Source organism: Halomonas sp. McH1-25, assembly GCF_022348165.1.
Lineage (GTDB): Bacteria > Pseudomonadota > Gammaproteobacteria > Pseudomonadales > Halomonadaceae > Modicisalibacter.
The window spans coordinates 1-54,766 of sequence record NZ_JAKRFI010000009.1 but is presented as its reverse complement, the minus strand read 5'-3'; the positions used below and the strand labels follow the sequence as shown (position 1 = coordinate 54,766).

General features: G+C 60.4%; 59 protein-coding genes, 3 tRNA genes and 1 pseudogene (1 of these 63 cut by a window edge). 9 read left to right on the top strand and 54 right to left on the bottom strand.

Annotated elements, in window-relative coordinates; translation table 11 throughout:
* The 3 genes in view from MHM84_RS18685 to MHM84_RS18675 are tightly spaced (at most 2 nt apart) and all read right to left on the bottom strand, a layout consistent with a single transcriptional unit that may run on beyond the window.
* A protein-coding gene (locus MHM84_RS18685; RefSeq protein ID WP_239268104.1) for an integrating conjugative element protein crosses the window boundary here: on the bottom strand, positions 1–763 show its 5' portion. Its footprint begins 656 nt before the window's first position; 763 of the gene's 1,419 nt are visible here — the first part of the coding sequence; it begins with the start codon at positions 761–763; its stop codon lies beyond the left edge, outside the window.
* 2 nt (positions 764–765) lie between these two features.
* Entirely contained in the window at positions 766–1,716 is a 951-nt protein-coding gene (locus tag MHM84_RS18680; RefSeq protein WP_239268102.1) for a TIGR03756 family integrating conjugative element protein, read from the bottom strand.
* On the bottom strand, positions 1,713–2,150 hold the full coding sequence (locus tag MHM84_RS18675; RefSeq protein WP_239268100.1) for a TIGR03757 family integrating conjugative element protein: 438 nt from the start codon (positions 2,148–2,150) through the stop codon (positions 1,713–1,715). Before MHM84_RS18675 ends, MHM84_RS18680 begins: the two co-directional genes overlap by 4 nt.
* A 280-nt stretch (positions 2,151–2,430) precedes the next feature.
* On the opposite strand from MHM84_RS18675, the gene MHM84_RS18670 reads away from it, so the two are divergent.
* The 3 genes from MHM84_RS18670 to dcm are packed head-to-tail and all read left to right on the top strand — an operon-like array spanning position 2,431 to position 5,323.
* The gene (locus MHM84_RS18670; protein ID WP_239268098.1) at positions 2,431–3,531 is read left to right on the top strand and encodes a DUF262 domain-containing protein; all 1,101 of its coding nucleotides are present in this window, start codon (positions 2,431–2,433) and stop codon (positions 3,529–3,531) included.
* On the top strand, positions 3,528–4,241 hold the full coding sequence (locus MHM84_RS18665) for an MAE_28990/MAE_18760 family HEPN-like nuclease (protein ID WP_239268096.1): 714 nt from the start codon (positions 3,528–3,530) through the stop codon (positions 4,239–4,241). The genes MHM84_RS18670 and MHM84_RS18665 overlap by 4 nt, the downstream gene beginning before the upstream one ends.
* Positions 4,241–5,323 (top strand): DNA (cytosine-5-)-methyltransferase, encoded by a 1,083-nt coding sequence (gene dcm, locus MHM84_RS18660; RefSeq protein WP_239268094.1) that lies wholly within the window; start codon positions 4,241–4,243, stop codon positions 5,321–5,323. The genes MHM84_RS18665 and dcm overlap by 1 nt, the downstream gene beginning before the upstream one ends.
* Before the next feature lie 54 nt (positions 5,324–5,377).
* Here the strand turns inward: dcm and MHM84_RS18655 are convergent, their stop codons facing one another.
* The 43 genes from MHM84_RS18655 to MHM84_RS18450 form a co-directional block, all read right to left on the bottom strand.
* Positions 5,378–6,127 (bottom strand): DsbC family protein, encoded by a 750-nt coding sequence (locus MHM84_RS18655; RefSeq protein ID WP_239268092.1) that lies wholly within the window; start codon positions 6,125–6,127, stop codon positions 5,378–5,380.
* The gene (locus MHM84_RS18650) at positions 6,124–6,777 is read right to left on the bottom strand and encodes a hypothetical protein (protein WP_239268090.1); all 654 of its coding nucleotides are present in this window, start codon (positions 6,775–6,777) and stop codon (positions 6,124–6,126) included. The genes MHM84_RS18655 and MHM84_RS18650 overlap by 4 nt, the downstream gene beginning before the upstream one ends.
* 116 nt (positions 6,778–6,893) lie before the next feature.
* The gene (locus MHM84_RS18645) at positions 6,894–9,833 is read right to left on the bottom strand and encodes a conjugative transfer ATPase (protein ID WP_239268088.1); all 2,940 of its coding nucleotides are present in this window, start codon (positions 9,831–9,833) and stop codon (positions 6,894–6,896) included.
* Positions 9,833–10,321 carry a TIGR03751 family conjugal transfer lipoprotein gene (locus MHM84_RS18640; protein WP_239268086.1) on the bottom strand — a complete coding sequence of 163 codons (489 nt, stop codon included), beginning with the start codon at positions 10,319–10,321 and terminating at the stop codon, positions 9,833–9,835. Before MHM84_RS18640 ends, MHM84_RS18645 begins: the two co-directional genes overlap by 1 nt.
* Positions 10,284–11,783, bottom strand: coding sequence for a TIGR03752 family integrating conjugative element protein (locus tag MHM84_RS18635; RefSeq protein WP_239268084.1), 1,500 nt, complete (start codon positions 11,781–11,783; stop codon positions 10,284–10,286). Before MHM84_RS18635 ends, MHM84_RS18640 begins: the two co-directional genes overlap by 38 nt.
* Positions 11,780–12,640, bottom strand: coding sequence for a TIGR03749 family integrating conjugative element protein (locus MHM84_RS18630; protein WP_239268082.1), 861 nt, complete (start codon positions 12,638–12,640; stop codon positions 11,780–11,782). The genes MHM84_RS18635 and MHM84_RS18630 overlap by 4 nt, the downstream gene beginning before the upstream one ends.
* Positions 12,637–13,290 (bottom strand): PFL_4703 family integrating conjugative element protein, encoded by a 654-nt coding sequence (locus tag MHM84_RS18625; RefSeq protein ID WP_239268080.1) that lies wholly within the window; start codon positions 13,288–13,290, stop codon positions 12,637–12,639. Before MHM84_RS18625 ends, MHM84_RS18630 begins: the two co-directional genes overlap by 4 nt.
* A complete protein-coding gene (locus MHM84_RS18620; protein WP_239268078.1) occupies positions 13,287–13,664 on the bottom strand; it encodes a TIGR03750 family conjugal transfer protein in 378 nt (125 codons plus the stop codon). Before MHM84_RS18620 ends, MHM84_RS18625 begins: the two co-directional genes overlap by 4 nt.
* 12 nt (positions 13,665–13,676) lie before the next feature.
* The gene (locus tag MHM84_RS18615) at positions 13,677–14,051 is read right to left on the bottom strand and encodes a TIGR03745 family integrating conjugative element membrane protein (RefSeq protein ID WP_239268076.1); all 375 of its coding nucleotides are present in this window, start codon (positions 14,049–14,051) and stop codon (positions 13,677–13,679) included.
* Positions 14,052–14,152: 101 nt separating this feature from the next.
* Positions 14,153–14,368, bottom strand: coding sequence for a TIGR03758 family integrating conjugative element protein (locus MHM84_RS18610; RefSeq protein WP_239268074.1), 216 nt, complete (start codon positions 14,366–14,368; stop codon positions 14,153–14,155).
* The gene (locus MHM84_RS18605) at positions 14,368–14,727 is read right to left on the bottom strand and encodes an RAQPRD family integrative conjugative element protein (RefSeq protein ID WP_239268072.1); all 360 of its coding nucleotides are present in this window, start codon (positions 14,725–14,727) and stop codon (positions 14,368–14,370) included. Before MHM84_RS18605 ends, MHM84_RS18610 begins: the two co-directional genes overlap by 1 nt.
* A 151-nt stretch (positions 14,728–14,878) precedes the next feature.
* A complete protein-coding gene (locus MHM84_RS18600; RefSeq protein WP_239268070.1) occupies positions 14,879–15,583 on the bottom strand; it encodes a TIGR03747 family integrating conjugative element membrane protein in 705 nt (234 codons plus the stop codon).
* Positions 15,570–17,756, bottom strand: coding sequence for a type IV conjugative transfer system coupling protein TraD (traD, locus tag MHM84_RS18595; RefSeq protein ID WP_239268068.1), 2,187 nt, complete (start codon positions 17,754–17,756; stop codon positions 15,570–15,572). Before traD ends, MHM84_RS18600 begins: the two co-directional genes overlap by 14 nt.
* An 8-nt stretch (positions 17,757–17,764) precedes the next feature.
* On the bottom strand, positions 17,765–18,343 hold the full coding sequence (locus tag MHM84_RS18590; protein WP_239268065.1) for an integrating conjugative element protein: 579 nt from the start codon (positions 18,341–18,343) through the stop codon (positions 17,765–17,767).
* A 15-nt stretch (positions 18,344–18,358) separates the two neighbouring features.
* Positions 18,359–19,117 (bottom strand): transglycosylase SLT domain-containing protein, encoded by a 759-nt coding sequence (locus tag MHM84_RS18585; RefSeq protein ID WP_239268063.1) that lies wholly within the window; start codon positions 19,115–19,117, stop codon positions 18,359–18,361.
* Between the two features lie 3 nt (positions 19,118–19,120).
* Complete coding sequence (locus MHM84_RS18580) at positions 19,121–19,831, bottom strand: TIGR03759 family integrating conjugative element protein (protein ID WP_239268061.1); 711 nt, start codon at positions 19,829–19,831, stop codon at positions 19,121–19,123.
* A gap of 10 nt (positions 19,832–19,841) precedes the next feature.
* A complete protein-coding gene (locus MHM84_RS18575) occupies positions 19,842–20,630 on the bottom strand; it encodes a FlxA-like family protein (protein ID WP_239268059.1) in 789 nt (262 codons plus the stop codon).
* 3 nt (positions 20,631–20,633) lie between these two features.
* On the bottom strand, positions 20,634–21,245 hold the full coding sequence (locus MHM84_RS18570) for a hypothetical protein (RefSeq protein WP_239268057.1): 612 nt from the start codon (positions 21,243–21,245) through the stop codon (positions 20,634–20,636).
* A gap of 153 nt (positions 21,246–21,398) precedes the next feature.
* Positions 21,399–21,992, bottom strand: a complete 594-nt coding sequence (locus MHM84_RS18565; RefSeq protein ID WP_239268054.1) for a hypothetical protein — start codon at positions 21,990–21,992, stop codon at positions 21,399–21,401.
* 77 nt (positions 21,993–22,069) lie between these two features.
* Positions 22,070–22,303 (bottom strand): hypothetical protein, encoded by a 234-nt coding sequence (locus MHM84_RS18560; protein ID WP_239268052.1) that lies wholly within the window; start codon positions 22,301–22,303, stop codon positions 22,070–22,072.
* A gap of 15 nt (positions 22,304–22,318) precedes the next feature.
* On the bottom strand, positions 22,319–22,903 hold the full coding sequence (locus tag MHM84_RS18555; RefSeq protein WP_239268050.1) for a hypothetical protein: 585 nt from the start codon (positions 22,901–22,903) through the stop codon (positions 22,319–22,321).
* Positions 22,904–23,510: 607 nt separating this feature from the next.
* A complete protein-coding gene (locus MHM84_RS18550) occupies positions 23,511–24,044 on the bottom strand; it encodes an STY4534 family ICE replication protein (protein ID WP_239268048.1) in 534 nt (177 codons plus the stop codon).
* Positions 24,045–24,886: 842 nt separating this feature from the next.
* A complete protein-coding gene (locus MHM84_RS18545) occupies positions 24,887–26,917 on the bottom strand; it encodes a DNA topoisomerase III (protein WP_239268046.1) in 2,031 nt (676 codons plus the stop codon).
* Positions 26,918–27,185: 268 nt separating this feature from the next.
* Positions 27,186–27,761 (bottom strand): hypothetical protein, encoded by a 576-nt coding sequence (locus MHM84_RS18540; RefSeq protein WP_239268044.1) that lies wholly within the window; start codon positions 27,759–27,761, stop codon positions 27,186–27,188.
* A 20-nt stretch (positions 27,762–27,781) separates the two neighbouring features.
* Positions 27,782–28,279 carry a single-stranded DNA-binding protein gene (locus tag MHM84_RS18535; protein ID WP_239268041.1) on the bottom strand — a complete coding sequence of 166 codons (498 nt, stop codon included), beginning with the start codon at positions 28,277–28,279 and terminating at the stop codon, positions 27,782–27,784.
* Between the two features lie 106 nt (positions 28,280–28,385).
* Entirely contained in the window at positions 28,386–28,832 is a 447-nt protein-coding gene (locus MHM84_RS18530; protein ID WP_239268039.1) for a DUF3158 family protein, read from the bottom strand.
* A 27-nt stretch (positions 28,833–28,859) separates the two neighbouring features.
* The gene (locus MHM84_RS18525) at positions 28,860–29,183 is read right to left on the bottom strand and encodes a hypothetical protein (protein WP_239268036.1); all 324 of its coding nucleotides are present in this window, start codon (positions 29,181–29,183) and stop codon (positions 28,860–28,862) included.
* Between the two features lie 124 nt (positions 29,184–29,307).
* The gene (locus MHM84_RS18520; RefSeq protein WP_239268034.1) at positions 29,308–30,069 is read right to left on the bottom strand and encodes a PFL_4669 family integrating conjugative element protein; all 762 of its coding nucleotides are present in this window, start codon (positions 30,067–30,069) and stop codon (positions 29,308–29,310) included.
* A gap of 93 nt (positions 30,070–30,162) precedes the next feature.
* Positions 30,163–31,407, bottom strand: a complete 1,245-nt coding sequence (locus tag MHM84_RS18515) for an STY4528 family pathogenicity island replication protein (protein ID WP_239268032.1) — start codon at positions 31,405–31,407, stop codon at positions 30,163–30,165.
* Entirely contained in the window at positions 31,407–32,021 is a 615-nt protein-coding gene (locus MHM84_RS18510) for a DUF2857 domain-containing protein (protein ID WP_239268030.1), read from the bottom strand. Before MHM84_RS18510 ends, MHM84_RS18515 begins: the two co-directional genes overlap by 1 nt.
* A complete protein-coding gene (locus MHM84_RS18505; RefSeq protein ID WP_239268028.1) occupies positions 32,018–34,072 on the bottom strand; it encodes a ParB family protein in 2,055 nt (684 codons plus the stop codon). The genes MHM84_RS18510 and MHM84_RS18505 overlap by 4 nt, the downstream gene beginning before the upstream one ends.
* Positions 34,073–34,074: 2 nt before the next feature.
* Positions 34,075–34,575, bottom strand: a complete 501-nt coding sequence (locus MHM84_RS18500; protein WP_239268026.1) for a hypothetical protein — start codon at positions 34,573–34,575, stop codon at positions 34,075–34,077.
* 93 nt (positions 34,576–34,668) lie between these two features.
* The gene (locus MHM84_RS21600; RefSeq protein ID WP_343218305.1) at positions 34,669–34,899 is read right to left on the bottom strand and encodes a type II toxin-antitoxin system HicA family toxin; all 231 of its coding nucleotides are present in this window, start codon (positions 34,897–34,899) and stop codon (positions 34,669–34,671) included.
* 45 nt (positions 34,900–34,944) lie between these two features.
* Positions 34,945–35,343: a hypothetical protein gene (locus MHM84_RS18495; protein WP_239268024.1), complete on the bottom strand. Its 399-nt coding sequence runs from the start codon at positions 35,341–35,343 to the stop codon at positions 34,945–34,947.
* On the bottom strand, positions 35,340–36,749 hold the full coding sequence (gene dnaB / locus MHM84_RS18490) for a replicative DNA helicase (protein WP_239268022.1): 1,410 nt from the start codon (positions 36,747–36,749) through the stop codon (positions 35,340–35,342). The genes MHM84_RS18495 and dnaB overlap by 4 nt, the downstream gene beginning before the upstream one ends.
* The gene (locus tag MHM84_RS18485) at positions 36,739–37,629 is read right to left on the bottom strand and encodes a ParA family protein (RefSeq protein ID WP_239268020.1); all 891 of its coding nucleotides are present in this window, start codon (positions 37,627–37,629) and stop codon (positions 36,739–36,741) included. Before MHM84_RS18485 ends, dnaB begins: the two co-directional genes overlap by 11 nt.
* A 59-nt stretch (positions 37,630–37,688) precedes the next feature.
* Positions 37,689–37,764: transfer RNA gene (locus MHM84_RS18480), tRNA-Thr, on the bottom strand.
* Positions 37,765–37,784: 20 nt separating this feature from the next.
* Positions 37,785–37,859, bottom strand: a tRNA-Gln gene (locus MHM84_RS18475).
* A 6-nt stretch (positions 37,860–37,865) separates the two neighbouring features.
* Positions 37,866–37,941: transfer RNA gene (locus MHM84_RS18470), tRNA-Phe, on the bottom strand.
* Between the two features lie 104 nt (positions 37,942–38,045).
* Positions 38,046–38,318, bottom strand: coding sequence for an oxidative damage protection protein (locus MHM84_RS18465; protein WP_239268018.1), 273 nt, complete (start codon positions 38,316–38,318; stop codon positions 38,046–38,048).
* Entirely contained in the window at positions 38,315–39,415 is a 1,101-nt protein-coding gene (mutY, locus tag MHM84_RS18460; protein ID WP_239268016.1) for an A/G-specific adenine glycosylase, read from the bottom strand. The genes MHM84_RS18465 and mutY overlap by 4 nt, the downstream gene beginning before the upstream one ends.
* Before the next feature lie 106 nt (positions 39,416–39,521).
* The gene (locus tag MHM84_RS18455) at positions 39,522–41,831 is read right to left on the bottom strand and encodes an AsmA family protein (RefSeq protein ID WP_239268014.1); all 2,310 of its coding nucleotides are present in this window, start codon (positions 41,829–41,831) and stop codon (positions 39,522–39,524) included.
* Positions 41,828–42,280 (bottom strand): acetyl-CoA sensor PanZ family protein, encoded by a 453-nt coding sequence (locus MHM84_RS18450; RefSeq protein WP_239268012.1) that lies wholly within the window; start codon positions 42,278–42,280, stop codon positions 41,828–41,830. Before MHM84_RS18450 ends, MHM84_RS18455 begins: the two co-directional genes overlap by 4 nt.
* A 201-nt stretch (positions 42,281–42,481) precedes the next feature.
* Between MHM84_RS18450 and hisB the strand changes: the two genes are divergently transcribed.
* From hisB to hisF, 4 genes are all read left to right on the top strand, one after another.
* The gene (gene hisB / locus MHM84_RS18445; RefSeq protein WP_239268331.1) at positions 42,482–43,075 is read left to right on the top strand and encodes an imidazoleglycerol-phosphate dehydratase HisB; all 594 of its coding nucleotides are present in this window, start codon (positions 42,482–42,484) and stop codon (positions 43,073–43,075) included.
* Between the two features lie 22 nt (positions 43,076–43,097).
* Positions 43,098–43,739, top strand: coding sequence for an imidazole glycerol phosphate synthase subunit HisH (hisH, locus tag MHM84_RS18440; RefSeq protein ID WP_239268010.1), 642 nt, complete (start codon positions 43,098–43,100; stop codon positions 43,737–43,739).
* A 102-nt stretch (positions 43,740–43,841) separates the two neighbouring features.
* Positions 43,842–44,609 carry a 1-(5-phosphoribosyl)-5-[(5-phosphoribosylamino)methylideneamino]imidazole-4-carboxamide isomerase gene (gene hisA, locus MHM84_RS18435; protein WP_239268008.1) on the top strand — a complete coding sequence of 256 codons (768 nt, stop codon included), beginning with the start codon at positions 43,842–43,844 and terminating at the stop codon, positions 44,607–44,609.
* 2 nt (positions 44,610–44,611) lie between these two features.
* On the top strand, positions 44,612–45,385 hold the full coding sequence (gene hisF, locus MHM84_RS18430) for an imidazole glycerol phosphate synthase subunit HisF (RefSeq protein ID WP_239268006.1): 774 nt from the start codon (positions 44,612–44,614) through the stop codon (positions 45,383–45,385).
* A gap of 11 nt (positions 45,386–45,396) precedes the next feature.
* Here the strand turns inward: hisF and MHM84_RS18425 are convergent, their stop codons facing one another.
* Together MHM84_RS18425 and MHM84_RS18420 are read right to left on the bottom strand one after the other, a co-directional pair.
* Entirely contained in the window at positions 45,397–45,996 is a 600-nt protein-coding gene (locus MHM84_RS18425) for a YjaG family protein (protein WP_239268004.1), read from the bottom strand.
* A 25-nt stretch (positions 45,997–46,021) separates the two neighbouring features.
* Complete coding sequence (locus MHM84_RS18420; RefSeq protein ID WP_239268002.1) at positions 46,022–46,318, bottom strand: MGMT family protein; 297 nt, start codon at positions 46,316–46,318, stop codon at positions 46,022–46,024.
* A 91-nt stretch (positions 46,319–46,409) separates the two neighbouring features.
* Between MHM84_RS18420 and MHM84_RS18415 the strand changes: the two genes are divergently transcribed.
* Positions 46,410–47,105, top strand: coding sequence for a type 1 glutamine amidotransferase (locus MHM84_RS18415; RefSeq protein WP_239268001.1), 696 nt, complete (start codon positions 46,410–46,412; stop codon positions 47,103–47,105).
* 3 nt (positions 47,106–47,108) lie between these two features.
* Here the strand turns inward: MHM84_RS18415 and mnmH are convergent, their stop codons facing one another.
* The 6 genes and pseudogenes from mnmH to MHM84_RS18385 all read right to left on the bottom strand — a co-directional run bounded on the left by mnmH (position 47,109) and on the right by MHM84_RS18385 (position 53,415).
* A complete protein-coding gene (gene mnmH / locus MHM84_RS18410) occupies positions 47,109–48,200 on the bottom strand; it encodes a tRNA 2-selenouridine(34) synthase MnmH (protein WP_239268000.1) in 1,092 nt (363 codons plus the stop codon).
* Complete coding sequence (gene selD / locus MHM84_RS18405) at positions 48,197–49,234, bottom strand: selenide, water dikinase SelD (RefSeq protein ID WP_239267999.1); 1,038 nt, start codon at positions 49,232–49,234, stop codon at positions 48,197–48,199. The genes mnmH and selD overlap by 4 nt, the downstream gene beginning before the upstream one ends.
* 55 nt (positions 49,235–49,289) lie before the next feature.
* Positions 49,290–50,663, bottom strand: coding sequence for a DNA repair protein RadA (radA, locus tag MHM84_RS18400; protein ID WP_239267998.1), 1,374 nt, complete (start codon positions 50,661–50,663; stop codon positions 49,290–49,292).
* 114 nt (positions 50,664–50,777) lie between these two features.
* Positions 50,778–51,233: a copper resistance protein NlpE N-terminal domain-containing protein gene (locus tag MHM84_RS18395; protein ID WP_239267997.1), complete on the bottom strand. Its 456-nt coding sequence runs from the start codon at positions 51,231–51,233 to the stop codon at positions 50,778–50,780.
* Between the two features lie 103 nt (positions 51,234–51,336).
* A pseudogene (locus tag MHM84_RS18390) lies at positions 51,337–52,435 on the bottom strand (alkene reductase).
* A gap of 92 nt (positions 52,436–52,527) precedes the next feature.
* Entirely contained in the window at positions 52,528–53,415 is an 888-nt protein-coding gene (locus MHM84_RS18385; protein WP_239267996.1) for an AEC family transporter, read from the bottom strand.
* 111 nt (positions 53,416–53,526) lie between these two features.
* On the opposite strand from MHM84_RS18385, the gene hisC reads away from it, so the two are divergent.
* A complete protein-coding gene (gene hisC / locus MHM84_RS18380; protein ID WP_239267994.1) occupies positions 53,527–54,582 on the top strand; it encodes a histidinol-phosphate transaminase in 1,056 nt (351 codons plus the stop codon).
* Positions 54,583–54,766 lie beyond the last annotated feature (184 nt).

Here is a 54,766-nt window from a genome sequence, read left to right as displayed (position 1 = left end):
CCCCGGCGATACCGCCGCCACCGATCCAGTCGCCGCTCGAGGTGGAGATTGACTCCCACCCCTCACCACCGCCCGAGACGGGCGCATTCGAGGTGGGGTCGGTGCGGCCATGGAGCAGGTTGTAACCGGCCTGGGCGGTATCCTGGACGACACGCACCGGCGGCTGACCACTGCCACCGCGCTTCTCTCCGCCGACCCAGGTACGGCCTGTATTCCCGGCCTGGGCCTCGGCGCTCTCCTGAGCGGATACCGCATCGGTATTGGAGGCGGCGATGTTCTGCCAGTTCTCGGCCATCGCCGCCTGCTGCATCTGGCCACCCAGCGTGGCATCGGCCAGGTACTTGGACATGCGTTGGCAGGAGAGTTTGGACTTGTCGAAGTCGAGCCTGCCCTGAAGCACGCCATTGGTCAGTAGGTCGTAAAGAGCTGGATTGGCACGCTGGATGATCATGGCAGGCAGACTGGCCACTGCGCCGGTCGCGTTCTGAACCACGTTGCCCATCATGTTCTGGAAGCCGTTGGTAACACCGTTGAGCTGGTTGCTCACCGTCGCGCCCAGGTCGAAATTGCCGCAGGTGGCATCAATGTTCCAGCTGACACCGAGCCCCTGAACATGGGGGCTGTGACCAAGACCAGCCGACGCGCTAAAGGGCGCAGCACCGCCAATGTCGTAATAGAGGCGGTCGGCCGACTGCGCATGAGCCAGTATTGGTGTGGCAAGTGCTATCGAGAGCAGCGCGCGGCGAAGCATCGGTTTTTTCATAATCAGCCTCCGGTGAAGGTCAGCAGCGTCTGGCCACGGCGCTTGCAACATCGGTAGGGCCTCCACAATGCCCAGGCGTAGTCGCCAGGTGACTGCAGGTCGTAATCCTCACCGCCATCGGGAAATACCGAGCAGGACATGCTCATGTTGGGCTCGAGGCGCTGCCACAGGTGAGTCTCGGGATCCCCTTCCATGACAGCATCGGGTGGCCAACGCCCTGCCCCGCCGCTCGGGACCAGGGGTTGATAGACATGAGGTTGACCATTACGGGTAACGACATCGGCGGCCCGCTGAGCCGTCGATGCAGCGACCTTGTAGTCATGGGTTTGCGTGACGAAACCGCTTCGCGGATAGATAGGGCTCCATAGGTCGCCGGTGGTGCCCATTTCGCGCATGCCCGGTGTCAGCGCCTCGGGGTAGGCCATCTCGGGGATCCCCGAACGCCAGGCCAGCGCGTCGAGGGTTGACAGGAAATAGGGCATGTAGGGCTGAACGTCGCTCTCGCAGGAGTAGCCGAAGCTACTCAACATGTCGTAGAAGACTGCCCCGCCGGGATGACCGATAGCATCGGTATTCTTGAATCGCGTACTAGAGTGACGGCTGGACTCTTCCTCCGTCGTTCGCCCCCCGCCGACGGCATTGCCGATTGGCGGCGATAGCAAGGCCACTTCGGACCAGGGACTCTCGCCGGTATTCTCGTAGGAGGAGACCACCAGCTCGGGAATGTAGTGTTTGACGCGGATCGAGGTGCGCACCGTGCAGCCATACGGCGTGCAATAGAGCCAGGCACAAATACCAATGACCTCGTAATCGAGACACTCGGTACTCAGCGAGGACTCCACGATTTGAACCGTGTTCAGCGCACGCACCGGTGTCGATTCCGACATGGCGGTGATACCCAGCGAAAGTGCCACAAGCAGCGCCAGGGTCTTTCCAGGTAGACGAAAAATCATTGTGGCCTGACCTCCATCCTCTCGATTTCCCGAAGCGCCGCCTGAACATCTGGTTCGCCATACACGACGTAGCGGCTATCGACCACGACGGCGGGCACCTTCTCGATCCCGAGCACCCAGGCACGGGCGATACCCCTATAAAGTTTGCCGTAGCGTCGGAGCGTGGCCTGCCACTCGGGGCCGCTCATGTGCGATTGCAGCACCCGTTGGGCGCGCTCGGGGTCTGCTGGTAAACCCTGAGATATACGGGCATCCAGCCGTGCCGGTGCATCCAGCTCCACCACGGCGGATGAATCGGGAACGTTAATGACGGGTTCCCCGGCGATGGTAAAGACCTCGACACCCGCTGAGACGGCACTACACCAAGCTAGTAGCACGGCAACGCACAGGCGTGAGGGCAAGACACTAGGCCGTCGTAAAGTTGTGATGGGCATAGGCAGCTTCCATGAGGTTCAGCGCTCAGGTGTACCGGGAAGCAGCCGCCAGGGCAGTAGAAAATGTTAAATGATTTGCGCGAGGTTTTATGTTAGGGCGTACGCCTACCTGTATCTGCCCGAGATGCAGCTAACTCGCCAAGAAACCTTGTGTTTTCATCAGGTTTCAGCTACCCATTCAGCGACGCAATACGATAAACTATCGCCATAAGTTTAATTGAATTGCCCTAGGAAGGCCTTAACGCTCAAGCCGCCAACCATTAAATCGAGGCAAACCTCAATGCCAAAAAAACGCAAAGTAGATATACCAAGCAGTGATGAAAAGATAGCTGCAGACGCAGCCATATCTAGCGTCTCTAGACAGGTCAAGTTTAATGTTGCCGAATATCCAGTGTCAATGTACGTCAGTAGATTCTCTTCAGATACTGAGGACAGATATTTTGTACCAGAATACCAGAGAAACTTAGCTTGGTCTGCAGAGCAAAAATCACAATTTATTGAATCTTTGATTATTGGCCTACCAATACCATTCATGTTTTTCTATCAAACGAACGATGGAAGAATGGAAATCGTTGATGGCTCTCAACGCATGCGGGCAATGAGGTCTTTCTTAAAGGAAGGTATGCGCTTGCGAGACTTGGTGTTAGTTCCCGAGCTGAATGGATTTACCTTTGAAGACCTTCCAAAAGATAGGAAAAACAAGCTAGAAGACATAACCATACGAACCATCATACTAGATACAGACACAGACCCTTCAACTCGTGCAGAGATGTTCGCACGTATAAACAGGATGGGTACGACTGCAAATGAAGCCGAAATCCGTAGAGGTTCCATACCGGGCCCTGTCACCTCTCTAATCGTTGATCTAGCAGAAGACGAACGATTTATTGAAATGACCCCCCTCACAACAAAATCAGTTCAGGCTAGAGAACGGGAGGAGTTAGCCACTCGCTTCTTTGCGTATTTGAATCAGAATGATACACCAAATGGCCGTTTCCCTGGGTACCGAGACAGGCCAAAGAAGTTTCTTTACGACTACCTTAAAAAAGCCAATGCAAATGCAGCTGAAAATCCTAACCTTGTAGACGAAATGAGGCATGAGTTTCTCTTCGCCCTAGAATTCGTACGAAAAACATTCAAGGAGGGCTTCAGAAAAACCCCTACAGCCAACACCGTTCCCCGGGTAAGGTTCGAGGCGATAGCCGTAGGAACAGCTTTAGCCCTTAGGGAAAAACCCGGATTACATGTTGAACCGGAAAAAGTGTCTGAAAAGATGCGCATCAAAAACTTTGATCGAATAGTTGTCTCGGATGGAGCAAATGTTCGCTCAAGACTAGAAGGCAGAATCGACTTAGTAAAAGATATATTGGTGGAAGAATGACTCAACTCCGCACAGCTCTTGCAGACCACATTGAAGAATTTAATGACCATATTAAGCTTGCTCATGCCTTGGATCGAAGGCTTGTTGAAAGCGAGCAAGTAGATTTCGGCGAGACGACTTTAACAGTACGCCATTTATTGACTATTAAATCGGGGCTGATTGTACATTTATACAACATAGTTGAGTCGGTTATGACACTTACCATTGAAGAGCTAGGAAAGGCTGTTATAAACACATCTCCTCGCCAATGGTCAAGCAGCACTTTAAAAGAGTGGCTAAGATTTAACGCGGCAATTGGAAACAACGGTAATGAAGATACTAGGCTTGAAGTTATACATAAAGCAGCGCTAAAACTTCTGGACAAGGACCCCATAGATGAGTTAAAATTTAAAAAGCCCTCTGGTACGTGGTCTGACAAACTGATTTATAGCTTTTCTCAACGCTTAGAAGTGAATTTTAGAATGACTCCAAAGGTAGCAAGGGAAAACCAGCCACTTCCGAAATATGGCGACAAGACACCTCTTGAGTTCCTTGCTGACCGTAGAAATGCTATTGCTCATGGCAGGAGGTCATTTGAGAGAGGAGCAGAAGATTTAACCTTGCAAGACATACAAAAGCTTGCCGACGCAACGCTGTGCTACATGGAATTAGCTGTGGATGCTTTTCAAGACTTTGCGGACAGAAAATCATTTTTAACGGTAGCAGTTTAATGAAAGACTCTATCAATATATCAGCAGTGGATTTGTTCTGCGGCGCTGGCGGACTCACTTATGGTTTAGAAAGTGCAGGCATTGATGTCAAGCTAGGCGTGGATATTGATCCAAACTGTGCTCATCCGATTGAGTCAAACACCCGCGCCAAGTTTATGCACGCCGATGTCACTTCTTTAAAGCCAGAAACCATAACTCCTTACTTAAAATCCGGGAAGCATTCTCTCCTAGCCGGATGCGCTCCGTGCCAGCCATTTTCAACATACTCTAGATCTGCTAAGCAAAAACATGGCAAGAGTGCTGGTCACAACAGAAGTGATGACTGGAGGCTTGTTGAATATTTGCAGAAAGCTATTACTGAAACACAGCCTGACTTAGTTACAATGGAAAACGTGCCTCCGCTGGCATTACAAGACGTTTTTAAGACTTTTGTAAGCTCATTGAAAGGCTACTGGGTTGACTGGAAAATTGTCGAATGCCATACCATTGGCTTACCTCAAACCCGAAAACGATTAGTATTACTGGCCTCAAAACTAGGCCCCATACAGGTGCCTGATTTTGATTTTAAACGGCAAACTGTACGTTCTACAATCAGCGATCTTCCTGCAATCGAAGCTGGCGGAGAAGACCCCAACGACAATCTTCACAAAGCGAGTCGTTTAAGTGCTGTTAATTTGAAAAGGATTCAGGCTTCCCTTCCGGGTGGCACGTGGAGGGACTGGCCGGATCATCTCAGGTCTAGCTGCCATGTAAAAGAGAGCGGTGTAACCTATCCTTCAGTTTATGGTCGAATGGAATGGGACGCTCCAGCACCAACTATTACCACTCAATGCTTCGGATATGGTAATGGAAGATTTGGCCATCCTGAACAAGATAGAGCCATTAGCCTACGTGAAGCAGCGATGCTCCAAGGGTTTCCGAGAGATTACTCGTTCATACCAAGCTCTGAGACAGTCAGCTTTGCAAAAATTGGTAGGCTAATTGGTAACGCCGTGCCAGTCACATTAGGGAAGGTTATGGGAGAATTAATCCAGGAGCATGTTTATCACTATGGCAAGGAAATTAGCTGCCAAGCTTCCTAGCGCTAAGGTCGAGCTGGCATGGTGCAGCAGTGCTGGGGCTAAACTTGCCCACGTTTATCTTGCTAATTGTACTAGCTTTTCCGCTGGTATATACCCCGCTTTCATTTCTCCAGAAGGGAGCACAATTGTCGGAGTCCCCTTAACCCCGAATCGTTGCCCTAGGCGAAAACCATCATCGACCGCCTTCTGGCAATTCTGAGTTGAGGCCGCATTCAAAATACCTCCGCTGAAGACGATCGACATGGCGTCTTGCGATGTGTCGGAACACAGCACCTGTGCCATTTGTCGTGCAACGGGGGACTGACTGCCGGCTCGAGGATACGGAACGTAGCGCACGGCAATGCCCGCAGCCGTCAGCTGATCGATTTCCTGATGTAGCTTCTGACAATAGGGGCAGCTGGTGTCGGTAAAGACCGTGATCACACCGATCTCTTCGCCCTGGGCGGGGTAGTCCACCGTCTCCCCGTCATGAATGCTGTCCAGCTGTGCCAGCCGGTCCTGTCGGCTGTTCAGCTCGGTGACGTTAACGAGCCCTCGGGGTGAGTTGTCATAGAGTGTCCCCACCACCATGTGTCGCCCCTGGGCATCGCTATAGAAGATATCGCCGTTGCGAAGCCGCACTTCATAGATCGGGCCTTCCAGTTCCACACGCCGGACGGACTCCAGCGTGACGGCTTGGCCATTAAGGGTCAGATCATCGAGCCCTTCCGGCACGTCATTGCTGGAGGAGGCCAACGTCCCGGATGAAGCCAGCATGGCCAATGCCGCAATCGCAGAAATCAGGACAGTCGATTGACGTTTCATCGCAGCGCTTCAAGGTAGTTCAGGGCAGATTCCCCGCCGTAGGTTTTGATAGTCCAACAATCGTTGAGGGTGACCGACGGCAGGGAGAGAGATTCGTATATGTCGAGGTATCGACACCCGTCTCGGATCGACTCCTCGACACGCGCCTTTCGTGACGGAGAAATCCCTTGGGGCTTCAGCCGCGAGAAACGGTTGTGCCCAATCTCCGGTGTACGGCGGTTATCGTTGGCAAATTCGCTCTTCCACCACCAATTGGCTATATCCATTGAGTAAATGCGCCCTGGGCCTTCGGCAAAACTCAGATCGAATCGGTGCATGATCTGGAAATGCCCAGCGGGCAGGCCGGTATCAGCAACCTTCCAATGCAAAATGATTTCTCCCGCCTGTTGCTCCTCCGGCAGGGTTACGAGGTGGCCCAGATGGCACTCGCCCGAGCCACCGACGAAGTAGAGTCGATTGGGATAGGGCTGTCGTATGATCCAGCCATTCGGGGGGCTGACAGGGGCATCGAGCCAGCTAGCCGACACTGACAGCGAGAGAGCACTGAGAGGCACACTATCGAAAGGATCAATTTGAAGAGCAGGTAAGAGATGAAGCGAGCGGTACCGGGCATCCATGCTCGTAGCGTGGGAGGTATCAAGTTCTGTCATGCGACCGATCCTTCTCTGGGGTCGTAGTTCGCAATAGAAAGCACAAAGCGAACGTAATGTTCGAGACGACGTCATAGCGGCCAATGACCGATAAACGCACCAAGGCATGCTGACATCTACTCTAAATCGACCGACTCAAGCCCACGAAGGCGGTCGAGTTTCTCGGCCACCTTGATTGCGGCATCGAGTTCCGAACAGCCCAGTTCACGCATGATCTCGGCACGCTCGGCCTTCTCTTCCGGCTCAGTGCCCGCCAGTGACAGGTACAGGCTCGGCGGCACTACCCGGAACAGGGACTGCAATCGACCACCTAACACCACGCCCTCGGTGTACTTGCCGGAGGCCTTGGTCGCGGATTCGACCAGCAGGCGCTGATCCTCCGTCAGCGTCTTGAACCGGCTGACCTCGGCGACCTCGTTGGGGGGCATGTTGAGCAGCAGCCACCACTCCATCATGTTGAGCATCTTTGCCGACACGTCGGGGAAGTCCTTGACGTTCTGCGTCGCCAGCCACAGCCAGTGGGCGAGCTTACGGCCCATCTTGGCCACGCCGACCAGGAACGGGGCCAACAGCGGGTTGGCGGTCAGCAGGTGACATTCATCAATGACCTGGATGATCGGTCGACCGCTGTACTGATCGCGCTCGGCCATGGTGGTGATCATGTTGGTGATCGACATGACGGCCAGCGCGAGCTGCGCCTCGTACCCGGGGTTGGCGTAGTGCGCCAGATCGATGATGGTCACGTCGCACTCGGGCCAGGCCTCGCCCGGGGTATTGAACACCTGGCCATCGAAGCCATCGCAAAACATGCCGATACCCTCGCCCATCATGTACGCGCGGTTGCGGCGGTTTTCCGGAATACCCTCGTCCCTGGCGATTTCATGGAAGGCTTGGCGCACATCCTGAGTCAGGCATTGCCGACCCTCGGCGTGTGACTTCTCGGCGGCGAGCATCACCGCATCGCGTACCATGCGGTTATCGGCCCGGCGATAGTCAGCCTCCTCCTTGGGATCCCCGCCGGTGATCATCAGGCGGGCCATCATCTCCATCTCACCGAGCAGATCGCGTTCGACATCATCATCCGAATCGTCGGTCCCAATCGCCTCGAGCAGCGCCTCGGGCGTCGCGGCGGGATCGTCGGGGGATTCCCCGTAATCCTGGCGATCGCGGACGACCCGACGCTCACGCATTTCGGGATCGAGCAGCCGGTGGGCGTCGGCAAACGGGGGGAGCTTGGCATTGGCCCCGGGCGCGAGCTTCACCTTGTTGACCGACAGGCCCATGCGATCAAAATAGTCGGCCAGCAGTCCGAAGGAGTTGCCCTTTTCGATAATGAACAGGCGTGGCCGACGCATCGCCACGACCTGGCCCAACATGGAGTTCAGCGTGGCCGACTTGCCCGCCCCGGTGGGACCGAACACGAACATGTGGGCGTTCTGTTTGCGGTCGAGCTTGTTGAGCGGATCGAAGGTCAGCGACTCGCCACCCCGGTTGAAGAAGCTAATGCCCGGGTGTCCCGTCCCCCTGGCCCGTCCATAGAGCGGCGCCAGGTTCGCCAGGTGCTGCACGAAATTGAAACGGGTGTACCAGCGATTCTTGCGATCGATCTCGGGATCGAAGTTCATCGGCAGCCAGCGCAGGTAGGTATTGAGCGCGGCGACTTCATTTTCAGGTTCGACCGGTTTCAGATCGGCGATGCTGAGCTGCGTGGTCAGGTCCATGACGCGCCGATCAAGGTCTGCGTCATCGGTGCCACTGACGAAAAACGCCAGTGCCGACTGATACATCTTGTGGTCCTTGCCCAGGTATTCGCGGGCCTGGTCGCAGTCCTCACGCACATTCTCGGCCAACACGCTGTCACCCACGGCCTTCTTGCGCAGCAGCTCGATATGGCTTTCCAGCGGTTCCTGGGGGATGGCCACAATGGTCATGCAGGCTTCAACGCCCAGCGGCAGCACGTCGAAGGTGGCATTGCGGATCGACATCTGGCCCCGGGTGATCTCGGCAGTCAGGTGGCCCACCTTGGGCACCTTGCGCAGCTCCTCTACCGGGATGACCCGCTGTGGCTGCTCATCGAAGTACCAGAGCCCCGATTCGGCGTCGGCGCGGGGAGAGCTGGCCAGCATGCCCTCGGCCAGATCATAGGACCACAACCTTTCGTCAGGATCATCGCCGGGGTAGTCGAAGATATCATAGAAGCGCTGAGGATCATCGGGGGAGAACGCCGGACGCGGGTTGAAGCGCGGCATCATCCAGCGATGGAAGTCCCGCCCGTCGTAGCGCCGCACCGGTAGGCCGGCACTGGCGAGCTTCGATTCCAGCTTGCCGAAGAAGTGATTGATCAGCGCCTCTGGTGACAGCCGTGAGCGCCGCTCGCCGAGCTTCGACTTGTTGTTGCCCGCCCAGCGATAGAGCACCAGGCGCGTGCGCCGCGTCTGGCCACGCCACCGCGTCTGAGTGATCACGTCGTCCTCGAACAGCCCGTCCGGCTTCGAGATCGCCTTGAAATGGGCTTCCATGCTGGCCAGCCATGCCCGGGTGTATTCGGTCTCCTTGAGCGAGTCGGGGATCGAATCACGAATGCGCTGGAGATCCTCGCGGGGATCGGTGTCGTCCTTGGTATAAAGCTGCACCACCCACTGGTTGGCATCGAGTTCCGGCAGGCTGTCCTGGAGGGCCGCCTCGATCTGATCGCGTACCGCTTCCAGGGCCTCGAGCGAGCGCCCTTCGGAAGGAGCCGGCGTGACTTCGGCCACGACGCCGAGCGACACGCCGTCCTCGAGCAGGAAACAGCCCGACTCAGGCAGATATTCGACCCATGGCAAACGACTCGCAAAGGACGGTGCCCGCTCGTAGCTTCTGCGCAGGTCAGCCACGTTGGGCAGCTTGCCACGCGGCAACGACAGGGGACGCCCGGTTTCGTCACGCAGCAGCGCTTGCGCATTGATCGCTTGCCCCGGAGTGTTACTGCCGTCTGGGGTCCGTTCCTTGGTACCTCGGGGCGTCGACGCCTTAGATGACACCAGGCGATTCAGGAGGCGGTCGAACGCGGACATTAGCGAGTCCTCCCGACCGACCGCGCGCCCTCCCCGGGCATCGCGTATTGCGGCTTGTTGTACAGCGGAAAGATGGTCGAGTAGCCCGGCACCGGCACCGACTCGCCCCCGGCCAGGTGTGGATAGATATACATCACCAGGTCGGGGTTAGGCAGGCGCGAGAACTGGCTATAGATTTCATTGGCCGCGTTGCGCGTGTAGTGCGTATGCTCATTGATTAACTGGCCGGTGCCGATCGGACGGCGCAGCTCGCCCCGCGCCGCAGCGGCGGCCTGTTGGCCAGCGCTGGCCGGCATCGCCGCCCCCTGGGTCGATCCCTGCTTCCAGAGTTCCTGCATGGTCACGCCGTTGGTCGGCATCAGCTCGTCCTTGGTCGTGGCACACCCGGACAGCAGGGCCAGTCCAGCCAGAGCAAGGGTGGCTAACGCGGCGCGGTGCGATGCCCAACGATCAGTCGAGCCCGACTGTGGTTGCGGTTGACGTGTCATAGCGCACCTTCCTCCCTTCGGTCTCGTAATCGATCGGCAGTTGCTTGGTAATGTGAATGGCCACGTTCTGACCGGGCGGCACATAGACCGCAGCAAACGCTTCGCCATAGAGCTTGTTGACCCACTCGCTCATGTCGTTGACGCCCTGGCTCAGGATCTGACTCACGGCCTGGTTGCCGGTCATGGCCTGGGAGATCGAACCGTCTGCGCCGATGGTGGTGACAGACGTTGAACTGTCATCGGAGAGCAGGGTCGCCGCACCGGCACCCGCCGCGGTCAACAAGCCCTGAGTACCGAGATATTGCTGGGCATTGCTGCGTCGCATCCCGCTGATACAGGGAATCCCGCTCTGGTCGCTGATCCAGCCGATCGAGTTGACCCCGCCGATGGTCTGGTCCTGGTTGCTGCTGTTACTCTGGCCACCGCCCTGATTGGCGTCCTCCGGCGTCGGCACGGTGCGGATCGTGCCGTCCTGAAACACGAAGGTCATGGAAGTGATGTTTCCGCGAACGCAGGAGAGCGTCCAATCGCCGGTTGCGGTACCGCTGGCAACCGCTGCCTGCACTTCGGGCAGTACGATGCCATTGGCCGTCAGGTTGTCATTGCCGATCATGACCTTGAACGGGTAAGGATCGTTGACGGTACCATCGACCGGCACTCGGCCCAGCAGGGCGGTCATGCCCAGCGAGCCCATCAGGGTCGAGTTTTCGGGGATCGTGTAGACCGGCTCGACTGTCGAGGCGTCCGGCTGCCCGGTCACCTTGGCTTCCGCCGCGCTGGCCGTGCGTGAGGCGAAGCCGCCCACTTCACTGGCCGCTGCCTTGAAGGACGCCGGGAAGGCCGGGCCATCATTACGGCTACCGCTGCGCCCCTCGCTCTGACGCTGATCCATCGGCTCGACCCAGGCGAGATTGCTGCCGCCTGTGTAGCTACCGGATGGCCCACCGCCGCCTTCCAGCCCGAGTCCGATCGGCAGCTCCTCATTCGAGGATGCCTGGTCATTACCGCTATCGACCTGGGATTCAGGCAGCAAGCGATCCATGCGCTGCTCGAAGCGGGCCAGAAGCGACTGCTCGCTCTGCTCGCGGGCCTCCTGCTGACGCCGGCGCTCCTCGCGAATCGCCTCGTTGACGGCGTTGTCCACGTTGGACGCTCGCTCTGCCAACCGCTGGTTCTCCTCGACCAGCGCCTCCATGCGCTCCTGGTCACGCTCACGCTGCCGTTCCCAGGCGTTCATCTTGCCGACCAGGGTGGCCACGGTGTCCTTCGAGGAATCGCCGCTGATCCCCAGCGCCTCCATCTCCTCCTGCGTCAGGGTGCGCGTGGCGTCTTCCTGGGCCTCGCCGGTCTGCTGCTGGCCGCTGCTTCCGCCGTCACTGCATCCCTTAATGACGATCATGGCCATGGCGAGGATCAGCACCGGCACCCCGACCTTGAGCAGTGGGTTGCCCTGAAGTGTCATGAGTCACCTCCCTGCTGGGACAGCGGCAATGCCTGAGCGAGCGATTGCCCGTTGGTCACGATGAACGCGGTCGTCGTGTCCTCGACACTGCCCCGAGGGCCAAGCGTCGGGTGCATGAACGTGGCGCTGTAGAGATCGCCCTGGAGCCAACGCGGATCCAGCTCGAAAGTGCGTGCGGGGTCGCGGTTCGCGAGCTTCACCGCTGTCACCGTCCAGCTGTCGAGTTTCCAAGCTGCGATCGGCGTCGCCGTGACCGGCAGCGAGGGCATCAGTGAGGGCATGCTCTCCGGCAGGCGCATGGCGACGCGATTGAGCCCCGGGACTGGCTCGATGGTCCGCGTCGGCGCGTACAGGGACTGTGCGGCAAAGCGCGTCAGTACGACCGGCACCGGCGTACCAACGGCTGCCTTGCCACTCTTGTCACTCCGACCTGTCTGATCGCCGTCCTGGGAAGCCTTCGCTTCCCTATCGGTCGACGCGCCGGCCTCGGGAATGACGACCTTAATCTCCTCGCTGCTGGCTCCGCTCTCCTTGGCCGTCAGGTCGAACAGCACGACCTCGTTGGTCTCGACGTCCTGGATGCGTACCCGCTGGGTATCGAAGGGCTGATCGGCCTTCAGGTAGATCGCCCCGCCGGCGCTCTGCACACGCAGCACATCAGGATCGGCAATCTCACGGGGCAGGCCGACACGCACATTGCGGTCCAGGACGATGACGCGCTCGGTGCCGACCGGCAGGTTGATATCGAGCGGCTTGCGATCCCAATGCAGGATCTCCACGGCGTGGGCCTGAAGGGCCATAGCCAACAGCGAGGCACAGAGCCCACCCCGAATGAATGACGCCTTGAGACGGTTCATGACTCTCCCTCCAGTTGAGGGATTTCCAGACGCTCGGCTGGGTGGGCCAGGCAGTCGATCTGCAATCCCCACGGATTGTTCTGTGGGTCGCCATCGGCACGCACGACACGGATCGGGAAACGCATGTAGACGTCACGGATGGGCGTGCCGGCGTAGGTCTCGTTGATGGCCAGGTCGAGATTGACGATCCACTGATCGCGAGTCACAAGCTGGACCGACCCGGGACCGGATGACTTGGTGGAGAATCCCCGTCCGGGAATCTCGAACATCATGCGCTCACGCTGTTCCAGCTCGTTGCGCTGGTTGCGGTAGCGATAGTCCTCCTCAAGCTCGGCCCTGCACGAGTCGGTGAGGAAGGGGGAATAGGCATAGAGGTTGCGCTTGTAGTCCTCTTCGCCGTTGTTGGGCCAGCGGTTGATCTGCTGCCAGACGTAGAGCGTGAAGGCATAGACCGAGGAAGGCGGCACCTCCCACCACTTGCGCGTCGAACCGGACCGTAAGTCCGGTGGGTTATGGATGGTCAGATCCCTCGGTGCGCTCTGCCAGCCGTACCACATCGCCGCGCACGCCACGACGAGAATCGCAATGATGGCACGAAGCGTGGTGATATGAGCGTCTCTCGCCCCGAGTGCGTTGCGCAGGCGACTCATCGCAGGCCTCCCTTTCTCCGTGGTTCGCGACCAACACGATACACGCTGGAGCGAGTGATCAGACGCTCTCCTCCCAGAGCGAAGCCCTGGGAAGCGAGCTTGTAGGTAATCTGGCGATACAGCAGAGACGATGGCCGGCCCCGTCGGAGCCGGCGCATGATGGTCCCCCCCACTCCGAGGGCGCCGGCCATCAGAGCCACCGCAACGGTGGGCGCCATGGCAGGCATCCCCATGACAACTGCCAGGGCGATCCCCGGCAGCAGGCCGACCAGGAAGCCGGTCACTGCCATGATCCCGACCTCGCGCAGGGTCATGCCGCGAAACACCACCGGCGGATCGTTGATACGCCTGGGAATGAAATAGATGCTCGCCATGGCGCGCCCCCTTCACTGCGCAAGAATCGGCGCGGCTTCGGTACTGAGCCAGATGACGACCAGAATCAGCACGACGCCGACAAACGCGGTTACGCCGAACTTGGTCCACTCACCACGCGCCCGGCCCTCGTTGAACGCTGCAAGGCAGCCGATCCCTACCCAGATGAACGCGGCGGTACTCAGCAGCAGGCCGGCCAGGACGAAGCCGTCGTAAAGATAGCCCTGGGCCGTGGTGCGGATGCCGCCCGCCCCCTGTGTGGGCTCCTCGAGCGTCGGCAGTTCGGCCAGCGCTACGCCAGGCACGGCAGCGACCGCCAGCGCGACCAGCAGCTGGCAGGCGTGCGTGACACGGAGAGAAGCGCGTTTCAGCAGCGATTGAAAAGTCATGTCGCATATCCTCGGTGGTTGCATGTTGACCATGGTGTGAATGGGTCCGCCTGGACCCGAGGTTGCCCCGGCGGGGCCTCTCAGCTGTTCCGTCAGCTTCGTCAGAGGAACAACCAGAGAAACAGCAGGATCAGCAGCAAGGCTCGCCAGCTCACGGTGGCGATGATGTCGCCTTCTACCCGCCCCTTGACGTAGCCGCGATACGCCGACAACAGGATCCAGCCGGCAACCAGCAAAATCGCCGAACAACCCACGCCGGCAATGAACCAGGAGAGTTCGCTCCCCTCGATGCCAGCCCCCGCCTGAAATGCGTCCATCACTGCCCCCGATCGTCGAGATAGTCGCCATCGAGCGGCTGTGGCTGACGCGGCAGCAGCCGGTCAGGCGCGAGATAGGCATCAATGCCGGAAGAGATCGCCTCGAGATCGGCACGCAGGCGGGGAATGTCGAAATACACGCGAGTGGTCTCGGGATTGGCTTGCTGCTGGCGAGCGTCGAGACGAACGACCACGATCTTGATCTGCTCGATTTGCGTCTGGATCAGCGCCAGGTCGCGACGCTGGATCTCGTCAATGTCATCGGCTGCTACCGGGAGTGACAGGGATGCGCCGACCAGGAGCCCACCAAGGACGCTCATGGCGCGTAGGAAAAGAGAAGGGTTGCGTTGCACCGTCATGTTGAAGTCCTGTCGTGGGTGGTGACGACATGGCTCCATGGTCAAGTGATGTGGCGGCAGGATCAGCCCGAAACGTTAAGCGAAACAAACGGGTATTCTTTGCAAAAAAGCCCCGCCGTGGCGGGGCAGGCAGGGAAGCCTCAAGCGTGAGTCAGAGGTATTTCTTGAAGCTCGACGTCGCGATGGCAATCATCAACCCGAACAGGAAGGCGCAGGGCAACAGGAACAGGTTGGGGTGGATCGAGAACGGCAGCGACAGGTAGAACAGCCAGCCCGTGAAGAAGATCGGCGTCACCAGGCGCTTGGCATGGTGATAGATGAACGCCGACTCCCGTCCGGCCCCGAAACGACGCAAGTCGCGGCTGACCAGGCCATCGGTGAACCCGACGATCGCTGCCAGGATGAACAGCGGCGAGGTCAGGACCAGGATTACGCAGCGCGTCAACGTCATGAGCGTGACGAACATCGCCGCTTGCAGGTAGGTCTTGAGCGTACCTGCCCAGCCACCCGCCCCCGCTCCCTGATTGACCCAACCGGCGATGCCAGTCTTCACGAACGCCCACTGGTAGCACGTTTCGATGACCGTCGTGGCGAACTCCGCCGGTGACGACACCAGCAGGGACCGGGCGAACTGGCTATCGAGATAGCCCATTTCGGCGAACATGGTCTGACGCGCATGCTCCGAGCCAGCCTGGCTGAACCAGTTGAAGTAGATCCCGACCCACTCGATCAACACCGAACAGAAGATCGACAGAATGACGATCCACAGCAGTGTGAAGGGCAGCTTCGCCAGCGTTCCCACCAACCCGCTGCGCTTTTTCTCGGCACGCTGTACCGGCGCTTCATCCCTCGCCATGGTTTACCTCCGCACTATCGTCGCCAGCGGCAGGCGCTGCCGACAGGCTGCGATCCCGGGACCAGGTAGCCGACTGCGGGGCGTCGAAGTCCAGATGGATCGGCGGCGGCATGACGCCCTCCCACCACTGGTCGCCGGTGCTGTACTTGTCACGCATCCGGGCCGCGATGTCGGCCACATTCTTCGGTACATCCTCGGTCTTGTCGGGCAGCGGTAGCGGCATGCGAATCTTCCAGAGCTGGCCGCCCTCGAGCAGCGCGAACGCCTGCCCCTTGGGCAAGCCGATGATGTCGTTCGGGACCAGCATGTCCACCGACTCGGTGCCGATACGATCGCCCGCCGAGCTTGAGAAGTCCTGATCGCTGTTCACGTCGGCGTTGTCGCTGGCCATGGACACCATGAGGCGCGTCGATACGTTGACCTTGGCCAGCTGGTCGGTGAGCAGGCGAGCGGTGCGCTCTTCACGCACACGCAGCATGATCAGGTTGTTGAAGTTACCCACCACCTGGCCCGCCTTGGCGGTCGAGCCGATACGCGCCTCGATATCGGAGAGGGTCTGCGTATACGCCGTGACCTGGATGCCGGCACCGCCGCCCTTGTTGATCAGCGGAATGAACTCGTCACCCATCAGCTCGTTGAACTCGTCGCAGTGCAGATTGATCGGCAGCTTCCTGGCGGCGCTCTCGCCCGGCAGGCCGTCCTCGGAGCCGAACTTGTAGATGTGCCCCGCCACCGACACGATGTCGGCGAACATCGAATTGCCCACCGCCTGGGCGACCTCGAAGTCGGAGAGCGCGTCCAGGCCGACATAGACGATGCCGCGTTTGCGGATGATCTGCTGCCAGTCGATGATCGGCCTATCGTCCTCGATGTCGGCGTAGTCCGGGCTGAGCAGCTCGGCGATCTTGCCACTGGTCAGCTTCTCGAGCAGTGGCAGCAAGCTGGCCACGATCTTGTCGAAGTAGGTCTTGTCGTAGCGCACGGCAGAGAGCAATCCATCCAGAACCGGATCGGTCAGCGTCTCGATGACCTCCGGCTGTTGCAGGTACTGAACGATCGCCACCACCCGCTTGTGCCGCCCGACCATGTTGCGCGGCATGTTGCGGTCGTTGAGCTTGCCCTCGATCTCGGTGATCTGCTGATTGGATCCCGGCATCTGCTGCTCCAACGTCTCCTGGACGTACTGCATCAGCAGCGCATCGATGTTCACCACGTCGGCGAGGATCTGACCGTAGCTGGGCCGCTCGCCGAGGGCATGGCGGGCACGGGCCACGATGTTGACGAAACGCCAGGCGAACTGCCGGAATGCCGCACTGTTCCCCTCGCCCGACAGCTGCCCGGTGACGCGCGTCGACACCTCGGAGAGACGCGAGAAGCGACCCACGGCGTTATAGCGACACGACACGTCCGGCCAGCCCAGGTGAAAGATGTAGAACTCGTCGCCTCTGCCGGCCTTCTGCGCTTCGGTGTACATGCGCATCATCAGGTCGGCGTCGCCCTTGGGATCGAAGCAGATGGTGATGTCGCCGCGGCGAATGTCCTGGGTAATCAGGATTTCGGCCAGGCGCGTCTTGCCGACGCGCGTGGTGCCCTCGACCAGGGTGTGCCCCACACGCTCGCCCAGCGACATCCAGACATCATGCTCCTTCCACTCGACGGCATGCAGCGCGGGACGGCCCCCGACTGGCGGCAGCGGCCGTACCGGATTGAGAAACGAATCCCAGCGCAGCAGCGCAGCGATGTGCTGTCCGATCGCCCCGCCCTCCATCGACTGTTCCAGCCGTCGTGCCCGCTGATACCAGGGGCTCGGCAGGACGTAGCATTCGGCAGCCGGCTGGGCCGACTCATGCAGGCGCTGCGTGTGCCGTGCCTGCCACTTGAAGCCCTTGCCGAGCCATAGGCTGCGCTTGCTGACTGGCACCTTCCGTGCCGGCAACGCGAAGCGCGGCAGGCGTCGCATGTTGCGCCGGTAGCGCAGCACGACCCATGCCTGGCGGAAACGCCAAGCACCGAAAGCGACAAAACCCAGCGCCATCGTCATACCCACGCTCGGCGCGAGTGCCAGTGACCAGGGCGCCCAAAGACACAGCGCCACACAGCCAGCACATACCGCTACGGTGTACAGCTCGACTGCCGGACGCAGTAGCGACTCGAGAGGATGATTACTGCTCATGTCGGCTCCTACTGCTCGATGCCATGCTGATTGATCAGCACGGGGTAGTGGCTCAGGCCCAGCCGATCGGCAAGCCCGTCACCGGATGCCGGTCGCAGCTCCAGGCCCTGCGCCGCATCGCGAAGGGCTTGGAGCGCCTGCTCGTCCTGGACCTGGATGACCAGCCCCACCGCGTTCAACTCGCGCAGAATGTCGCCACGCTCGGCAAGCCATTGCCGTGACAGCGCGTCATCACCAATCAGGAAGAGGGGCGTGAATCCTCCTGGGAGATTGAGATCCCGAGGCATGACCGGCCCCGGCGTCAACCGCTCGCTCTCAATCGGCAGCATGTCACGTTCGCCATAGCGCTGCGTCGGGCGTGGTGGCACCCCCGTCTGCGGCGAGAAACCCTCGTCTTCGTCGACTCCGGACCCCTTGATGGCCACGAAGTAAGGCCGCGCCGAGGTGCCGCCATGATCGGCAACCACAATGAGCTGAGGCAGCCCGGGCGGTCGCTCGGCGGGTAGCTGTGCCTGCGCAAAAGGTGTCAGGGCGACCATCAAGCACCCCGTCATGAAGCTGAGACAGTAAAGGTTGGTATGGCCCATGAAGGCTCTCCTGATTCAGCGGATGGGGACTTCGGCCATCCAGCGACGCGGCGCCGGTGTCACCCAGGTGACATCGGACGTCGTGGTACGAGGTGCGGGAGTCATCCAGATCACGTCGGCATTCGGTGTGACGTGTGAGGTCGGTGTCGTGCGCGGGCGTGGTTGACGCGCGAATGCAGGAGCTTCTCGAACGGCTGCCAGGGCCGGCGAGCGCGAACCGATCGATGGCGAGGCCCCCAGCCGGGCCAGCTCTTCCCTGACCGCCGCACGATAGTGCTCGGCGGGCTTGCCCCCGGCCGGTCGGTGGTAGCGCCCAGCCGCGATCAGCCAATCGCCGGTATCCTCGTAATGGCCTCGGATCAGCGCCGCCGCCTCGTCGAGATTGGCGTAAGGGTTAAGACCGGCACAGGGATCGCTGAAACGCTTTCCGGGGCCGAACAGCTGCGGCTGCCAACGCACGTTGAGCTGCGCAATGCCCACGTCGACGATGCGGGTCTGCTCGAGCGCATCCAGTAGCGCCTCACAAGCCGAGTTTCGATCGCCGAAACGCATCGACTCGCCGGCAATGTTGAGCGTCCAGGGCCAGGGTCGGATACCGGCATTGAGGCTCACCTTCGACTCGGCACTGGCCACGGCATACAGCACTTCCGGTGGGACGCCGTTGTCCTCGGCAGCCACGACATAGGCCGTGGGAATATCCGGCGAGCCGGCATTGGCCTGGCTGGCCATCAGCAGTCCGCCCAGCATCGCCATCGCCATGATCGCACCGCGCATCGCTCACCCCCTCGGCGCAACGCGCGGCAGTTCGGCGGCATCGACGTTCAGCGATCCGCCGTGATTCAGGGTGATGTCGCCGGCGCGGACCAGCTCGGGGGGAATGCCCACCTTGGCCGCCCAGCTGCGAATGCGTCCATCGTCGCCGTTGGAATCCACGACCCAGACATCCATGGCCGCGCCGGTGCTGATCAGCCGCTTCACCGTGGTATCGCACTGGTTGCACCCTTGCGTGGCCACCACCACGTTCAGACGCTGCGACGACGCGCTGGGGTTGCTGCCGAAGACCGATTGCGTGGCATCGGTGCCGTCCTTGGTACTGAACGAGTTGACCGGCATGTCACCGGGGTAGAGTCGCTGCCAGGCGGCATCGTAGGCACGCTGAAACGCCAGCTCGGCTTCCACGCGCCGGCGCTCGGCCTCGACGAGCTTTTCGGCGTACTTCTGTCGTTCGGCCTGGGAACGGGCCTCGAGACCCAGCGCGGTCAGCGGGTCCAGGTTAGGCGACCAGATACCGCGAGGCCCTTCCATGATCGACTCGTAGCGCTGGTACTCCTGCTGACTCAATCCCCAGGCTTCTGCCGCCTGGCGATCGCTCTGATCGATCCGGGTCTGGTCGACGGTCGTGTTCTGGGTCGGCGGCGACTGCGCCCATCCCGGCAGGGCCACCAGCATCGTCAGCGAGAGCATGCCAACGGATAATCGTTTGCTCATGGGGATCTCCTCACGGAACCGGGACAACGACACGCTGGCCGTTGAAGAAGAACGATGCGGAGTGGCCATCGATCGAGGTCAGCTGCCACCCCCCTATACTCTGCCCCTCGCCGATCAGGTGCAGATCGCTCAACTGACCGACGGGGCCGGAGGCGATCGCGAGATAGCTGCGACCGCCTCGAATTTCCCGACCGGCCACATTGAATGGGGGTTTGGGCGTCGCGGCGGGCCGCGACGTCGATTTCCTGGGTTCGCTGCGCTTCGCGCTGGCCTTCTGCTGCTGACTGGCCTGGAGCTTGCGGATCTCCTCGATCGCAGTCTCGAGCGCCTGCTCTTTTTCCTGGGCGGCGCCGAAGCGAAGATCGACCGAGCCGGACAACTCATCGAGCCGCTTGGTCAGCGCATCGATCTGCGCGGGAAGTGCCTGGCGATCGGGATCCTGTTGAAAGCGCTCATTCGTCTCGACACGGCTGGTGAGTGCCTCCAGCTGGTTTGCCAGACGTTCCCGGGCGCTGGCACGAACGTCCTGATCCGCTTGCAGGTCGTCGAGCTGGCCACGCAGCTGATCGATGAGCAGCTGTTGTTGCTGGAATCTCGATTCCAGCGTTGGGCCATCGGGCTTCCTATCGGCAACCGCGAAGTAGACCACGGCCAGGCCGGTGATCAACACGACACCGATCAGGGCCAGGCGCGGACCCAGCCGGCGACGCTTGCGCTCGGCAACGGGAGTTGTGCCTGACGCCTGGTCAGTAGGTGTATCGGTGCGTTCGGGGACGATGGAGTCGGTGTTATCCGTCATGGCTTACTCCCTGACCAGTCGCTGGTCGCGCACCTGGTAGCAAATGAGGCGGGCAATGGGATCGGCCTGAACCTCGAAAGCGCTTCCGGCAAGTACCTGGAGCGCTTCGTAAAGCGGCATCGGCCCCAGATGAAAATGCGCCGCTGGCAACGACCGGCTGTAGAGCAGCTTCTGCGGGTCACTCTGCGGGGCGCAGAGGTTATAGCCGGTATGCTGGAGGGTGTAGCGCAGCCCATCCTCGACCGTGGGATTCACTGAAGCAGGAATCGAGACATTGACGATCTGCTCGAGCAGGTCGCGCTGCTGCAGCGTGGTGTTGGTCGCCACCAGCGCATAGCGCCCGCCGCGCAGCACCTCGACATAGGCATCATCGGGATCGCGATAGATGTCCGGCTCGACGTCGTGATTCGGTTGATCCAGCCCGGTAGCCACCACTCTTACGTCAGGGCCATCGCCTTCGAGGGTCGCCACTGTCATGCGATCGACCAGCGGGTACTCAGCGGCAAGCCGCTCGCTTTCGCTCTGCTGAGGTGCCTGCTGCTGATGCGCGCACCCGGCAGTCAGCGCAATCAGGAATGCTAAGGGAATCGCTCGGGTTTTCAGGAATGGGTACATCGCGTTTGGCCTCGCGGAGGGGGGAACCTGAATGATCATGATCGGGCTCACCGTGCCCAAGGCAGCGGCCTGTCGCGATGGGAAATGTTAATTGCACTCGGAGCGCTTTTGTCGGGCACAAAAAACGCCCCGAAGGGCGTTTTGGGTGAATCATCAGCAGCAGCTCGAAAACAGCTTGTCGGCCACTGCCTTGGCGACCTCGTTGGTCAGTTCCACTCGCAGCCAGGTGGCACAGAACTCTAGCGCCCAGCGGATTTCCTCGCGATCGGCAAGCCAATGCGCTTCACCGCTCAGGGGGTCTCGCCGGTAAACCGACCAGACGCCGTCGCGATAACCGATCTCGAGGCTGTCCTCGGGCTCACGTTCATTGGCCACGATCACATCCTCGCTGTTGGCCGCGAAACCGACGAGCGTGAGCCGGGGTATATCCCGATTCACGGCGCGTCGACCGGAAGGCAACGCCGAGTGATTCCACAACGCCGTTGGCCAGCCACCATTGCCGAGCGCTGTCACCAGGTCAGCTGACTCCGCCTCCGGCGTCCGCTCGGGCTGAGACAGCACCGGCTGACCGTTCAGGTTCAGGTGCTGGCACAGCCTACCGATGTTGACCACATCCAGACTTTCTCCACCGATCTCTTGGATTTCATCGGGTATGTCCCAACCGGACGTGCGCTCTAGTAGGCGCAGGCCGGCCAGAATCACGTTCATATCCCCGGCGGTTAGCTGATAAGTGAAAAAGTTACTCATTGGGGTGTCTCCTGATTGAATGGAGCCACCCCATCGGGGAGTGGCCCCGAATGGGTGAGTTGGTTCAGTGTGTTCCGCTATCGCGCGACAACGTGATAGCAGGGTCGATCGGCGAATGCCTCCAGCGCCGCCTCGGGCGTTTCTCCCGCAACGGCTCGGCTTTGCCGATCGAACGCGATCCAGCCGTTCTCGGCCTCTACCGGGTAAGCCCGGCGCAGGTAACCGATCTCGACTGCCGACCAGGCCGGGTTGCCGTCGTAAATCACTTGCGCGGCCCCACTACGTCGGGGCACCAGGCAATAGACCCTCATGTCTGCACTCCGCCGTCAGGCTGCGTCACTGTTGGCCGCTTCCGATGTGTCACCGGTCACGACAGCGCTCCAGCGATACCGCCAGAGCTTGCCTTCCAGATCCTTGCCCACGAAGAAGGTCGAGGTATGGTGATGCACGAAGATCACGGTGCCGATCAGCGAGCCATCCTGATTCCAGCATGCCCGATACCGGAGCCGATCGCCCGGCCGACAGGCCTTCGACAAGCGGCGGCGCTCGGCCTGCTCACGACGCTGACGCCGACAAGCCTCACGCCATGCAATCGCATTGGTGTCCTGAGCATCGGACTGACGGAGCAGGCGCTCCGGGCAGTCGTAGACTCGTGGCCCCGACGACTCGTCGATGTCCTTGTAGCCCCAGGAACGATCCCCCGCGCGGCGCGCGTCCGGCGAAGGCCCCTCGAGCAGGAACACGACGATGAAGCGATACCGCTTCGAGACGTGCCGAAACAGCGCATAGAGCACGTTGCCGCGCCGGGAATGGTCGATGATCTCGCAGTGGCCGGGCTCGTTCTGGTGTTGCAGAAGCCAGTCGACGAGCTCATCACGTGAGTGAGTGTGGTAGGGGACGCTCCAGCCCATGGGGTCTCTCCTGAACTGAGGGAGAGACGCCCCCCCGCCGGGAGAATCTCTCCCGGTTGGGTAAAAAAACTGCCTCATTAAGAGGCAGCTTTGGCGTAGACGGTCGGTCAGCCTCGGCGATGTCGGCGTTCCTGCCGGCGATGGATCGTATAAGCGTAACCACCACCGATGAGCAGGATCGACGCACAGGCCGTGAAGAGTATTCCTAGCAACGTGCTTGCAGGATCCATCATGACTCGTCGCCTCCATTGGCTTTACGTATGAGTGAGTCTAGCACGGCCTTTGCGACGCCAGCGATCAGGGACACGCAGAAGAACGCCACACCGGCGACCGTAGCCCTAGAAAGACTATCGGGTTGCGCCTGAATGGCCGGTCCCAATAACGCAGCGACAACGCAGGCTGCCGTCACGCTGCTGCTGATACGATCAACCGCATCAAACGCAGCTCGGATGAGTGTGAGTATCGAAGTCTCGGACATAAGCATCTCCAGTCTATGCCGCACTGGAGACGCCACCCCACCGGGGGAGCTGTCTCCCCTGCGGGTTGGGTGGGTTTAACCGCACGCCGGAAAGCGAACTTCCCGGTAGGTGAGGTTATTTAAGTTGAATCAGACTACCGCTTCGCCTGCGCCCACCGACCCACTGACTTCGGGTCGAAGCGCTTCGTTGCCCTGGGGTGCTGTCGTGCCATGTTGGTCAGGTGTTTGGTTCGACGGGGTCTCATCACGCCGTGGCGCTTCATAGACCTTCTCACCATCCACTTTTGCCCAGTTGACGAACAACAGACGCGCCTTGAGGCTGACGGCAGTTTCCCCGGCACGATCACCCTTGGTGCGGGTGAACAGGTCGGGGTAGAGATCGCCAAGCTTGAAGCCGATCAGGATCTTGGGCTCAGCAACGCCCTTCTCCTTGCGATCGGCCACGGTCGCGGCGAACTTCTTGACCAGTTTCTCCGCTTCCTGACCGTTCACGCGGCAGTCGAAGCGGCGATACTCCACATCGTCGGCAGGTCCGTTCAACGCGGATATGTCGCAAGCCCAGAAGGGCGTGCCACGCTTGGGCGTGACCTTGCGGATCCGATTGACGTAACCCACGCCAATGATGTGCAGGTCGAAGAACTGAGTATCGGTAGTGTTGGACATGGTGTACTCCTTGCATTGAGTCGAGTGACTCCGGGAGAAACACCATCCTCATCGGGGAAGTGTTTCCCCGGATGGGTGGTACGGCAGCGTGCCGTAAATTCGGAAGTGGCATCCAGCTCGATCGAGCGCCGTCTCTCGGGATGCGTTACGGCTTTGGGAATTGCCCGAAGGCAAAAGGCGCTGTTGTTACCGTCAACAGCCAACGTCTCACACCGATAGGATTGCGCTACTCGCGCGCGGCGTCAACCCTCAAACGTCGATCGTCAATCTCAAGGCGGGGCGGTGAGTTGCCTCGTCGCCTCGCCTTGGGATTGAGGACCAAAACTGCAAGTCCATCCAGCTACCAGGTACCGGTGCGGGTAGCGTGTGAAGTCTGCCATTATGCCGGCTATCGCCCGTCATGCCCCTCGTCGTCATGCGTTCGATTTGCCCTCGCATTCAGTCCCGTGTCATGGCGTTGGACCGGTAGGTTTGTGCGCGGATCCCCGCACAAAGGGAGCCCGGTGGTCAGGCGGCGGGCACCGCCATTGTGAAGCGCAGTTCAACCGGCCAGCGAGACTCCCCAGAGGGAATCTTGCTGGCCAGTCGAACCTGGCTGAAGGGGATGGTCGACGACCAGTCGACCTGAAACACAAGGAACCTGGAGCCCGAGCATGCCAATGCAGTGCAAAGTGATCTTTGCGGTGGGCGCGCATTCTCACCAAGTGTTTGCGCTTTGGGATCGGACTCACGAAGAGTCCAAAGGGACCAGCTGATAACCGTCAGTTGGCAACGGGGTATGGTATCGATTATCGAGGAGTGTAGCCATTCTGGCAATGTCACGTGTTAACTCGATAGTAAACTCATGCCTTGCTCCTCGAGCCCGAGCTGGTCTTGCGTCGTGTCGTTTTCTTCCCCCCGATCGGTTTGGTGCCGTCACAGTCGGGATAGCGTGAACACGACCAGAACGGTCCGTTGGTGCTTTGACGCTTGCGCATCCTGGCCTGGCACTTGGGACAGGTTTCGCTTGGCGCTTCGGGGAGATTCAGCCGGGGTTGCTGGAGCGCGACGCCGATGAGCTTGTCCAGGAGCACATTCTGACGCTGCATGAAATCGTCCAGCGTCATGCTCCCCTCGGCCACTTGGTCCAGCGCCTGCTCCCAGAGCGCCGTCAGCCCGGGATTGCTGATCTGCGGTGGCAACGCGGCGATGAGACCCTGACCCAGCGGGGTAGATACGATCGTGCGGCCCTTCTTGCGAATGAAGCCACGCTTGAGCAGCGTCTCGATGATCCCGGCACGGGTCGCCTCGGTGCCGATGCCGGCGCTCTCACGCAGCATCGCCTTTAGCCGCTCGTCGGTCACAAACCGGGCCGCGTTCTTCATCGCCGCGATCAGCGTTCCCGCCGTAAACGGCCTCGGCGGCTGGGTCTGACGATCCTTCACGCCGAGATCGAGTACCCGGCAGGTTTCCCCCTGACGCAGAGGCGGGAGCGCCTGCGATCCAGCGGACTCGTCCTGGTCGTCGTCACTATCGTTCTGCCCTTTACCCTTCCCTCGGGGAAACAGGACTTTCCACCCCTCGACTCGCACCTGACGCCCCGATGCCCAGAATGCCTCGCCAGCGAGATCCAGGCGAACGTCGGTCTGATCGAACTCATGCGCCGGCAGAAACTGCGCCAGGTAGTAGCGCCGGATGAGGTGATACACCCGGCGCTCGTCGTCGTTCATGCGATCGGGTTGACAGGGGGACGTGGTGGGAATGATGCCGTGGTGGGCCGTGATCTTGCTGTCGTTCCAGACGCGGCTCTTGAGGTTCTGATCCAGGCGCTCGATGACAGGCGAGAGCGAGCGATCCGAATGCAGGAGCGCCGTCACGACTACCCCAACTTCGGATAACATTGATGTCGGCAGGTAGCGGCAATCGGTCCGGGGATAGGTGGTCGCCTTGTGGGTCTCGTAGAGCGATTGTGCAATATCCAGCACCTGCTGCGCCCCGAAGCCGAACCGGCGAGAGCACTCCTGCTGCAGCGTTCCCAGGTCCATCACCAGCGGCGCCGACTCGCGCTTGCGGGCCGTCTCGACAGCGGCGACGACCGCCTGCCCGCCCTGCCCCCGAGCAGCCACTTGGAGTGCCGCCTCACGGTTGACGCAGCGCCCCTCTTCATCGAGCCAGGCCTCGTTGGCAGGCAACCACTTGGCCTGGAACTGGCCACCTTCTGCCTGAAGATTGGCTAGCACGTCCCAGAACGGTTTGGGTACGAAGCTGGCAATCTCCTGGTCGCGACGCACGACCAGCCCAAGCGTCGGTGTCTGCACACGCCCCACCGACAGCACACCCTCATGCCCCTGCCGCTGCGCCAGTACCGAAAACGCTCGGGTCAGGTTCATTCCCATCAACCAGTCGGCGCGCGACCGGCCAAGCCCGGCCTGATACAACGAGTAGGTCGCTTCCCCAGGCAGGATGTTGCACAGCGCTTTACGTATATCAGCTTCAACGAGAGTGGATAGCCATAGTCGGGATACTCCCCCCCGGTATTGGCAGGCGTCCAGGAGTTCTCGTCCAATTACCTCTCCCTCACGTTCAGCGTCGGTTGCCAGGACTACTTCATCGCACTGCTTCAGCAGCTCCTTTATCACCTTGAATTGCTTGCTGGCGTCCTTGCGCACCGTGTTCTTCCACTGCGCCGGACGAATCGGCAATGTCTCGAGCGACCATTTCTTGAACGCAGGATCGTAGGCTTCCGGGGGCGCTTGTTCGAGGAGATGACCGAATGCCCAGGTCACGGTCACACCGTCACCGTGTAGGCACCCCTCGCCCTTGCGTGTCGCGCCTAGCACCTTGCCGATATCGCGTGCCTGGGAGGGTTTTTCACAGAGAAATAATCGGGGCATGAGAACGACCTCTTGCAGGAAGTAGGCCCACGGTGCGCGGAAGGGCAAGCTTTTTACAGCAGAAAACTTAATGGCTACCCGAACCAATAACGAGATGGTATACGACTGATTAGCGACTACGCCGAAGCAAAAAGCCAAGTGCTTCAGCGTAATGCAGCTATCCTGAAAGCCAGCCATCCCGTACCTCCAGTTTCACCTGCGGTACCTACGAACTGGTCTAGCTCCGACTGCGTGTCGTCCATGACTACAAACAGGCTCCCTCCCAGCGTTAATCCAAAGCAGCCCTGAGCCGCTGCATCAGCGCACTTTCCATGGCATCGCCATCGTAAACAGTGCGCGGGTTAGCGGGTGCCCAGCTGTAGTGAATCCGCGAACCGGCACCGCTTTTCTGGATCTGGACGCGCTGCACAATGGAATATTGGACACCACCGACGGTTGCCCGACCGTAGTCGCCAAGATCGTAAAAGACCCCGGGAGTTGTCTGATGCTTCCATGCCGCGTCACCCATCCGCCAGTCCGACATGGTATTGCCCTTCTCAAAGTCATCGGTCGACCGGAACCCCATCGCTGGCTTGATCCTCGCATAGGCGGTATCGACATCGACAGGCGTTTCGATGTCGATCGAACCGCTCTGACTTCCAAGGCTACTGGCATCGACAACCTCGCCCTGGGCATTTGCAGCGACCTTCTGCGGGGTCTCATTGGGATCGTAATTGCCTGGCTCGCCAGTAATCGGATTGTTGAAGCAGGTCACGCACACACCACTCGAGTAGTAATGATCCTGACCAGCACAGCCCACCAGGGAGGCCAACACCGCCACGCCAACACCTACTTTCCATTTCATTCTAATCGTCCGTTTTCTGATTACTGAGAATGAGACAGGTCTGTATCTGTAGGATACTGCCACTCACCATCCGGTCCGGCGGATTTGGAGTAGGCGCCCCGCTGATTCGTCTGGTATGCCGGATACCCTGACTGCTGCGGATTGCCTTGCGCAGGCTCGAGAACGACCTGAGCTACTCGATATGGAAGAATGCCGATTCGCACCGCCTGAACCTTGAACTGCGAGCGTTCCTCGCCCGACTCACGGTCCTTCCACTCGTCGAGTACCATCCGGCCCGACACCATCACGCGCATGCCCTTCTGATAGAGACGCGCCCAGGTCTCGACCTCACGACTCCAGATCTCGACGTTTGCCCAGAATCCACCGCGATCGATATTGCCATTGTCGGTGGGTACGGGGTTATCAAACCGTACGTTTAGCCGCAGTACGCCTCGAGGAGGTTGATTACCATTGGCGGGAAGCAACTTGTATTCGGGATCGGTGCCGATGTTCCCCTCACCCATGAAGTGCGTGCTCATGTGGGACTCCAGTCGAATGAATGCTTTGACACTGTCGCTATTCAAGGGAAGGGATGTCAGCGAGAAACGTTAATGCGCTGCGGGAATCATTACTGGTGTGTTGGCATCACACCATCGATTCGATCTCGCCGAGGTCTTTCAGTAGCTTGTTCAAGCGGTCTACCTGCCGAGTTGCCGCAGCAACCTTTGCGTTGAAGATGGCCCGCTCGGTTTCGATTTCAACCAGCTGGCGTTTCATGCCATGGGAAACATTCTCATCCTGCAAAACCGCCTCGAGCAATCGGCGTCCCATCTTGGACTGCTCTTTGTCACGCCACTGCACGGCACGAACCCGGCCACCGCTATTGTTATGGGCCTTCAACCATAGACCAGCCTGAACGACGGTCTGGTTGTACTGGTTGGCGAAGTCCGCCGCCTCTTGCCACATCCGGCGGCACTCCTCGTCTAGTTCATCCCTAAAACGCAGGACCTCCCCTTTACCCTTAAAGGGTTTTAAAAGGCCCTTTGCGTATTGATTCAGTGCAAAACCTTGTCGCTGTTTCAGTGCAGTCATTGCTCTCACGGTCCTATTATGTAGCTATTACTTATATCGATGCCTCACCCAACCCAGTAGTCGCGATGCCAGTGGCATCACCCAGGCCCAACCCAGCGAAAGTGATGCCAGTGGCATCAGCCAGGTCCAATCCAGCGAAAGTGATGCCAGTAGCATCACCCAGGCCCAACCCAGCGAAAGTGATGCCAGTGGCATCACCCAGGCCCAACCCAGCGAAAGAGATGCCAGTGGCATCAGCCAGGCCCAATCCAGCGAAAGTGATGCCAGTGGCATCAGCCAGGCCCAACCCAGCGAAAGTGATGCCAGTGGCATCAGCCAGGTCCAACCCAGCGAAAGTGATGCCAGTGGCATCAGCCAGGTCCAATCCGGCGGAAGTGATGCCAGTGGCATCACCCAGCCCAGCCCAGCGGAAGTGATGCCAGTGGCATCACCCAGGCCCAGTCCAGCGGAAGTGATGCCAGTGGCATCGCCTCAGTCAGCCATTGTCCTCTTCGGATCGTGGCGTCATAAGTTCATCATTTAGGTCAGTGCCTACCAGGTCTTGCGAACCAGTTAAACCTATACCGAGCTCACGCCGGATCGGTGGCGCAAACTCGCTGCGGCGCGTCCCTTCCAGAATATCTCGCTGCAGTTCGCCGAACTTCTCTTTGGCCGCTCGAGCCTTTGCATTGTTGGCTGCAAAATCATTGCGCGTAGCACCACTGAACCCAGGAAACTTCACCGGCGCATAACAGAGCGAGCGCATGGCGTGGCCGCCCTGATCTCTAATCATCGCTGCACGTTGTTGGTTGCCTAGTAGGCCAATGTGATGAGCTAGCAACACGTCTCGCACAATGCCGTCGTACTCCATCAATAACATGACGGCCTGCCAGCCCATCTGCCCTCCAGTGAATACCGGCGTCACAAATGGCTGCTGGCTGACGTTACGGCTGACATCCAATCCCTCGGGAATGGTTTCCAGCAACCTGCTCACGCGATGCTTGAGCTGATGCAGTGCCTGTCGGGTATCGTCAACCTTGTCTGCCAACATTAGAAGCCAGCTATCGGCATAGGGATCGTCCTTGGCCGCTGCCTGATGTATCCGGCCGGCAAGAAACAGAAACTGCTTCAGGCCCACTACTTGTGGCTTGCCGCTTTCGACCCCACGGCCATGCCACGCCAACACGGCTGGGTAGGTGTGTAGGGTCATTTCAATACGACTACGTAGCTGCCCTACACGGGGCTCAGCGCTGGACATAAACTCTCCCTACCAATGCACTAGACGGGATATCAGCATCGGTCCTCAGCACGAATCGCCCCATCGGAAACGTTAAATGCGATCACTAACGTTTTATCGCCGGAGCCCCAAACGCTTGAACATAGCTTCACGGGCCTTCTCGGTTTCAGCTGATATCGGCTGAGGTTTGGAGGGTTCAGGTGCCTTTTCCGAATAGGTAGGTGGGGCGATGCTGGCCTTCTTCGTCGGCGCTTGCGAAAACACCGATGTATCCCTGCGCTCTGCAATGCTGCGTCCGAAATGCGTCACTTGGAACTGATCCGACATGGCACGTTTAGCCAGCGTATGCAGAAAACCTACCGGTGATTTCACTTTGCCAGCTTCGAGACGTCCGGCAGCCTCATCAATGACGGCCTGCTGAACGTCGTTAGGCAGTCCGGTCAGCAGAAAAGATACGGCTTTTCGTTCGTCACTGGTCAACTCAAGCGGCCAGGACCAAACCAGTGGCGTCGAGATTTCCTCGCGTGCGGTGGTTTTAAACACAGATTTTGTATAACTACGTACTGGGGTAGACACAGACCGCATGGAAACTTCTTCGTACGCAGCTGTTTTAGCACTAAGTTTCCGCTGGGAACTAGGCGTATCCTTGCTTGGAAACTGACTGGATCCCTTCGGGAAACTGAGAGAATTTGCCTGAGTTTTCATACAGAACTGAGCATCGGAAGCCTGAGTTTCCATAGGAAACTCGGCTCGCCGTTGTCGCTCTGCACGTTGGTCGAGAACGTCTAGCCGGGTCGGAGCCTCAAGCACACCATTCTCGGCCAGCTCATCGCTAATCAGCCTGGCCACCTTGGCCACAGCCTTATTTCTATGACGTGTGCAGTGAATCACATACTCGATGTAGTCCCGATCTAATGACAGCGCCTCGGCTGGAGCCAGGGGCTCATCATGTAATACATAGATATTGCCTATCATTCGCCCATTAGCGGTGTTGCGTGCTTTCATGCCCAACGTCATCCAGCGAGTCAGACGCAGAATCGCAATGACACGGGCAACAGTCTTGCGTGAGGCCTTCTGGCCCGCTCCCGAGCGCAGCAATGGCTCCAACTCATCGTAGGTCGGGAACGCCGTTGAACGGTCAGCATTCGACATCAGACGAATCACCTGCCAGCCCAGCACATCGACCGCACCCAGACGATGGTCCACCAGCAGTGCCCTGGGAACGGTTTCGTGCGGGTTGCCCAAAAAAAGCAGCCCGTCGAGTGCATCCTCTTCATCAGCCAACGCCGAAGCTTCGGAGCCTCGGCGTTGGGTCAGAAATGACGCGGCGCGCCCAATGAGCACGTCGTAGTTCTTCATCACGCCACTCCTGCACGCCGCACCTGACCCTCGTCCTCACCTGGTACGCTCTCCTGGCGCGCTTGCTCCGGTGTGGTCCACTGCTTGATCAAGGTCCAGATAACGGCCAGAGGAAGCTTGACCTCCTCAGCCAGAACCAGCATGCCGCGAATATCCTCGGACGCTGACGGACTTGATGGATCATCACTAATGGTCTGCCAGCGGTGCCAGGCGTCGACTTCGATGGACTCCTCGGGCATGGGGAGACGCCCTTGTCGACTCGGCACACCAAGAAGGGTGCGTCGAGCAGAACAGTCATTGGGGGTCAGACCGAAGAAGGTGGCCAGCATCTGCACGCTGGCTCCATGACGAATGCAGTGATCAACCAAGCCGTCGCGATCCTGATCACGATCAATGCGTCGCAGCGCAGCCTTAAACGTTTCGTGATCCAGTTCGAAGCGGGCAACTCCTGGAAACTCGTTAATTAGGGATTCGATCTCGCTGGCACGTAACCGGCTCAGGCGCTGGAGCTCTTCGTTATTAAATCCCAGTGCTCTTGCCCGGCGCATGTCACCCTCGCGAATCAATACCAGGGCCTGGTTGAAAAGCGCATGATTGAGTTGTGGTGTCGTCATACCGGTTCCCTCCCTGCATCGTCGAACGCTTCTGCTTCGCGTAATACACGAATCAGCCGGGCTAGCCAGAACACGCGGATGAACAGCCCATCGGGCAGGCGAACTTCGCTGCCGGTACTGTGGCTACCGACCAACTCTCCGAACAGTGACACTTCAGCGGGTAGCATCGGATCGATGTCGCCTTGAAGACCGGCGAACAACTGCCAGATGAGTTGCGCCCGTCGTCCCGGGTTGTCTCCGAGCGGCCCGAGCTCGTAGCCCAGCCCTTCACGAGCGTTAAGACGAATAGTTTTGCTGGTACCGCTGGCCTCGATCTCTGCCCAACCGGCCAACGCCTGAATGACCTCGCCGATCTGCATGCGCAAGTCGCGCGGATTGCGACGCCAGGCAGGTACATGCCAGAGGTCGGTAATCGGCGCGACGGGACCGCCCGACATCAATGGCACGCTCTTGAGTGCCGCAGCTTCGAAGTCAACCGCTTCTTCTCCATGCTCTCTGGCCTGCCAATGGCGAAGCTGGCGATGCCCTTCACTTTCCTCGTAGGGCGAGAGCGTTAGGTCATCGATTAGGTTTTCTTGTTCTACAAGCGAACGAGTCGGCTGCGGGTTGTGCTCTTGCATGACCCCATCGGTATCCAGCAACCCTTCCCATTCGTCGCTGCCGGAATCGCTAGTGCTAAAGGGCTGTGGCGCAACTGCCGATTGCTGGGATTGTGTTTCCAGCTCGGCGTTGCGTTGTTCGAGCTGCTCGAGCTGGGCGCGCATCGCCTTCATCTCTGGCGATTCATCAATGCCACCTGGGGTTGGTACGCTGCGCTCGCGGGGTTGGGTAGCCGACGTTGGTGACAGGTTTGTCTGGCCGTCCTCAAAGGTCAGATCATCCAAGTCACCACCGTGGCTTTTCTCACTGAGACTGATATTCCTAGCTTGACCAGCGTTCCGTTGCGACAGCAGGGCATTACTCTCTGGTGAGGTCCTCTGGCTACCTTTGCCTACGCTTTCTTCCTGCGGTGGATAAAAATGCCGCTCTTGGGGCTGGCGAAGCCGCTCCAACTCGCTGTCGACTGTAGTCCAGACATCAGCTTTCTCTTCGTCGCTGGCGGCCCGCGCATACTTACGCACAGTGAACCAGTTCTTCCATGCCATATCGATCGGATTGAAATGCAGCCCGGTCTGGTCGTGGAGCATGCCCTTAAGACGATCCTCGACGAGGTTCCAGCGGAATTCGGTCTGGCCCTCATAGTCGAGCTGTGCCATTTCCTCATGCCATGCTTGGGCGAAGTCGCCATCGACGACGCTAGTCGCCCATGGTTCCCCCTCGCCAAGATCGTCGGCATGGGCCTCCCAATAGGCGCGGCAACGTTCCCAGCACTCTTCGCAAAACTGACGATAGGAAATAAGCTTCTCGATTTGGGGTCGGCCCATGCCGCTGTCGAGCGATAGAGGAAGCGTGGGCAGGAAGTGCTCGATGGTATATAGCATGCGGCTGATGTGGCTTTGGTTAATGGTATAGCCGAGTGCCTGTAAGCGTTTCGTCAGCTCACGCTGCGATATCTCTTTTTTCTCCTCCTCCTTGATCATTCGCTTGGCTTCATAAACACCCCGCGCCCGCTCAATCCAACTGAGCTGGCCCCGGTTATCGTTCTCGGCAAGATGGCCTGCGAGGACGTTGATTTCGCCCTGCCAAGGTATGAAATGGCAGTCCTGATAGTAAAAGCGCTCCTCGCCAGTCTCCTCGTGCAGCTCCTTGAGTATCTTCAACCGGGTATTACCGCCATCAGAAATCATGTAGCGGTCATCACCCGGACGCTGGGTGACAGTCAGCTTCTGCTTGAGCCCCACAGCACGGATGGAAGCCTTTATCTCTTCATACTTGGGATTGTGCTGTGTCCGGGGGTTGCGATCGTACGGCCGAAGATGATCGAGCGTCAGCGACATCGACATTTCAGTGGTCGGCGCGGGCAGCCGGTCGGCAGGTTTGGTATTCAGCTTCGGGCCAGGCTGGGTTAGCTTGGCCGTAATTTCATTCGGCGTAACTGAATGTTTGCTCATAATTACCACTCCGGCTGCCACGAGGCGGACAATTCAGGATCGAATAGGCGGCCAAGCTGCTGATTCAGGTGATCAATACTCTGAATAAGTCCGATCAGGTTGTGATCGCTATGCTCTTCGGAGGGGCATTCCCCGCACAGCTGGGCTACCCCTCGGCGTAGGTCAGTGAGGTTGTCACTGACGATCACTAGCAGCTCGAAGTCACTGAGGCTGTGATACTGAAGCTGTGCCCAACGCAGGCTGTGATGAGGCTTCACCTCGAGCCGGCTTGTCCTGTCACAGGCCATGTGGAACACCAGCCAGGTGTCTGCCAAAAGCGAGCGCAACGCTTCGTTGTGCTTGGTTCGCGCCTGGGGATATGCCTCAAACCAAGCATCCAGTATCTTGACCCAGTTGGCGAACGGATCGGTCGCCCCCAGGGCTAAGCGCTCCCGAGACATCAGATACCGCTCCATGCCAGCGCCATGCGATTTACGAATGGGGAAACGTAAGATATTAGCCATGGGTCCCCCCATTCCGGCGCCTCTGAGCGAAACTGTAATAAAAGCGAGGTTTATGGCCTGCTGTATACTCCTTGCCAAGGATGCAACCGAGGGTCATGGCTTTCCCTCCTCTTGTTGATCCACCCGGCGCAGGCGTGCCAGCACGTTCCTCTCGGCACGGGCATCGCTAGGTGAGAAGCCGGTAAACACAGGGGGACATCCGGGCTTTGTAAAGCGGACATGACCGCCGCGAGTTCGCTCGACAACCCAACCGTGAGAAACAGCGAAGCGAACAACACGCTTCAGGGCATGGGACGAGTAATGGATTGGAAGCGAGTCAGGCATGGATCACCCCCAATCCGAGTTCACGCATTAATAGGGTAGTGAAGATCATGGCCCACCCTCCCTGGCCTCTCCCTGCTCTGTGGAGCCGGTCTGGTTCAGCGTATGTACCTGGGTAGAAACGGCATGGGCTAGAAATCGCTCCATTGCAGATATGTCGAGACTGCCATCCCGTGATAAGAAGTCACTTAGGGAGTAATAGAGATAGTCGTCGGGATCCTCTGCAGGAACGAGGTACTCGCTACGAACGCACCAGTCACCGGGCTCAAGCTCCCCATAAAGACAGCCTGAGCCGGCTGCATTCAGAGTCGCTTTGTCCATACGAACTAAATCGAAGCCCAGCGAGACGGGATAGCCGTCGAGGTAACAAACTGGCACGTACCGTCTACCGGTATTCTTCTTTTCCCAATAGAAATGCACTTCGACACTCAGTGCGCAGAAATTCATACCCGACCTCCCTCATGGTGCTTCCATGCCAGCGGCTCGAATCGAGTGCTTGCTCCAAGAAAGGCCAGATGAGCCGTACCAGTTGGGCCGTTGCGCTGCTTACCGATTATCAGTTCAGCCAAGCCTTTGTTATCTGGAGCATCGGGGTTATAGACCTCATCTCGATAGACGAAGCCGATGACATCCGCGTCCTGCTCGATCGCGCCGGAATCGCGAAGATCGGCGAGCCCAGGACGCTTGTTTGGCCGGCTCTCTAGGCTTCGATTGAGCTGAGCTAGCGCAATGACGGGGCAGTTCAGCTCCTTGGCCATGGCCTTGAGGATGCGCGAGATCGCCGATATCTCGTTGTTGCGATTCTCGCAGCCAGGCTCTTCAAGGAGCTGAAGGTAGTCGATAAGAATGAGTACTGGCTTGCCGTGACGACGCATCATCCGGCGGGCCCGGGATTTTAGTGAGGTTGCCGAGATGCCGCTGGAATCGTCGATGAAGAGACGATCCTCAAAGCCCAGGATGTTGTTGGTCGCCGCAGTTAACTTCTCCCAGTCGCCGTCCTCCAGCTTACCGGAGCGAAGTCTGCTCATATCGAGCCGCCCCATACTGGCCATCAGGCGCAACATCAGCTGCTCTTGAGGCATTTCCAAAGAGAAGACAAACACTGGCGCGCTAGCCATCTCGCAGCGTCCCGCTGTAGCAATCAGCGCATTCTCGACTAAGTTCATACCAAACGTGGTCTTGCCCATGGAGGGGCGGCCGGCAATGACGATGAGATCCGAGTCTTGCCAGCCGCCAGTTAGGGCATCTAGATCTTTATAGCCAGTAGGTGTCCCTGTTATCCCATCCTTTGCATTGAATGCGCGGTCGATCGTCTCGATCGCCGACGATAGCGCCCCATGAATACCGGTCCATCGGCTATGGCGTTCTTCGGCCAGCTCGAACAGTTGGCGTTCGGTGGCCTCGATCAGTGCCTTGCTCGGCTGCTTGCCTTCCAATGCACGCTGGCTGAGCTCGCGGCCCACGGTAGCCAACTGACGGCGACGTTGATGCTCTAGCACGATGTCAGCGTAGGCAACGACATTGATTGCCGATGGCGTGTTACGTGCGATTTCAGCCAGATAGGCCAGACCACCGATAGTTTCAAGATGCCCGTCCCGCTCTAGTAGCTCGGAGATCGTCACTACGTCCAGCGGCTTATTGTCACGAGCAAGCTCGTCCATGGCCTTAAAAATGCGCCGATGCGGATAGCAGTAGAATGAGTCGGTACCGATGATCTCGCAGATGTCATCCCACTTGCTGTTATCCAGCATCAATGCACCTATTGTGGACTGCTCCGCCTCGATACTATGTGGCGGTACTAATCCCATAATCTCGGCGTTGGTCGGCGTCTGACTTTTGGCCTCAATGGACATGGCCCACCCCCAGCCTGCCGGTTCCGGGCTCATCGTTTGGGCGAATCGCGCCCACGGCACAAATGGCCTCGGCCCACTCGGGATAGAGATCGGCGGCGACGGCTTTTATCTGGTCAGCACAGGATGGGGCCTTGCGACCCGAGGGTTTACGCGGCTCGACGCGATGTACTGGCAAGCTTTTCAAAGCTGCTGAGCGGTACGCTGATAGATTGACCAAAGGCGTATCGAGGACACGGATGCCCTGATCTTCAACATCAGAGTACATGCTGCGGATGCTGTCCGAGATTTCGCGAGCATCACGCAGTTGGTCGGTCATCTTGTTGAGTAAGATGGAAACCGGCGGCACTTCGAAGCGGGTATACCGAGCAAGCTCACGAAGCTCATTGAGCATACCCTGCGTACCACGCACGAACTCACGGGCAGTCAGCAATTCGGGAACGATGGGTGAGACTAGATGATCGGCGGCAAGAACGGCCATCTCGAGCAGAATCGAGCGGGCACCCTGGGTATCGATAAGGATGGCGTCATAGCGATCGGCAAAGCGATCCAACAGGCCGATTAGGCGGAAGCGACCGTTCGGTGCATTGAGCAACAGCTGCTGTAGCTGATTCCGATAGTCATTGGATACGATGATATCGAGATTGGGGATGGATGTGCGGGAAATGATCTGATCGAGTTCGACCAATTCGGTAGCGAGCAGCTCGTACACCCCGCCAGGGGCCGGCTGTGAAAGATCATAATACGAGGAAAGCGTGGGCTGGGAATCCAGGTCGATGAGGAGAACTCGGAAGCCTGCATCGGCCAGGAGGCCGCCCAGATTGGCGGTTGCGGTGGTTTTACCCACGCCGCCCTTGGAACAAACCGTAGCAGAAACACGCATGAAACTGCACCTCACTCATTAGTAAATGAAGCGAGTGCAGAGTTTTCACGCCTTAGCTATGGTGCCGACACCAGGAGTCGAACCCGGGACCTACTGATTACAAGTCAGTTGCTCTACCAACTGAGCTATGTCGGCATAGCATAGAGACGTTGGCGTGGCTGGGGTACCAGGATTCGAACCTGGGAATGCCGATACCAAAAACCGGTGCCTTACCACTTGGCGATACCCCAGCAGTGTGGTGGCCAGAGACGGAATCGAACCGCCGACACGGGGATTTTCAATCCCCTGCTCTACCAACTGAGCTATCTGGCCGCTGCCAACGGGGACATATTTAAACGCAAAGCTTCGCGACGGTCAAGCCTTTTTATTTCAAAAAGATGGCGAGTCTGGCTCACTCCTCGCCGACCGTCGGAACGTCACGCTTTGGGCGGCACGTACCCCTCGGCCTGATCGGTATCGCGGTTGTCCAGGAAGCGTTCCATCTGCTCCATGAGGTATTCGCGCGCCTGCGGATCGAGCAGGTTGAGGTGCTTCTCGTTGATCAGGCGCGTCTGGTGGGCCTGCCACTCTTCCCAGGCTTGCCGGGATACGGTGCGCTGGATCTCGAGACCTGTCTCGCCGGGTAGCGGCGGGAACGGCAGTGCCTCGAGCTCTTGCTGGTACTTGCGGCAAAAAACGGTCTGGCTCATGGCGTGTCCTCTTCGGCGTGGGTGGGCAGTTGCTGCAGTTTCTCCAACAGCGACTTGACCGGTGCGGCCAGCCCGATGCTGACAGGTGTATGCGGGTTATACCAGAGCCGGCCCGACTCGGTCACGGCACCGGCCGAACGCGCCAGCGTCACTGGCTGCGGCAGAATGGTCAGGCGAAAGTGGCTGAAGGTATGCGTAAACGCCTGCCAGGGCGTTTCCCGGTGCGCACCGGGAGCATGACTATCGAGCCAGGCCTGCAACGCCCTGTCGTCGTCGAACTGCGGGAAGCACCACAGCCCACCCCAGATCCCGCTGGGTGGCCGCTGCTCGAGAAGGAACCCACCCTGGCCGTCGCTCAGCAGCAGCATGATAGTGCTGCGCTCTGGCAACGTTTTCTTGGGCTTGGATTCGGGGAAGCGCCGCTCGTCGCCCCGTGCATGGGCGACACAGACGTCCTCGAAGGGGCACAGTAGGCAGCTCGGCTTGCCGCGCGTGCATAGCGTGGCGCCCAGATCCATCATGGCCTGAGTGTAGTCAGGCAGGCGGCGATCCGGTGTGTAATGTTCGGCGAGTCGCCACAGTTCGCGTTCCACCGGCGTCCTTCCGGGCCAACCCTCGACCGCGTGCAACCGCGCCAGCACCCGCTTGACGTTGCCATCGAGAATCACCGCACGCTGACCGGTACTGATGCTGATGATGGCACCCGCCGTGGAGCGTCCGATGCCCGGCAGCGCCGCCATGGCCTCGAGACTGTGCACGGGAAATTGGCCGCCATGCTCCGCGACGACCACCTGGGCGGCACGATGCAGATTGCGGGCACGGGCGTAGTAGCCCAGGCCGGTCCACAAATGCAGTACCTCGTCCTGCTCGGCAGCCGCCAGGTCTTCGACGCGGGGAAACCGGGCCATGAAGCGCTCGTAGTAGGGAATGACGGTGGTCACCTGCGTCTGCTGCAGCATGATCTCCGAGATCCAGATCCGGTATGGCGTCTTGTCGTACTGCCAGGGCAGCGTCTTGCGGCCGTAGCGGTCGAACCATTCGAACAGGCGTAGCTGGAAAGCGTCGGGTGTCAGATCGATGGGATGTGCTTGCGTCATGGTTCCGGGCATAAAAAAGCGCCGATGGGGGAATCGGCGCAGGACTGGCTTGTCGAGGTGCCGCTACCGTGCCCCGCCGGGGCGACGGCGACACGGCACCGGTTGCTCATTCGAATAGACCGCGGATCGCGTTGCGAAGTTCCTGGTTTTTCTCCTCGCCGAGACGCTCCTCGATCTTCTCGCTGATCTTTTCGGCGGCCTTCCGCTTGACCTCGTCCCGAGCCAGGCTGGTCAATGCCTTCTCGAAAGCATCGCGGTCGAAGCGGCACCACTGGTTGGGCTCGCCATCCAGGCTGCCTTCGCAGTGCACCGGCAGCGGCACGCGCTCCAGGCGTGGATTGACGTTACAGGCGGCATCGGCGGTATCCACGAAGCGAGCCCGTGCATCATAGACGAAGCGCTCCGTGGGCAGGTTGAGTTCGCCTTCGCCAGTGAGCTCGATGCCGGGAATCGCGATATGCAGATCCTCGTTGTGCACCACACCGTTGGTCACGGCGAGATTGCCGTCGAGGCGATCGAAACGCGTATCCGGGCTCCACTCACGACTCGTCGTTTCCCCTTCGAGCATCGCGACCGCCGTGCACAACTCCTGGGACACGTTGACGTCGAATATCGCGCCATCGGCAATACGGAACGTCGCCTGACCGTTGAGGTTGCGCTCGAGCGTATCGAGGCTGTTGGTTCGCGAGGTGAATTCGCCGTTCAGATTGAGGCGGCCACGCAGGGGCGAAGGCTCGCCACTGAAGTCCTCGACCAGCGGCACGACCTGGACGTTCTCCAGACGCGGCGCGAATGCCCAGCGAATCGGCGTCTCGCGCACGTTCAGGCTGGCCGTCGTGTTGAGCGTGCCGTCGTAGAGTCTGGCCGTGAACGATTCCAGACGATGGGCGCCCTGTTCGCCTGCCAGCTTCAGCGACGGCGACAACAGAGTGACTCCCTTGGCCTTGACCTCGTCGAAGGCCAGTTGGCCATTCACGGACAGGCCGCGTAGCAGATCCACCGGCACCAGCTCATCGGCGGCCTCCTGGGCATAGGCTGGCTCGATAGCGAGCCCGTTTAGCCAAGCCGTCTCTTCACCTGCCACGCCCTCTTCCTCGCTGACCGGCGGCAAATAGGCGTCAAGATCGAGGCGATCGCCCTGCAGGTCGAAAGTGAGCGATTGTCCGTCGAGCCCCGCTCCCAACCGCCCGGTCAGGGTGGTTTCGTCGACCACGAGAGTCAGGCCGGTCAGGGTGACCTGGTCCAGATTGCCCTTGAGCGGGCTGGTAAGGGCGATCTCGCTCAACGCCTCGTCATTGGCGGTGTCGAGTTCGACACCGAACCGCTCCAGCCAAGGACGCAACGACAGCGGCGCGAGGTTGACCTGGCCGGTGTAGCTGGGCGCGGTCATCAGATCGGACAAAGACAAAGTGCCGGAGAGCTTGAGGTTCTTGCCACTGGTCAGCAGGAGATCATGAATCTGTGCTGTGCCCTGCTGCGTATTGGCCTCGGCGGCAAACGTCAAGGTCGCTGGCAACGCCTCTTCTCCCAGAGAAGGATGCTCGAAGCTGGCCGTAACCTCGCCCTCATCGAGCTGGAAATGGCCATTCGCCAGTTCAGCGACCACTCGACCGGCCTCGAGCGATAGCGTCTGCTCGCGCTCCTGAAGCTCGGCCAGTTGGGTCAGGGTCTTTACGTTCAGGTCCTGAAGCGTATAACGGTTTTCCTCGAGGTCGAGGCGCACCTTGCTCTGCAGCGAGACGTCGCTGGTCAGGCTCGGCGAGACGCTGTCGACCACGAAGCTGGCCTTGAGCGGAAAGGCCTTGGCCGGGTTGACATTGGTCCCGGTCAGCGCCAGGTCGCGTAGCGTGATGTCCAGGTCGCTTCGTGCGTCGGCGTAGCGAATGCGGCTGTTCTCGACTTGCACCCGGGCTATGTCCAGCGCGATGCCTGTCTCTTCCTGAACGTCGCTGGCTGGCGCCGCTGAAGCGCCCTGCCCGCCAGCGTCCTGGGTTGCCGTATCGCCGAGCTGCTCGAGTAGCGCTTCCCAGTTGCCCCGGCCCTGCGCGTCACGCTCCAGATCGAGCTGCATGCCGTCGAGAATCAGCCCATCGATGGCGACATCCCCGGACAGCAGCGGCGCAAAAGCCATGCTCACCTCGGCCCGCTCGATGGCGGCAAACGCGGTCTCGTCATGGGGCTGGCGCGGCAGCCAGGCGCGCGCGTCTTCTACGCTGACCCCCAGGCGCGGATAGAACGACCAGTTCAAGGGACCATCCAAAGCCAGCTCCAACCCACTCTGCTGACGAACGGCATCGATCAGGCGAGGCTTGAGATCGTTGGGGTCGAAAAAGGTGGTGATGTACACCACCGCGCCGACCACGACCACGCCCAATACACCGATAATAGCCAGTAGAGCTCGCACCAGCCCTCTCATTGGCATCCTCCTGACGCTAAGGGGTTGAGTTCGAAATAACAGCCGCTCGCCTCGAGCCGATACCCAAGACGCACCAGCAACAACTGATCCTCGAGATACAACTGCGAGGCCTCGATACGTAGTACGGCGCCCTGATCATGGGCCGTTTCGGCGATCAGAATCAGCAGTCGCGAGCCCACGCCGCGTCGCCGAGTGGCCTTGCGTACGCAAAAATGCGACAGCCACCAAGCGTCGACCTGCTTGGTGACGCTGACGGCCGCCAGCAGACGGTCATTGAACAGGGCGCAGCAAAAGACACCGCCATATTCGAGATGTTCACGCACGAAGGCATCGGGCGCTCGCGGCAGGCGCTCTGCCGGTGCGTCGTGATAGATGCGTGACAGGTCCGTGCGAACCTGCTCATCGACCGTCCAGCGGGTGTGATCGACTTCCTCTAGCGTTACCGGCATGCATCGTCTCCCGTGACGGAACGACAATGCCGCCGCTCCCGTTCTTGTGCCCGCATTGTAGCGGATGGGCGTAGCGATTCTCTATAATGGCAAGCCCGGTTGACGCCGCATGTGCTAGCAATGTGCGTTGGCCACCATGCATCCGGTGCCGCCACCGGAATCAGAGCCCGTAGGGAGAAAGCTCGGATGGACAGCCCGACGATACCCGAGCGTGTCGCCACGGTGTCACGCGACACCTCCGAAACCCAGATCACGGTGACCGTGAACCTTGACGGCACTGGCCGCTTCAAGGCCGAGACCGGTGTACCTTTCCTGGATCACATGCTCGATCAGATCGCACGCCATGGCCTGATCGACCTCGACATCGTCGCCAAGGGCGACCTGCACATCGATGACCATCACACCGTCGAGGATCTCGGCATCACCCTGGGACAGGCCTTCGACCGGGCGATCGGCGACAAGCGCGGCATTCGTCGCTATGGTCATGCCTATGTGCCGCTGGATGAAGCGCTGTCCCGCGTGGTCATCGACTTCTCCGGTCGTCCGGGCCTGTTCATGGACGTCGAGTTCACCCGCGCTGCCATCGGCCGGCTGGATACCCAGCTGTTCTGGGAATTCTTCCAGGGCTTCGTCAATCACGCCCGGGTGACGCTGCACGTCGACAACCTCAAGGGCTTCAATGCCCACCACCAGGCCGAGACCATATTCAAGGCCTTCGGCCGTGCCCTGCGCATGGCGGTGGAGCCGGATCCACGCATGGCCGGGCAGATGCCTTCCACCAAGGGCTGCCTTTGATCATCAACCGCGAGGAGCGAGCATGACGATTGCCGTCATTGATTATGGCATGGGGAATCTCCATTCGGTGGCCAAGGCCCTCGAGCATGTCACCCACGAACACGTGGTGATTACCCGTGACCCCCGCAGCATTCGCGGGGCGACCCGCCTGGTCCTGCCGGGCCAGGGCGCCATGCGCGATTGCATGGGCGAGCTCCAGCGCACCGAACTGCGGGGATTGGTTCAGGAGCTGTTGGCCTCCCAGTCGAAACCGTTGCTGGGCATCTGTGTCGGTCAGCAGATGCTGATGGAGCGCAGCGAGGAGAATGGCGGCATCGAGTGCCTAGGCTTTCTGCCCGGCCAGGTACGCCATTTTGGCCCGGATCTGCGCGACGATGAAGGCCGGCGGCTCAAGGTTCCGCACATGGGCTGGAACCAGGTCACCCAGCGCCACGCGCACCCGCTCTGGGAGGGCATCGAGGACGGCGCGCGCTTCTACTTCGTGCATAGCTATTACGTCGAGGCTGCGCGCGACGAGGATATCTTCGGCACCACGCAGTACGGTGGCGTCGAGGCGCATGTGGCGACCGGGCGCGATGCCGTCTTCGCGATCCAGTTCCACCCCGAGAAGAGCGCCGACGCCGGGCTGCGGTTGCTGGAGAACTTCGTCAACTGGGCTCCTTGAGCGCGTCAGAAAACCTCTGTCCGCGAGGATGGATTGCCTTCCGATTCGCCACTACGTTTCATCGCGCGCTGGTGCCTTCCGGTGCGCTCACGAGGACATGACATGCTGGTTATTCCCGCCATCGATCTCAAGGACGGTCAATGCGTCCGCCTCAAGCAGGGGCGCATGGATGACGCCACTAGCTACGGCGACGACCCGGTGGCCATGGCCGCGCGCTGGGTCGAAACCGGCGCACGGCGCCTACACCTGGTGGACCTCAACGGCGCGTTCGAGGGCAAGCCGGTCAATGGCCAGGCGGTCACCGCCATCGCCCGCGCCTACCCTGACCTGCCGATCCAGATCGGCGGTGGCATTCGCTCTGCCGAGACTATCGAGCATTACCTGAATGCCGGGGTCTCCTACGTGATCATCGGCACCCAGGCGGTCAAGGATCCGGCATTCGTCACCGAGATGTGCCGGCTGTTCGAAGGTCATGTCATCGTCGGCCTGGATGCCCGCGACGGTTTCGTGGCCACCGATGGCTGGGCCGAGGTATCGACCCTCAAGGCCACCGAACTGGCCAAGCGTTTCGCCAACGACGGCGTCTCGTCGATCGTCTACACCGACATCGCCCGCGACGGCATGATGCAGGGCGTCAACATCGACGCTACCGTGGAGCTTGCGCGTGAAGGCGGCCTGCCGGTGATCGCCTCCGGCGGAGTCACCAATCTCGACGACATTCGCGGCCTGGCGCGCGTCGCCGATCAGGGCATCCTCGGCGCCATCACCGGTCGCGCCATCTACGAGGGGTCGCTCGACGTCGCCGCCGCGCAGCGGCTGTGCGACGAGATGGGCAACGAGCCCGACGCCAACGCAACTCGGAAGAATTGATCATGGGCCTGGCCAAACGCATCATTCCCTGTCTCGACGTCGACGCCGGCCGTGTGGTCAAGGGCGTCAACTTCGTCGGCATCCGCGATGCCGGCGATCCGGTGGAGATCGCCAAGCGCTACAACCAGCAGGGCGCCGACGAGATCACCTTTCTGGACATCACCGCCAGCCACGAAGACCGCGACACCACCGTGGAGATGGTCGAACGCATCGCCGGCGAGGTGTTCATTCCGCTGACCGTGGGCGGCGGCATACGCACCTGCGAAGACATTCGCACGATGCTCAACGCCGGCGCCGACAAGGTCTCGATCAATACCGCCGCGGTGACCAACCCCGACTTCGTGCGCGAAGCCGCCGAGCGCTTCGGCAGCCAGTGCATCGTGGTCGCCATCGATGCCAAGCGCGTATCCGGGGAAGGCGAAACGCCGCGCTGGGAAATCTTCACCCATGGCGGACGCAAGCCTACCGGACTCGATGCCGTGGAATGGGCCCGCAAGATGGTGGACTACGGTGCCGGTGAACTGCTGCTGACCAGCATGGACCGCGATGGCACCAAGGCCGGTTTCGATCTGGGCGTGACCCGGGCCATTTCCGATGCCGTCGTCGTTCCGGTGATTGCCTCGGGCGGGGTCGGCAACCTCGACCACCTGGTAGAGGGCGTGACGAAGGGCGCCGCCGATGCCGTACTCGCCGCGAGCATCTTTCACTTCGGCGAGTACACGATTCCCGATGCCAAGCGCTACATGGCCGAACATGGCATCGAAATGCGCCTGTAGCGCCAGGGCGGTCAGTCGAGACTCAGGCCCAGATTGCTGACGCCACCATTGCGGCCGAAACGCCGCAATGACTTGAGAGCCTCGCGTCCCAGCTCGTCCTCGACCTGCTCGAGCACGGCCAGTTGAAAGTCGAACTCGTCGTCCATGAGCGGGTGCTGGCGAATGCGCTCTGCGTTGCGATCGGCATCGTCCTCGTCGCTGCCTTCGGTCATCTCGATGAAGGCTTGCACCCCATTACGCGACACTTGGCTGACTTCCTGAGGCGCTTCCTCCGCGTCGCCCTGCAGGGCATCGAGTAGTGCCGACAGGGCGACTACGCTTTCCACGGCGCGCCGGGCGCCGAAGCTGTCGTCATCCGCCGGCGGCTCGAGCTCCGCCAGTTTTTCGGCCTGGCGGGCGAAGTCGATACGCGCCTCGCGCACCAGCAGGCTCTCCCAGACCAGATCGAGCACGACGCGTAGACCGTGGGGGTCGCCTTGTCCGGTCATCTGGGCATAAAGCATGTAATTGGGCAGCAGGCGCTCGCACAGCGCCGCCATGAAGGCCAGTCGTTGGCGCTTGCCAAGACGTCCTAGCCGAGCCTTGAATCCTGTCGCGGGTGACGGGCTCATATCGGTTTCCTTGGTTACGTTCATGTCAGGGCCACAACAGTTCGGCATCGATGCGCCCTCGCGCATCGAAGACCACCCCTTCTGCCCGCAGTCGCTCGCGTTGACGTACCGCACCGTCATGCTCGGTGACCTTGAGACTGGCATTGACGACCCGGTGCCAGGGCAAGCCATGCCCATCGGGCAACTGCCCCATGGCACGCCCGACCATGCGAGCCGTAGCGCCATCGGTCATTTTCGCTATACGGCCGTAGGTCGTCACGCGTCCCTCGGGAATACGCGACACGATGGTATAGATCTGCTCCAGCAATTCACTCCGGGACATGCCCCACCTCACCAGAAGCCTTTACAAAATCCGGCTCGCCGGCCATCCAGTACTGGACGCTGCCGCCGAGCTTAACCATCATGACGTCATCATGCATATCTACTTTCTACAGCACGCTGCCTATGATGGCCCCGCCCGCCTGGCCGATTGGCTCACCGGGATGGGACACAGCCACAATACCTGTCACCTGTATGCTGGCGAAGTACCGCCACGGCTCGAGGATTGCGACGGATTGATCCTACTCGACGGTCCGCAGGAACTCGACGACACCGAACGTCATCCCTGGCTGCGCCGCGAGAAGAAACTGGTCAACCGCGCCCTGAAAAGCGGCAAGCCGATCCTGGGGATCGGCTTCGGGGCCCGCCTGATCGCCGCCGGCCTGGGTGCCGTCGTGTCGCGGGGCACCTATGCCGAGACCGGCTGGCATACCGTGACGCTGGCACCGGACAGTCCTTTCGACCTGCCCGAGCACTTCGAGGCCTTCCATTGGCACCGGGACATCTTCGGCCTGCCCGACGATGCGCTACCGCTGGGGGCCAGCTCGGCCAGTCCGGTGCAGGGCTTCGCCTGGGACCGCGGCCGCGTGGTCGGCTTGCAGTGCCGCCTGGAGGCGACCCACAGCAGCGTCGAGTCGCTGCTCAGCCATGCGCCGACAGACCTGGAACACCAGCAGGGGCCCTACGTCCAGAGCCGCGAGGAAATCCTGGCCGACCCTCGGCGTTTCGACCAACTCGCTGCGCTGCTCGACCGTGTCATGCTGCGCTGGCTGGCAAGCCCCGTGGGGTGAAGGTCAGCCCGGCTGGCGATCCTGCCAGTCGCGAGCGAACGCCAGGCAACTTTCCCAGTCGCCGACGTACAAGAATGCCTTGTGCTGTTTTTCGAGCTGGTAGCGATACATCGGGTCGTAGTACTCAGTGAGCAGCGGCGCCAACCAAGCCTCGTGTGCCTGGGAATTGCCCCGTTCGTGCTCGCGAAACGCCAGCTGCTGAAGGCGCTGCAGGCGCGCCAACCGTGCACCGCCGAGCCTTTTGCGCAACCGGCCCAAGGCGCAGCTCAACTGCTTACGCATCAGCGCCCAGCCCAGCCACTCGCCATATTGGCCGGCATAGATCGTCCACAGGTCCTCGATATAGTCCTTGTGGATGCGCGCCAAGCGCCAATCCAGCGGCATCTCGACGCGAATGCGTGGCGCACGCTCCATCGCCTGCCAGAATGTCAGCGGCACGTTGATATTACCTATGTGGCGCGACTCATCCTCGACCACGCAGGGCCCCGGTATGCTCAGCAGGCGCAACCCCATGGCGTGCTCGAAATCGATCTGCACGGGCGCGGGCAGAGGGTGCCGGCCAAAGGCCGAACCCTTGTGTCGCGCACACGCTTCCAGGTCGAGTCCCGTGTCGAGCTGCTGGATCAACTCGGTCTTGGCGCAGCCGGTCAAGCCGCCCACCACCAGCAAGGGACGTTCGGCGGCGGCATCGATACGCGAGCACAGCGCCTGGCGCATGGCCTTCCAGCCACCGCGGATACGCGGCTGCTCGATGCCGTCGTCGGCCAGCCACTGCTGGACGATCTGCGAACGCAGGCCGCCCCGATAGCAGTAGATGAGCGCATCGGGATGCGCCTCGAGCGCCTGACGCCAGGCGGACAGCCGTGAGCGGCGAATCCCGCCGGAGACCAGCCGTTGCCCCAGGGCGATCGCTGCCCGTTGACCTTCCTGCTTGTAGCAGATGCCCACCTGGCGACGCTCTTCGTCACCCATCAATGGCAGGTTGATGGCGCCAGGCAGCGCCCCTTGGGCAAACTCGACCGGCGCCCGCACATCGATCAACCGCCGTCCCTGGCGGAGCCACTCAAGATCCGGCTCGACCAGAGGTAGTGTCATCCACGCACCTCGATCAGGGCCTCGCCATCGGCCTTGAGACATTCGCCAAAGGGCTTCAGGTCGAGCTCATAGGCTCGTCCGATACGCTCGACATCGTCGGCCCAGGATGGATGCACGGCGAGCAACAGGCCACCGGAGGTCTGCGGATCGCACAACCACTGCCAGTGAGCTTCGTCCATGGCCGGCAATTTACTGCCCAGCGCATTGCGGTTGCGTTCGCTCCCCCCCGGCACGGCACCCTGCCGGCGGTAGGCTTCGGCCTCTGCCAAGCGCGGCAACTGCTTGAAGTCGATGCGTGCCTTGACGCCACTGGCGGCGCACACTTCAGCCAGATGGCCGGCCAGCCCGAAGCCGGTCACGTCGGTCATGGCGTGCACGCCGGATACGCGGGCCAACTCGCTGCCGATGACATTGGGGACCAGCATGGTCTCGCGCGCCAGATCGTGATGACCGATTTCGAGCAGGCCTTTCTTTTCGGCAGTGGTAAGCAACCCGACGCCCAGCGGCTTGGTGAGGTAAAGCAGATCGCCGGGCTGTGCCCCCTTGTTGAGCTTGAGGTAGTCGAGATCGACCAGGCCGTTGACGGACAGACCGAAGATCGGCTCGGGCGCATCGATCGAATGCCCCCCGGCCAGGGCTAGCCCCAGTTCGCGGCATACCGACTGGGCGCCGGCCACCACGTCCCCGGCGATATCGGCGCCGAGCTTGTCGAGTGGCCAACCGAGGATACCCAAGGCCATGACCGGCGTGCCGCCCATGGCGTAGACGTCGCTGATGGCGTTGGTCGCTGCGATGCGGCCGAAGTCGAACGGATCGTCGACGATGGGCATGAAGAAATCGGTCGTCGCGATCATTCCGCGTCCGTCGCCCAGATCGTAGACGGCCGCATCCTCGCGCCCCTGATTGCCCACGATCAGGCGTGCATTGCTGGCCCCGGGGCCGGCCTTGCTGAGAATGCCGTCGAGAACGTCGGGGGCGATCTTGCAGCCGCAACCGGCTCCATGGCTATATTGGGTCAGGCGAATGGCGCTCATCGGTTACCTCCTTGCAAACTGTCATAGCATTCTACCGCAGTAACATACTGCAGCCTCATAGCGCTTCCAGCGCTTCGGCGAGCTTGTCGACGGCGGTCACCTGCATGCCGTCAGGTATCGTCTTGGGCACGTTGGCTTTGGGTACGATGGCCCGGGTGAAGCCATGCTTGGCCGCTTCGACGATGCGCTCCTGGCCACTGGGCACCGGCCGTATCTCACCAGACAAGCCCACTTCGCCGAATACCACCAGTTCACGCGGCAACGAGCGATTCTGCAAGCTCGATACCACTGCCAGCAGTACGGCCAGGTCGGCACTGGTCTCGAGCACCTTGACGCCCCCTACGACGTTGAGGAAGACGTCCTGATCGCCGGTGAACAATCCACCGTGTTTGTGCAGCACCGCCAGCAGCATAGCCAAGCGGTTGCCATCGACCCCCACCGCTACGCGGCGCGGATTGCCGAGGGCGGATTCGTCGACCAGTGCCTGCACCTCGACGAGGATCGGCCGGGTGCCTTCCCAGACCACCATGACCAAACTACCCGGCGCCTGTTCCTCGGCACGCGAGAGGAAGATCGCACTGGGATTCTTCACTTCCTTCATGCCGTGCTCGAGCATGGCGAACACGCCTAGCTCATTGACCGCTCCGAAACGGTTCTTCTGGCCGCGCAGAGTCCGGAACCGCGAATCCGCTCCGCCTTCCAGCAGCAGCGAAGCGTCGATCATGTGCTCCAGTACTTTGGGGCCGGCCAAGGTGCCATCCTTGGTGACATGCCCGACCAACAGCAGCACGGTATTGGACTGTTTGGCGAAACGCGTGAGCGCACTGGCCGACTCGCGCACCTGGGCCACGCCGCCGGGTGCCGAGCTGATGTCCTCCAGATGCATGGTCTGGATGGAGTCGATGATCAGGATTTCCGGCTTCTCGCGTTCGGCGACGCCCAGGATGGTCTCGATGCTGGTTTCGGCGAGCATCTTCAGGCCCTGCACCGGCAGTTGCAGCCGGTGGGCGCGCATCGCCACCTGCGACAGCGATTCCTCCCCGGTCACGTACAGTACGCGGCGCTGTTGGGCCAGCTTGCATGCCACCTGCAACAGCAGCGTCGACTTGCCGGCCCCCGGGTTGCCCCCGAGCAATACGGCGGAGCCAGGCACCAAGCCACCGCCCAGTACACGGTCGAACTCGCCGAACGTCGACGACAATCGGGGCACCTCGGTGAGGTCCACGGCGGACAGGTCGACGACCTCTCGCGATACGATGCCCGCATAACCGCTACGTCCACTGGCGGCAGCGCTTGCTCCCGGGCGCGACGGCGCCAGACGCACCTCGCTCAGCGTGTTCCATTCCCGGCAACTGGCACATTGCCCCTGCCATTTGGTGTACTCGGCGCCACATTCGGTACATACGAAAGCGCTCTTCGCTTTGGCCATCGCGGCTCGGTCTCCCCTACCTCGTTACGCCTATTCTACCAGCCGCGCCATCAGACACAGAAACGCCAGGGGCGGCCCCGAAGGCCGCCCCTGGCATCGATCGAAAAACCCGAATTACTGACGCTGGAGACGCAGCATTTCGCCATTTTCGAAACGACGACGCTGAGGATCGATCAGTTCGAGCGTGTTCTCATCGAGCTTGAGGAAGTAATACACCTGCCCTTCGCCCTGTGGCGTCAACTCGTACACGGTCGCTTCAGGATCGGCAGCCGTGCCGCTGAGAACGTCCCACTGCCCCTGATAGGTTTCAGCGGGCGGGTTCTGCGGATGCTCGCGATAATTCGCATCGAGCGTGAAGGTACGCTCGGGGTCGGCCGATGCCTCGGTTCCCTCTAGAGCCACTTCGATATCGATGCCCGCACAGTTGCGACACGGCAAGGTGCCCTCGTAGACCGCCGCCTGATCTTCGGCGGTCATTGCGTCGGGCGCTTCCCCCTGCTGGGTGCCGGCTGCACAACCGCCCAGCAATGCCAGCAACGCGGAACCGGCCAGCAACGTCCTGATCTGCATATGTCTCCTCCTAACCAATGGGTGCAGGCTGCTCTGTTACAGTCAGCTAGGCTACAGCATAGCGGTAAGCTACGTCCGATGACAGAGCCAACCACACTCCCAATCAGTCCAGCGTCGGATAGTCGGTGTAACCCTCGGCACCACCGCCATAGAAGGTCGCCGGATCAGGCTCGTTGAGCGGTGCCTCGCGGCGGAAACGCTCGACCAGATCGGGGTTGGCAACGTACGGCCGGCCGAAGGCTGCAGCATCGCCCAGCCCCTCCGCGATGAGGCGCTCGGCCCGCCCCGCCGTGTAGTGCCCGCAATAGATGAGCGTCCCATGGAAGCTGTCGCGCAACTGCCTGCGGAAGTCATCCGTCAGTTGCGGCCCTTCACCGGTCCAGTCCGGCTCGTTGATGTGCAGATAGGCGATCTTGCGCAGCGACAGCTGCTCCGCCAGATAGCGCATCATGGCTTCGGGCTCGTCATCCGTCAGGCCGAAAATCTCGATGAACGGCGACAGACGCACGCCCACCCGATCAGCGCCCATTTCCTGGCTGACCGCATCGACGACTTCCAGCAGCAGGCGGGCCCGATTGACGACGTTGCCACCATAACGGTCGGTACGCTTGTTCGAGCCGGTAGCCAGGAACTGCTGCAGCAGATAGGCGTTGGCGGCATGCACCTCGACCATGTCGAATCCGGCCCGCTTGGCGCGCCTGGTGGCCTGGCGGTAGTCATCGATCAGGGCTGGGATCTCGTCGGTCTCCAGCGCACGTGGCGTACTGGTCGGATGTTGCCCGGCAGAGCCGTCGGCAAACTCGACGAAGCATTGCGCCCCTTCACCGCGCAGCGCACTGGGCGCGACCGGCTGCTGGCCGTCGGGCTGGACCATTTCATGGGAAACGCGGCCGACGTGCCAGAGCTGCAGAGCGATGCGACCGCCTTCGCGGTGCACGGCATCGACGACCTTCTGCCAGCCGGCTTGCTGCGCATCGGTGTAGATTCCCCGGCGTGTAGACATAGCCACGCGCCGTCGGGGAAATGTTGGTCGCTTCACTGATGATCAGGCCGGCCCCGGCACGCTGGGCATAATAAGTGGCCTGCAGATCGACCGGGATGCTGTCGGGTGTCCGCGCGCGGGTCAGCGGCGCCATGATCACGCGGTTGGGCAGTTCGAGACGCCCCATGGTCAGTGGTGAAAGCAGTTTGTCGAAAGCCATGCTATCTCCTTGTGCAAGCATTCGGATGGGCAATGCCAAGCAACATGGCGATCGTTAGAAAACTAATCAAGGTCTGCCAGCCATTGTTTCTTTCAACTGCCCCCCATAGAAAAAACGAATCCCAGCACGGCCGGCATTACCAGCAGGCTGCCCAGGTTGCCGATCAGTACCAGCGAGGCGACCTGCTGGGGTTGCTGGCGGTACTGCTCGGCCAACAGGTAATTGAGTACTGCCGGAGGCAATGCAGCGAATACCCAGAGCGATGCCGCCTGAAGCCCCTGTAGATCCAGCCAGTGGATGAGCGGCCAGGCAAGGATCAGCCCGCTCAATGGGCAGGCCACCGCACCCAGTACGCCGATTTTCCAGTCGCTGAAATCGACATCGAGCATGCGTACCCCGAGGGCGAACAGCATCAGCGGAATGCTGACGCCGCCCAGCATGTTCATTGCCTCGAGCAGCCAGCCCGGCAGGGGAATCCCGCCCAGATTGAATACCAGGCCCGCCAGGCTGGCGAAGACGATGGGCATGCGCAGTATTCGCCACACCGGCGTGCGTGGATCGAGCATGTACAGGCCCACCGAAAAGTGCAGCAGCATCTCGATGATGAACAGCACCACCGCGGCGGGCAGGGCCTCTTCGCCAAACGCCAGGACCAGCAGAGGAATCCCCATGTTGCCGGTGTTGTTGAACATCATCGGCGGCAGGAACGTCTTCAGATTCAGGCGCAGCACGTGCGCCAGAGGCCACAGCAACAGGCCCGAACCGAGCACGATGATCACCGCCGCCAAGGCAAGCGAGGCATAATCCTGCAGCGGCGCCTGACGATCGGCCAGTACCGCGAACACCAGCAGCGGCACGAACAACTCCATGTTCAGAGTGTTGAGCCCCCGAATGTCCGGCGTTCGGTAACGTCCGTAGAGCGTTCCGCAACCAGTGATCAGGAACACGGGAAGCAGCGTGGCAAGTATCTTGGCGATCATGACGGAATCCGGGACGGAACAAAGCTAGCAGCCTAACATGGCGGCGCTTGCGCGACCCGGCGGCTCACGTCACCATTGGTATAACGTTCTATCCCACCGATGCGAGACGTCATGAGCAGATTCTGGAGCCCCGAGGTACGCGAGCTGACACCTTACGTCCCCGGTGAGCAGCCCCGCGAGCGGCTGATCAAGCTGAACACCAACGAGAACCCCTATCCACCGGCGCCCGGTGTCGAGCAGGCACTACGCAGCTATCCCGCCGATCATCTACGCCTCTACCCCGACCCCGACGCCACTGCCCTGCGCGACGCCCTGGCCAGGGAATATGGGGTCGACACCGACCAGGTCTTCGTCGGCAACGGCTCAGATGAGGTTCTGGCATTGGCCTTTCAGGCCTTTTTCCGCCAGGACAAGCCGCTGCTCATGCCGAGCATCACCTACAGCTTCTACCCGGTTTACTGCCGCCTGTACGCAATCAAGTCCCGTACACTCGCTCTGGATGATCACTGGCAGGTGCCGCTGGAGGCCATGCACGGCGACAATGGCGGTATCATCTTTGCCAACCCCAACGCCCCGACAGGGCATGGCCATGGTCGCGATGCCATTGCCGGCCTGCTCGAGCGCAACCGTGACAGCGTAGTATTGATCGATGAGGCCTATGTCGACTTCGGCGGCGAGAGCGCCGTACCGCTGGTAGCAAGCTATCCCAACCTGCTGGTGACCGGCACCTTTTCCAAGTCGCGCAGCCTCGCCGGACTGCGCCTGGGTTATGCCATCGGTTCACGCGAGCTGATCGGGGGACTCGAGCGGGTCAAGAACTCGTTCAACTCCTACCCCATCGATAGCCTGGCGATTGCCGCCGGTGTCGCTGCCCTGGAAGACCGGGCACACTTCGATGCCTGCCGGGCGAAGGTCATCGCCACCCGCGAGCGCACCCGGCAGCGCATGGAGAGCCTGGGCTTTACCGTGCTGCCATCGCAGACCAATTTCCTGCTCGTGACGCACCCCGATTTCAACGCCGGAGAGCTATTCACCGGGCTACGCGAACGCGGAATCCTGGTGCGGCATTTCAATACGGAAGCACTGCGGGACTTCATGCGCATTTCCGTCGGCACCGACGATGAGATGGATAGCCTGATCGAGGCACTGGAAGGGCTCTGCCGCTAGGCGGCTATCGGGCATAAATAAAGCCCAGCTCACGCTGGGCTTTTTAGGGTTCCTTCCCGCAAACGAAAAAACCCCAGCCGGTTGGCTGGGGTTTTCGAAAAGATGCCTGACGATGACCTACTCTCGCATGGGGAGACCCCACACTACCATCGGCGCTGAGCGGTTTCACTGCTGAGTTCGGCAT

Excerpts from the sequence above, each read along its gene's own strand:
- MHM84_RS18680 (WP_239268102.1), bottom strand. The coding sequence starts at position 1,716 with ATGATTTTTCGTCTACCTGGAAAGACCCTGGCGCTGCTTGTGGCACTT.
- MHM84_RS18675 (WP_239268100.1), bottom strand. The coding sequence starts at position 2,150 with ATGCCCATCACAACTTTACGACGGCCTAGTGTCTTGCCCTCACGCCTG.
- MHM84_RS18670 (WP_239268098.1), top strand. The coding sequence starts at position 2,431 with ATGCCAAAAAAACGCAAAGTAGATATACCAAGCAGTGATGAAAAGATA.
- MHM84_RS18665 (WP_239268096.1), top strand. The coding sequence starts at position 3,528 with ATGACTCAACTCCGCACAGCTCTTGCAGACCACATTGAAGAATTTAAT.
- dcm (WP_239268094.1), top strand. The coding sequence starts at position 4,241 with ATGAAAGACTCTATCAATATATCAGCAGTGGATTTGTTCTGCGGCGCT.
- MHM84_RS18655 (WP_239268092.1), bottom strand. The coding sequence starts at position 6,127 with ATGAAACGTCAATCGACTGTCCTGATTTCTGCGATTGCGGCATTGGCC.
- MHM84_RS18650 (WP_239268090.1), bottom strand. The coding sequence starts at position 6,777 with ATGACAGAACTTGATACCTCCCACGCTACGAGCATGGATGCCCGGTAC.
- MHM84_RS18645 (WP_239268088.1), bottom strand. The coding sequence starts at position 9,833 with ATGTCCGCGTTCGACCGCCTCCTGAATCGCCTGGTGTCATCTAAGGCG.
- MHM84_RS18640 (WP_239268086.1), bottom strand. The coding sequence starts at position 10,321 with ATGACACGTCAACCGCAACCACAGTCGGGCTCGACTGATCGTTGGGCA.
- MHM84_RS18635 (WP_239268084.1), bottom strand. The coding sequence starts at position 11,783 with ATGACACTTCAGGGCAACCCACTGCTCAAGGTCGGGGTGCCGGTGCTG.
- MHM84_RS18630 (WP_239268082.1), bottom strand. The coding sequence starts at position 12,640 with ATGAACCGTCTCAAGGCGTCATTCATTCGGGGTGGGCTCTGTGCCTCG.
- MHM84_RS18625 (WP_239268080.1), bottom strand. The coding sequence starts at position 13,290 with ATGAGTCGCCTGCGCAACGCACTCGGGGCGAGAGACGCTCATATCACC.
- MHM84_RS18620 (WP_239268078.1), bottom strand. The coding sequence starts at position 13,664 with ATGGCGAGCATCTATTTCATTCCCAGGCGTATCAACGATCCGCCGGTG.
- MHM84_RS18615 (WP_239268076.1), bottom strand. The coding sequence starts at position 14,051 with ATGACTTTTCAATCGCTGCTGAAACGCGCTTCTCTCCGTGTCACGCAC.
- MHM84_RS18610 (WP_239268074.1), bottom strand. The coding sequence starts at position 14,368 with ATGGACGCATTTCAGGCGGGGGCTGGCATCGAGGGGAGCGAACTCTCC.
- MHM84_RS18605 (WP_239268072.1), bottom strand. The coding sequence starts at position 14,727 with ATGACGGTGCAACGCAACCCTTCTCTTTTCCTACGCGCCATGAGCGTC.
- MHM84_RS18600 (WP_239268070.1), bottom strand. The coding sequence starts at position 15,583 with ATGGCGAGGGATGAAGCGCCGGTACAGCGTGCCGAGAAAAAGCGCAGC.
- traD (WP_239268068.1), bottom strand. The coding sequence starts at position 17,756 with ATGAGCAGTAATCATCCTCTCGAGTCGCTACTGCGTCCGGCAGTCGAG.
- MHM84_RS18590 (WP_239268065.1), bottom strand. The coding sequence starts at position 18,343 with ATGGGCCATACCAACCTTTACTGTCTCAGCTTCATGACGGGGTGCTTG.
- MHM84_RS18585 (WP_239268063.1), bottom strand. The coding sequence starts at position 19,117 with ATGCGCGGTGCGATCATGGCGATGGCGATGCTGGGCGGACTGCTGATG.
- MHM84_RS18580 (WP_239268061.1), bottom strand. The coding sequence starts at position 19,831 with ATGAGCAAACGATTATCCGTTGGCATGCTCTCGCTGACGATGCTGGTG.
- MHM84_RS18575 (WP_239268059.1), bottom strand. The coding sequence starts at position 20,630 with ATGACGGATAACACCGACTCCATCGTCCCCGAACGCACCGATACACCT.
- MHM84_RS18570 (WP_239268057.1), bottom strand. The coding sequence starts at position 21,245 with ATGTACCCATTCCTGAAAACCCGAGCGATTCCCTTAGCATTCCTGATT.
- MHM84_RS18565 (WP_239268054.1), bottom strand. The coding sequence starts at position 21,992 with ATGAGTAACTTTTTCACTTATCAGCTAACCGCCGGGGATATGAACGTG.
- MHM84_RS18560 (WP_239268052.1), bottom strand. The coding sequence starts at position 22,303 with ATGAGGGTCTATTGCCTGGTGCCCCGACGTAGTGGGGCCGCGCAAGTG.
- MHM84_RS18555 (WP_239268050.1), bottom strand. The coding sequence starts at position 22,903 with ATGGGCTGGAGCGTCCCCTACCACACTCACTCACGTGATGAGCTCGTC.
- MHM84_RS18550 (WP_239268048.1), bottom strand. The coding sequence starts at position 24,044 with ATGTCCAACACTACCGATACTCAGTTCTTCGACCTGCACATCATTGGC.
- MHM84_RS18545 (WP_239268046.1), bottom strand. The coding sequence starts at position 26,917 with ATGCCCCGATTATTTCTCTGTGAAAAACCCTCCCAGGCACGCGATATC.
- MHM84_RS18540 (WP_239268044.1), bottom strand. The coding sequence starts at position 27,761 with ATGAAATGGAAAGTAGGTGTTGGCGTGGCGGTGTTGGCCTCCCTGGTG.
- MHM84_RS18535 (WP_239268041.1), bottom strand. The coding sequence starts at position 28,279 with ATGAGCACGCACTTCATGGGTGAGGGGAACATCGGCACCGATCCCGAA.
- MHM84_RS18530 (WP_239268039.1), bottom strand. The coding sequence starts at position 28,832 with ATGACTGCACTGAAACAGCGACAAGGTTTTGCACTGAATCAATACGCA.
- MHM84_RS18525 (WP_239268036.1), bottom strand. The coding sequence starts at position 29,183 with ATGCCACTGGCATCACTTTCGCTGGGTTGGACCTGGCTGATGCCACTG.
- MHM84_RS18520 (WP_239268034.1), bottom strand. The coding sequence starts at position 30,069 with ATGTCCAGCGCTGAGCCCCGTGTAGGGCAGCTACGTAGTCGTATTGAA.
- MHM84_RS18515 (WP_239268032.1), bottom strand. The coding sequence starts at position 31,407 with ATGAAGAACTACGACGTGCTCATTGGGCGCGCCGCGTCATTTCTGACC.
- MHM84_RS18510 (WP_239268030.1), bottom strand. The coding sequence starts at position 32,021 with ATGACGACACCACAACTCAATCATGCGCTTTTCAACCAGGCCCTGGTA.
- MHM84_RS18505 (WP_239268028.1), bottom strand. The coding sequence starts at position 34,072 with ATGAGCAAACATTCAGTTACGCCGAATGAAATTACGGCCAAGCTAACC.
- MHM84_RS18500 (WP_239268026.1), bottom strand. The coding sequence starts at position 34,575 with ATGGCTAATATCTTACGTTTCCCCATTCGTAAATCGCATGGCGCTGGC.
- MHM84_RS21600 (WP_343218305.1), bottom strand. The coding sequence starts at position 34,899 with ATGCCTGACTCGCTTCCAATCCATTACTCGTCCCATGCCCTGAAGCGT.
- MHM84_RS18495 (WP_239268024.1), bottom strand. The coding sequence starts at position 35,343 with ATGAATTTCTGCGCACTGAGTGTCGAAGTGCATTTCTATTGGGAAAAG.
- dnaB (WP_239268022.1), bottom strand. The coding sequence starts at position 36,749 with ATGTCCATTGAGGCCAAAAGTCAGACGCCGACCAACGCCGAGATTATG.
- MHM84_RS18485 (WP_239268020.1), bottom strand. The coding sequence starts at position 37,629 with ATGCGTGTTTCTGCTACGGTTTGTTCCAAGGGCGGCGTGGGTAAAACC.
- MHM84_RS18465 (WP_239268018.1), bottom strand. The coding sequence starts at position 38,318 with ATGAGCCAGACCGTTTTTTGCCGCAAGTACCAGCAAGAGCTCGAGGCA.
- mutY (WP_239268016.1), bottom strand. The coding sequence starts at position 39,415 with ATGACGCAAGCACATCCCATCGATCTGACACCCGACGCTTTCCAGCTA.
- MHM84_RS18455 (WP_239268014.1), bottom strand. The coding sequence starts at position 41,831 with ATGAGAGGGCTGGTGCGAGCTCTACTGGCTATTATCGGTGTATTGGGC.
- MHM84_RS18450 (WP_239268012.1), bottom strand. The coding sequence starts at position 42,280 with ATGCCGGTAACGCTAGAGGAAGTCGATCACACCCGCTGGACGGTCGAT.
- hisH (WP_239268010.1), top strand. The coding sequence starts at position 43,098 with ATGACGATTGCCGTCATTGATTATGGCATGGGGAATCTCCATTCGGTG.
- hisA (WP_239268008.1), top strand. The coding sequence starts at position 43,842 with ATGCTGGTTATTCCCGCCATCGATCTCAAGGACGGTCAATGCGTCCGC.
- hisF (WP_239268006.1), top strand. The coding sequence starts at position 44,612 with ATGGGCCTGGCCAAACGCATCATTCCCTGTCTCGACGTCGACGCCGGC.
- MHM84_RS18425 (WP_239268004.1), bottom strand. The coding sequence starts at position 45,996 with ATGAGCCCGTCACCCGCGACAGGATTCAAGGCTCGGCTAGGACGTCTT.
- MHM84_RS18420 (WP_239268002.1), bottom strand. The coding sequence starts at position 46,318 with ATGTCCCGGAGTGAATTGCTGGAGCAGATCTATACCATCGTGTCGCGT.
- MHM84_RS18415 (WP_239268001.1), top strand. The coding sequence starts at position 46,410 with ATGCATATCTACTTTCTACAGCACGCTGCCTATGATGGCCCCGCCCGC.
- mnmH (WP_239268000.1), bottom strand. The coding sequence starts at position 48,200 with ATGACACTACCTCTGGTCGAGCCGGATCTTGAGTGGCTCCGCCAGGGA.
- selD (WP_239267999.1), bottom strand. The coding sequence starts at position 49,234 with ATGAGCGCCATTCGCCTGACCCAATATAGCCATGGAGCCGGTTGCGGC.
- radA (WP_239267998.1), bottom strand. The coding sequence starts at position 50,663 with ATGGCCAAAGCGAAGAGCGCTTTCGTATGTACCGAATGTGGCGCCGAG.
- MHM84_RS18395 (WP_239267997.1), bottom strand. The coding sequence starts at position 51,233 with ATGCAGATCAGGACGTTGCTGGCCGGTTCCGCGTTGCTGGCATTGCTG.
- MHM84_RS18385 (WP_239267996.1), bottom strand. The coding sequence starts at position 53,415 with ATGATCGCCAAGATACTTGCCACGCTGCTTCCCGTGTTCCTGATCACT.
- hisC (WP_239267994.1), top strand. The coding sequence starts at position 53,527 with ATGAGCAGATTCTGGAGCCCCGAGGTACGCGAGCTGACACCTTACGTC.